This window comes from Neorhizobium populisoli, assembly GCF_019430945.1.
Classification (GTDB): Bacteria; Pseudomonadota; Alphaproteobacteria; order Rhizobiales; family Rhizobiaceae; genus Neorhizobium; species Neorhizobium populisoli.
Window position 1 is genome coordinate 1 of record NZ_JAHYCB010000007.1, and the last position, 56,511, is coordinate 56,511.

Sequence of the window (56,511 nt, forward strand, 5' to 3'; positions counted from 1 at the left end):
AAGAAGTCGTCGCCTGCAGCGCCGCCGCCCTCGTTCTGTGAAGCGGGTTATAAGGGCCACTCCACACAACGTCAACAACGAAGATTCATAAAACTGAAAAAATTAGATAAGTGCCTGAAATGGAAGATGATTTTCGGATATTCCGGCCCAACACGCCGTTTTATCGCCCGTTAACCACCCCCAGGCGCACCCAAAACCACTGCTTTATGGGCCCTGCCTCAAAACCGCCCCGACAAATTCACAATCGCATGGTTACCACCTCTCTATAGAGATTCAGCACGGGTGCGTTGAGCGCGTGTTCAAAGCCTACCCGGTGATTTGACTCTCTACACTGAAACGGGCACATGTTTGGCCCAAGGTTCCGCGGGCAGGATGCATATCTGCATGCGGTTATAACAAGTATCAGGGAACTGGCTTAGACTGGCATGACGACAGCCCGCAGCATGATCCGTTCTCTTGGTACGGAGCCGCCGATCCTCGCGGACGGCCGCCGTGCTCCGGATCGTCGCGAAATTTCCCTGCGCTGGCTGTCCGGCACCTTCCTGACCGGCATCACCTCTTCCATCCTGATGGGCGTCGCTCTTTTTGCCGCGCTCGACGGCCGCCAGCAGCTCGCCATTCCGGCTGAAGCCGCGGCTGCCCTTCCCGACGATCATTCGGACGATACCGCCTCGCGCGGCAAACGTCTTCTGGGCGGCAATATCGTCGCCATGCCCACCGACCGGAAGATCATGGAGGTTTCCACGATCATCCACGAGGGCAATAAGGAAGTCGTTCGCCGCAAACCCTTCGCGCATGTGAAGATGAATCTGGCGGCAAACCACGTCGCGGCTGAGGATTACCCTCCCTTCGACCCGCTTTCGATCTTCGCCTCGAGCGAAGCCCCTCCCCCGCCGGCCTCACGCGCAGGCGTGATCTATGGTTCGAATGTGGAGTCGGAAGTCAGCCTGCAGACGGCGGCCTTCCCGACGAAGGGCAATACGTTCGCCTTCGCGCCGGCAATGACGCTGGAAGAGGTCGAGGAAAACGTCCGCTCCAACGGTTCGGTACTGACGGACGGCAATACCCAGCTTTCCGCGCTCTATTATGTCGATCCGCAGCGCTTCTCGTCCAAGGACAATAACGACCTCGACATCACGGCCGGCCTCGCCGCCCGCATCGTCGAGGAAAACATCTCGGTTTCGACGCCGGAACTGGTCACCAAACGCAGCCGCGAATACGCCGACGACATCATTCCGGTGCGCAAGCCGCAGACAGTGGCGCAGGCGATGGCCGAAGTCGGTTATCCGGAAGGCAAGGCGCGCGAGATTTCCGGCTATCTGCAGACCCGTCTCGGCCAGGCCGATCTTTCGGTCGGCGACGTGCTGCGCATCGGCGTTCTCCAGGAAGGCGACATGGTGCTCGTGGTCCGCGCCAGCCTTTATCGCCGCGGCAAGCATCAGGTCACGGTTTCGGTCGACGACCACGGCAAGTTCATCGACGGCCAGGAGCCGCCAATGCTCGATGCGGTCGCTTCCGCCTTCAGCGAACAGCCGCCGCAGATCATGGCCGGCCGCGAATTGCCGGACGTTTATGACGGCATTTATCGCGCCGCTCTTTCTTACGGCATGAGCAAGGAAATGACCGGGCTTCTGGTCAAGCTGCTCGCCAGCAATGTCGATCTGCAGGCACAGCTGAAGCCGACCGACAAGATCGAGGCGTTTTTCTCGGTCGCCGACAAGAAAGGTCAGGCGACCAAGGATAGCGAGCTTCTCTACGTCAACGCCCATTTCGGCGATTCCACCAATCGCTTCTACCGTTTCCAGAACCCGGACGACAGTTCGGTCGATTATTTCGACGAGGACGGCAAGAGCATCCGCCAGTTCCTGCTGCGCAACCCGCTTCCGAACGGTCGCATGACCTCCGGCTTCGGCATGCGCTCGCATCCGCTGCTCGGTTATTCGCGCATGCATACCGGCACAGACTGGGCAGCGCCCCGCGGCACGCCGATTATCGCCACCGGCAATGGCACGGTCGAGAAGGCCGGCTGGGATTCCGGCGGTTACGGCAACCAGACGCTGGTCCGCCATGCCAATGGTTATGTTTCGTCCTATAATCACCAGAGCGCCATCGCGCCCAACGTCCGCGAGGGCGCCAAGGTGACGCAGGGCCAGGTGATCGGTTACGTCGGTTCTTCCGGTGAATCCACCGGCGCCCATCTGCATTACGAGCTGATCGTCAACGGCACCAAAGTCGACCCGATGAAGGTGCGCCTGCCCGGCGGCAGCTCGCTGACCGGCAAGGCGCTGGCGCAGTTCGAGGACGAACGCAAGCGCATCGACACGCTCTTAAACACGCAGGCATCGAACGAAGTCGCCAGCCGGTAATTTTTTCAGTAATCGACCGTGAGCCTACCGGCGTCGGCGTCCAGAACCGCCATCGTACCGATCGGCGTCGTCAGCGCTCCCTTACCATGGCCGAACGGAAGCCCGCCCAGGATCGGAATGCCGAGCGGGCGGATATGGTCATCGACGATCGCGATGATCTTCTCGCCCTTTTCGCGGCTCGGCAGCGTGAATTGCCCGACGGCGATCCCCGCAATTCCGTTCAGTGCGCCCGATTTCATCAACAGCGTCAGCGTCCGGTCCGTAAGGCCCGGCATGCAGTCGACCGCTTCGATGAGCAAGATTGCGCCGTCCAGCGACGGCAGTCCCCAGCCGGTCATGGTCGCCAACGTTTCGAGATTTCCGCCGACCAGCCGCCCTTCGACACGCCCAGATGTCGTCAGCTTCGCGCTGACCTCGTCTTCATTTGCCGCGAACGTTATCGCACCCGTCTCCATCAGGAACTTCATCAGGATATCGCTATTGCGGTGGCTTGCCTCTTCGTCATCGCCGTAAAGCGCGCCGTGCAATCCGACGAGACCGCAGCGCCGCATCAGCATCATGTGGAGAGCGGTGATATCGCTGAAACCGAGGAGCGGCTTCGGATCGCGAAGCACCGCATCGAAATCCATGCCATCCGCAATCCGGTACGAACCGCGACCGCCGCGGGTCGCAAAAACCGCCCTCACCTGCGGATCGGACAGAGCTTCGTTGAGATCGGCAAGGCGCTCTTCATGGGTGCCGGCATAAAAACCATGCTCGGCAAAGGCATGCGTGCCGAAATCCACCTCGAAACCCATGTCCCGCAGGCGGTCCGCCCGTCTCAGGATCATCTCCCGATCCGGCGTGCTTGCCGGCGAGACGAACCTGATCCTGTCGCCTTTCTTGATTTTCGCTGGAAAAAGCGGCTCGGCCATCTCGCACCCCTACCTCGAATAGCAAAATCGCAGTCGAAAAGTCCCAAATGAAAAAGGCCGCCCGGAGGCGGCCTTTCATGCATTACGCAGCTTCGCTGATATCCCGCTCTCGCCGAACGCGGAAGAGCAGCCGGTCGGAACCGGACGATACGGCGACGGTCGAGCCGTCGGAAATCTGCCCGCCAAGGATCTGTTCGGCCAGCGGGTCCTGCAGATACTTCTGGATCACCCGCTTCAGCGGACGGGCGCCATAGACCGGATCGTAACCCTTTTCGGCCAGCCATTCGCGGGCATCTTCGCCAAGCTCGATGGTGATCTTGCGCTCGGAAAGCAGGTTGAGAAGCCGCTTCATCTGGATATCGACGATCGCGCCCATCTCGTTCCGCTTCAGGCGGTGGAAGAGGATGATCTCGTCGACGCGGTTCAGGAATTCCGGCCGGAACGACATCTTCACGACATCCATCACCTGGTCGCGAACACTGTCCACATCCTCGCCGTCGCGCAGATTGGTGAGGTATTCCGCACCAAGGTTCGACGTCATGATGATCATCGTGTTCTTGAAATCGACCGTGCGTCCCTGCCCGTCCGTCAGACGCCCGTCATCGAGCACCTGCAGGAGAACGTTGAACACATCCGGATGCGCCTTCTCGATCTCGTCGAACAGCACGACCTGATAAGGCTTGCGGCGAACCGCTTCGGTCAGGGCACCGCCCTCGTCGTAACCGACATAGCCCGGAGGTGCGCCGATCAGCCGGGCGACAGAGTGCTTCTCCATATATTCCGACATGTCCATGCGGACCATCGCGGTTTCGTCGTCGAACAGGAAGCGGGCCAAGGACTTGGTCAGCTCCGTCTTACCGACGCCGGTCGGGCCGAGGAAGATGAACGAGCCGATCGGCCGGTTCGGATCCTGCAGGCCGGCGCGGGCACGGCGAACCGCACGCGAGACCGCCTGCACGGCATCGCCCTGACCGACGACCGACTTCGCCAGCTCGTCTTCCATCCGCAGCAGCTTTTCGCGCTCGCCTTCCAGCATCTTGTCGACCGGAATGCCGGTCCAGCGGGACACGACATGCGCGATCGAATCCGGATAAACGACTTCCTGCACCATCGATGCGCCGGCGCTGTCGCGCTCTTCTGCTGCCTTCAGGTCCTTTTCGAGGTCCGGAATGACGCCATAAGTCAGTTCCCCGGCGCGCTGGTATTCACCCTTGCGCTGGGCGGTCGCCAATTCGTTGCGGGCCTCGTCGAGCTGCCGCTTCAGATCGGCGGCAAGGCCGAGCTTCTGCTTTTCCGCCTGCCAGCGCGCCGTCAACGCATCCGCCTGCTCTTCGAGCGAGGTGACCTCGTTTTCGAGACGAACCAGCCGGTCAGCCGAAGCGCTGTCGGTTTCCTTCTTCAGGGCCTCGCGCTCGATCTTCAGCTGCATGATACGGCGGTCGAGTTCGTCCAGCTCTTCGGGCTTCGAATCCACCTGCATGCGAAGACGCGATGCGGCTTCGTCCATCAGGTCGATCGCCTTGTCCGGCAGGAAGCGGTCGGTGATGTAGCGGTTGGAAAGCGTCGCAGCCGCAACCAGGGCCGAATCCGAGATGCGGACCTTGTGATGCTGTTCGTATTTTTCCTTCAAGCCGCGCAGGATCGAGATCGTATCTTCGACCGTCGGCTCTTCGACCATGACCGGCTGGAAACGACGGGCCAGTGCCGGGTCCTTTTCCACGTGCTTGCGGTATTCGTCGAGCGTGGTCGCGCCGACGCAATGCAGCTCGCCGCGGGCAAGGGCCGGCTTCAACAGGTTGGACGCATCCATCGCGCCGTCGGACTTGCCGGCACCGACCAGCGTGTGCATCTCATCGATAAAAAGGATGATCTCGCCGTTTTCGGCCTGCACCTCGTTCAAGACGCTCTTCAGACGCTCTTCGAACTCGCCGCGATATTTCGCACCGGCGATCAGGGCACCCATGTCGAGCGCCATCAACCGCTTGTCCTTCAGGCTTTCCGGCACGTCACCGTCGATAATGCGTAGCGCCAGACCTTCGGCGATAGCCGTCTTGCCGACGCCGGGTTCACCGATCAGCACCGGATTGTTCTTGGTGCGGCGAGACAGAACCTGGATCGTGCGGCGAATTTCGTCGTCGCGGCCGATCACCGGGTCGAGCTTGCCGTCGCGGGCATCCGCCGTCAGGTCGCGCGCGAATTTCTTCAGCGCTTCGAAGCCTGCTTCGGCATTGGCGCCATCGGCTGTGCGGCCCTTGCGGATCTCGTTGATGACCTGGTTGAGGCCCTGCGCCGTGACGCCGGCCTTCTTCAAGGTCGCGGACGTGGTGGCGGAATTCTCGATCGCCAGCGCCAGCAGCAAACGCTCGACGGTGACGAAACTATCGCCGGCCTTCTTCGATGCCTCTTCGGCAGTCGAAAACACTTTGGCGAGTGGTTGCGAAAGATAGATATCGCCATTGCCGCCGGAGACTTTCGGCAGTTTGGCAAGCGCTGCATCGTTGGCGATGCGGGCTTCCTTGGCGTTACCGCCGGCACGCTCGATAAGCGAAGACGCCATGCCCTGATCGTCGTCGAGCAGGACTTTCAACACATGTTCGGGCGCGAATTGCTGGTGGCCGCTTGCCAGCGCACTGGTCTGCGCCGACTGCAGGAAACCGCGAACCCGCTCGGAATATTTTTCAACGTTCATTCTCTGACCTCCTGTATCGCCCCGCCCTTTCATAAGGCACGAGCCGATGATTGAGATTGAGCTCCCTCAAAGGCGAGCCCGGCCGGTCAATAGCTGATTTCGCTGATCACCGGCTTCGCTCCGAGATATGGTAAGCGGAATTGGCTTATTAAAGAGTTCGGAAAGCCAAAAACTTGGGATTATCCATGCCGGATTGTCCAGTCCTCTACCCGGACCTCCAGCCCGTGTTCGGGATCGAAACCGGCATCCAGCCAGACCGTAAAAACCCGGTCGCTTTCGACATGGATTCTCGACTTCTTCTTGAACAGCCGCCAGACCTCTGATGAATCCGCGATAGCGGGAAAGTCCTTGGCCCAGTCCTTTTTCTCGTCCTCATCCATCGCCTCGAAATCCGGATAATAACGATCGCGGTAAAGCCGGAAGACATCGTCTTCCAGGATCGGCCGGAACTCGGCCTTCGCGACGATTTCCTTGATGAATTCGATGCGGCCGGCCGTTAGCGCGTCCTCCTCGCCATCGACATTCAGCTCCGCCTTCAATTCGCTCCAGGCCGGCTGAACCTTGGCCTTCAGGTGCCATTTATAGGTGGAGTCATAGGCAAAGGTCCCAACACCAGGGACTTTCACATTGCCGATCGCCGATTCAAGTCGCCGGACGATCGTCCACTGCTTTGATCCGGCATCGTGAAACAGAAGATACTCCTCCTTCATCTTCATGCCGTCGCCGACAAGGCTTTTCACAGGCACGGTCATGAAGCCCGGCGTCAAGCGATCCGCCGCGAAAGCGGCGTCATAAGCCGCGGCCTTGCCGATCTTGATATTGCCGCGGCGAACCGCAGTCGAACCGTGAAACGCGCTGGTCGGCATTTCGCGCGCCAAAAGCTCCGCCACCGCACTCAGCTTTTCGGCATTCTCGAAACGCTGCGCCTGGATATGCCGGTTGAACTCGACATTGCGGGCACCGTCGAAAAGCGTGTTTTCGCGATTGTCGAAAAAGGCATGCAGCAGTGTCTCGATATCGCCGGCAGAGGTCGGCGGCACTGCCGGCGCTTTGAGGTAGTCGTCGAACAGCCTTTTGAACAATGCGCTGTTGTTCTTCTCGGCCACCGGCTCGGATTTCCTGCGCGAACTTACCTGCTCCAGAAACCCGGCAAGGTCGTCGGCGATCCGGATCGGTTCGGAAGGCGTCTGGTCGCCGAAATGACCGATCGGCCGAACCAGCCAGACGGAGCCGCGATCCGCATCATTGAGGCTCACCAGAACCCGGAACGAAACCTGCGGGTTCATCTCGCCCTTGATCTCGGTGATCGGGAAATAGCGGGCCGGATCACCCGGCAGGCTTCCGCCCTCGTTTCTGGACACGTAACCCGTATAGTTGTCTTCGGCGAAAACCTGATTGGTCACCTTCTCGAAATTGAGAAGGTAGAGATAGTCGCCCTCGCGGACTAGGATCGCACGATGGTCATAGTCGATCTCCCGCCAGCCGACATTCGCAAGATACCAGCGCAAATCCTCGGGAAACGGCTGGCCGACCGCCGTCTCGCAGGCCTTGATCGTCTCCTCTTCATATCGAAAAGGGAAAAACGGTTCCTTTTCATAAGGTAGACCTGCAACGACGTTTTCAATCCGCATGCTTCGCTCCTCTTGGTGGTCGGCAACAAGATGAAAGCCTGCCGCGACATCAGCACGACAGGCTTTCGGTTCTTGTGCCACACCCAATTCCGTTCTCCGCCTAACTAGGCCTGAGGAGCACGGGGAAAAGGGGCACACTGAGGTCCTACTCGGCCACTGCGCAGATCACGCCGTGCGGAAAACCTTTGCGCCGGAGGGCGAGCTTGTCATACCGCCGTCGACGGGGATTTCGATGCCGGAGACGTTGGCGGCATCGTCGGATGCCAGATAAAGCGCTGCCTTGGCGATCTCTTCCGCTTCGCTCATGCGGCCGAGCGGGCTCATGCTGCCGAGCTTTTCTTCGAGCGCCGACATGGCATCGCTATTCGGGGCAAAGGGCGACCAGATCGGGGTCTTGGTACCGCCGGGCGTGACCTGGTTGACGCGAATACCGCGGGGCGCCAGTTCGGATGCGAAATTGCGGGTCATCGTGCGGACTGCACCCTTGGCTGCCGCATAGGCCGACCAGCCCGGTGCGCCGAGAACCGCATGGACCGAACCATTGAGGATGATCGAGGCGCCGTCATTCAGATGCGGCAGCGCTGATTGGATGGTGAAAAAGACCCCGGTCAGGTTGGTGCTGATGATCTGGGCGAACTGTTCGGCGGTCGTCTGGCCGAGCGGCGTGACACCGCCAATGCCGGCATTGGCGAAGACCACATCGATCTTGCCGAACTTCGCTTGCGCATCCGCAAACGCCTTTTCGGTTGCCGCGATATCGGTGACATCGGCCTTCAGCGCCAGCACGTCGCCGCCAAGCGCCTTTTCTGCCGCTGCAAGGGTTTCCGGATTGCGGCCGGTGATGACGACTTTCGCACCTTCGGCGAGGAAGACCTTGGCGGTTGCAAGGCCGATACCGCTATTGCCGCCGGTAATGAAGGCGACCTTGTTCTTGAGACGCATGGGAGTTGCTCCTTGGGAGGGAATTATTCAGCCAGACTGGCTTTCAATCTGGATTATGATCGACATCCACATGGCTTACGCATATAATCCTGGATGTCAAGCAGCCAGGCAGGAGAAAAATCATGGGGCATTCTCAGGCGGACAAGCAGAAGACGCATGACCGGATCGTCGAGATCGCTTCACGCCGGTTGCGGGAAAAAGGATTGGAAGGCGTCGGCGTCGCCGATCTAATGAAGGAAGCAGGCCTGACGGTTGGCGGCTTCTACAAGCATTTCGGATCGCGTGACGACATGGTGGCCGAGGCGATGGAAGTCGCTTACGGCGATTGGGAGGCCAAGAGCCGCAAACGGGGCAAGGCACCTTCCGACATATCGTTTACCGATTATGCAGCGGAGTATCTGAGCCTCGACCACAGGCAGGACACCGCCGGCGGGTGTCCGTTCGCGGCGCTGACCGCCGATCTCGCCCGTGGCAACGAAAAATCCCGCACCCACGCAACCGACCGGGTCAAAGGCAATCTGAAAAAGATGGCGACCCGCATGGCCGCTCGCGACGAAGAAGAGGCACGCCGCAAGGCAATGATCGTCTCCTGCCTGATGACGGGCGCCGTCGGCCTGTCCCGCATATCCAACGATGAGGCTTTTGCCGCTGAAATTCTCGATACGGTCCGGGAATTCGTTGGAGATTTCGCGATGAATTCGAAATAGCGCGGGCTGCCCGAAACGAAAAACTCCGGCTTGCGGCCGGAGTTCTGTCAGAAGCTGAGCTTGGTGTGGCGGGCGTCAGGCGACTTCCGCCATCCGCTCCTCGTGATAGGCGGCGCGGATCTTCGCGACTTCATTCTCCGAGCCGAAGATGACGGGAACGCGCTGATGCAGCGAAGTGGGCTGAATATCAAGGATATCGATCTTGCCGGCAATAGCGGCGCCACCTGCCGCTTCCACCAGGAAACCGATCGGGTTGGCTTCATAGAGAAGTCGCAGACGGCCGGAGCCCGGCTTGGCGCGGTCGGCCGGATACATGAAAACGCCGCCGCGATTGAAGATGCGATGGGCATCCGCCACCATCGAGGCAACCCAGCGCATGTTGTGGCCGCCGGCAATCGAGCTGTCGATATAGTCGACGATGACATCGTCCCAGGACGGACGGCGGGCGGCGTTGATGGCGAACTCCTTCGAATCCGACGGGATGGTCACGTTTGCCGCCGTCATCACATAGTCGCCGGCCGCATTCAGCGTGAAAATCTGCACACCCTTGCCGACCGACAGAAGCAACGTGGTCTGCGGGCCATAGGCCGCATAACCGGCAACCAGCTGGCCGCGGCCGCTTTGCAATATGTCTTGCGATCTGGTTGCCGCGATCACCGAGAAGATCGTGCCGACGGTGACATTGACGTCGAGATTGGAGGAACCGTCGAGCGGATCGAAGATGACCGCGTATTTGCCGGCTGCGTGGACCTCGACTTCAGTATCCAGCTCTTCCGAAACGGCAAAGGCAACCGCCGGCGATTTGCGGCAGGCCTCCAGCAGGATCTCGTTGGAAATCACATCGAGCGGCTTCTGGGTTTCGCCCTGAACATTGGTCACCTCGGTGGCTCCGGTCAGGCCGGCCAGCGACGAAGTCCTCAGCTTGTCCGAAATCTGCCTTGTAGCCTCGGCGATCTCACGCAGGACGATGACCAGGTCATCGTTGAGCGCTCCGCCCCTATGGCTTTCGAGATAGGTTTCGAACGTCATCATGCAGCACATCTCCTTTTTGAACCCATCGGCGAGCATCCTGATAGATGGCAGCCAAGCGTTCATAGCTCGGTTTAAATCGAACCTAGAGAAGTTTTGCAATGCGGTAAACAGTTGAAGATATTACAAAATAGTCCATTCAACGACACTATCGACGGGCAAAAATCCATTTCAAACGAATGAAATGCTTTAAAAATCGATTTAAAAACCCATCACGCTTTGAAATCGGCTGCGCAAACGCATCTTTGCTGTTTACCAAAAATAAAAAAACTCCGGCGCAAGGCCGGAGTTTTTGTCTTTCGAGACGTTTGTCGCAGGCTTATTCGCCGGCGGCTTCCGCCAGGGCCGGCTGGCCGTCATCGTTCGCGGCTTCTTCGCCTTCGGCGCTCTTGCGCGGCTGGCGACGCGGACGAGCGGCAGCACGGCGGCGCGGAGCGCGCTCGGTCGAGGCTTCCGCCTGCTCGGCCTGTTCGACCGCGACTTCCGCCGGCGTGCCATCGATCACCGGCTGAGGGCCGGAACCATCGTCGACGGCAGGAGCCGGAGCGGGCTTCGGGGTCCTGGCAGGCTTTGCAGCGGCGACAGGTGCTGCAACAACCGGCTGCTCGTCTGAACCGCTTGCGGCAACGGCGGGCTGTTCTTCCGTCATCGGCTGCTGCTGGTCACGACGCTCAAAACGGTCCTGCCGGCGATCACGGCGCGGGTCGCGGTCACCACGGTCGCGGCGGTTTTCGCGCGGCTGGCCGTTGTTCTGGCCACCCTGGTTCTGACCGCCCTGGCCTTGCTCGCGCGGCTGGTTGTTCTGTTCGCGGCGCGGCTGTTGCTGCGGCGCTTCGTCGGACATCATCGGCTGCTGGGCATAACCCAGGTCTTCGCCGTCGCCATTGTCCATATCGTCCTGGTCCATGACGTTGCCGTCACGATCCTGATAGTCGCCGCGGTCCTGATGCTGGAAACGATCCTGCATCTGGGCCTGAGCGGCTGCGATGATGCGGTTGTAATGTTCGGCGTGCTGCAGATAGTTTTCCGCCATCACGCGGTCGCCGGAGCTCTGGGCATCGCGGGCAAGTGCCGAATACTTCTCGGCGATATGCTGGGCGGTACCGCGGATCTTGATGTCCGGGCCGGAGCTGTCGTAGGTCCGGCTGAGAGGATTGCCACCCTTGCGGTTGAAGTTGTTGTTACCGCCGCCGCCACCGCCGCCATTGTTATTATTGCCGCGCCCTCGACCGCGATTTTTCTGCTGTCCTGGCCTCATCTATCGTTCACCAACTCTCTATCTTCGCTGATAAGGGGCCCGCGGCTTGCCGGTCAAAAGCCGGAACAAGACTTCGCGTGCCGCGCACAGGGCGATACTTAGGCGTCCTGCCGCTGTCTAAGTCAAATTAACTGATTCACGCACCGGGAATTGTTCAACCTTCGTGCTCTTCGAAAAGAGCAGGAGAAAGGGTTGACCTAAAACCCGAACGAATCGCCGTTCATTCCCAGTCACCCCAGTGCGTGCCTTGCAAGCTATCCCGCTTCCCTCGGAAATCCAAGCCTTTTTTCTGCTTTGCAAAATCAAGGCTTGCTCTTTGTAAACAGAAGAACTCGGTCATTATCACCGTAATCACGTCTTGCTTGCGCCAGCATGAAGCCGGCGTCGTGAAAGATCGCGCTCACAGTGTCTTTCTGATCGAAACCGATCTCGACGCCGATCATGCCGTCCTTTTCGAGAAAATCTCCTGCACCCGCCGCAATCGCGCGATAGGCATCCAGCCCGTCAGGGCCACCGTCCAGCGCCGCCGGGGGATCAAAATCCCGAACTTCCGGTTCTAGTGCAGGGATAACATCACTCCGTATATAGGGCGGATTTGACACGATTATGTCGAAACGCCCGGTGATTGCGTCAAACCATTGGCTTTCCACCGCATCAAATCTTTCGGCCAAGCCGAGCCGCTTTGCGTTTTGCATCGCGGTATTCAATGCATCCCTGGAAATATCGCTGCCGATCCCGCTTGCATGAGGGATTTCCTTCAACAGAGCGAGAATGATCGCACCGGTTCCCGTGCCAAGGTCAAGAAGCCTCGCAACACCCTTGGCTGCGACAATCTGCCCCACACGGGGAAGCAGGCTTTCCACCAGGATTTCCGTATCGGGCCTCGGCTCCAGCGTTTCGCGGGAGATCAGGAGGTCCATCCCGTGGAACTCTCTAGACCCTAATATGCGGTGGACCGGCTCCCGTTTCAAGCGGCGGGCCACCGCCTTGTCGATAGAAGCGATTTCGTCACCGGTCAGAACCCGGTCACCACCGGTGAAAACCTCCGTGCTGGAAAGGCCGAGCAGGCCGCCGAGCAACAGCCGCGCCTCGATCGCCGCATCCGGTAGCCCGGCCGCCGTAAACCGCGCCCGCGCATCCGCCACCGCTGCGCCGAGAGTGCTCATCCCTGCTGTTCGCCGATCATCGCCAACTGACCCGCCTGGTAGTCAGCAATCAGCGCATCGACCACTTCGTCGATTTCGCCGATCATCATCCGGTCGAGCTTGTAGAGCGTCAGATTGATGCGGTGGTCGGTGACACGGCCCTGCGGGAAATTATAGGTGCGGATGCGCTCGGAACGATCGCCCGAACCGACCTGGCTCCGGCGGTCGGCGGAGCGCTCGCTGTCCAGCTTCTGGCGTTCCATGTCGTAGAGCCGCGAGCGCAGAACCTGCATGGCTTTGGCGCGGTTCTGGTGCTGCGACTTTTCCGAGGACGTGACAACGATGCCGGTCGGCAGATGGGTGATGCGCACCGCCGAGTCCGTCGTATTGACATGCTGGCCGCCGGCGCCCGAGGACCGCATCGTATCAATGCGGATATCCTCGTTGCGTACCTCGATATCGATATCCTCCGCCTCCGGCAGGACGGCGACGGTCGCCGCCGACGTGTGGATACGTCCCTGCGTTTCGGTATCGGGAACGCGCTGCACCCGATGCACGCCGGATTCGAACTTGAGCTTCGAAAACACGCCGCGCCCGGTGACATTGGCGATGATTTCCTTGTAACCGCCGGCTTCTCCATCGCTGGCCGACAGCACTTCCACCTTCCAGCCATGCGTGCTGGCATAACGTTCGTACATGCGGAACAGGTCGCCGGCAAAAAGTGCCGCCTCATTGCCGCCCGTACCGGCGCGGATTTCCAGGATCGCGCTCTTCTCGTCCGCCGCATCCTTCGGCAGGAGCAGGATCTGCATGTCCTTTTCGAGGCCTTCGACGCGTTCTTCCGCGCCGGGCAGCTCCATTTCGGCCAGCTCGTGCATCTCGCGATCGGTCGATTTGTCGTTCAGCATGGCACGCAGATCGGCCACTTCGGCGGTCGTCTTCTCGTATTCGCGGATCTTGCGGACCACCGGCTGCAACTCGGAATATTCCGAGGCCAGCTTCACATAGACATCGGCGGCCGGACCTTCCGACATGCGCACCTCGATCTCGCCGAAGCGGCGCTCCAGTTCGCGCATCTTTTCAACGGGAAGCTTCGCCACCGTCTAACTCCATTTTCTTCTTGTTATCCGCTAGACGGGAATATTGTGTGTCTCGGCGAACCGGATAAGCAGGTCGCGCATCGGCTCCCCGGACATGTGATTGTCGAGCGCCGCATTCAGCTCGGTTGCCAGCAGGTCCGCATCGAGCCCGAGCAGCATCGCCTTGACCGGGCCGATCGACGTTGCCGCCATCGACACCGAGCGGAAACCGACGCCGATCAGCGCCATGGCCGAAAGCGGCTTGCCGGCCATCTCGCCGCACAGCGTCACCACCGTCTTGTTCCGCTCGCCGGCCCGCGCGATATCGCGCAGGATGCGCAGGAACGGCTTGCCGAGATTGTCGAAACGATCGGAGACACGCGCATTGCCGCGATCCGCCGCCATCGCGAACTGGAACAGATCGTTCGAACCGACCGAGACGAAATCGACTTCCGCCATCAATTCGTCGAGCTGCCACATCAAAGCCGGCACTTCCAGCATGGCGCCGAACTGCAGCTTGCGCGGCAGGCTGTGGCCGAATTTGGAGAGGTGCTGCACTTCCTTCTGCATCAGGTCACGCACCTGATGGATTTCCGAAACCTCGGTCACCATCGGCAGCATCATCTTCAGTTCCGCACCCGCAGACGCACGCAGCAGCGCCCGGAGCTGGGTGCGCAAAAGGCCCGGCCGGTCGAGCGACAGGCGGATCGCCCGCCAGCCAAGCGCCGGGTTTTCCTCTTCCTGGGCCCGGAAATACGAGACGACCTTGTCGCCGCCGATATCGAGGGTGCGGAACGTCACCGGGCGGCCGGCGGCCTGCTTGATGACGTTGCGATAGAAGCTCTCCTGCTCCTCGAGCTTCGGCATGGTCGAGGCGATCATGAATTGCAGCTCGGTGCGGAACAGGCCGATGCCGTCGGCGCCGGATTCGGCCAGTTGCGGCAGGTCGACCATCAGGCCGGCATTCATCTGCAGGCTGATCCGCTTGCCGTCCTTGGTGAACGGCTCGACCGAGCGCAGCGCCTTGAACTGTTCCTGCCGGCGGGCGCGCAGCCGCACCTTTTCCTCATAGGCCTTCTGCAGGTCGAGAACCGGGCGGACATGCACCTGGCCGTCGTCACCATCGATGATGATCGCATCACCGTTTTCGGCTAGCGCCACCAGACCGGCCGCCTGGCCGACGACCGGAATGCCCATGGCGCGGGCAACGATCACCACATGGCTCGTCACCGCACCGTCTTCGAGCACGAGACCGCGAAGACGCTCGCGCGGATAATCCAGAAGCTCGGCAGCACCCATGGCGCGCGCCAGCACGATCGCGTCGTTCGGGAAGCCCTCTTCGGTCATCCTGCCGGAATAGCCGGTCAACTGGCGCAGCAGCCGATTGGCGAGATCGTCGAAATCGTGCATCCGCTCGCGCAGATACGGATCAGTCATGCGCATCATGCGCGCTTTTGTATCGCTCTGGACCTTTTCGACCGCGGCTTCCGCCGTCAGGCCGTTATGGATCGCCTCTTCCATGCGGCGGACCCAGCCCTGGTCATGGGCGAACATCCGGTAGGTCTCGAGCACCTCGCGATGCTCGCCTTCCTGGCTGATCTCACGCCGCGACAGCATGTCGTCGATGGAGATGCGCAGCGAACCCAGCGCTTCCGCCAGCCGCTGGATTTCCTTCTCCGCATCCTCGTTCAGAAGATTGGTGACGACGATGCGCGGCTCGTGCAGCACGACATGGCCAAGGCCGATGCCTTCGTTATAGCCGTCCGCCTCGATGGTGACAGCACGGGTAAGATCGAGTTCGAGGCCGGGGCGGGTGATCTTCTTGAGTTCGCCGGTGGCGATCATCTCGGCGATCACCATCGCCGTCGTCTCGAGCGCCTCGGTCTCGTCCTCGCGATAATTGCGGCTGGCCCGGTTCTGGACGACCAGAACACCGAGCGTGCGGCCGGCGCGCAGGATCGGCACGCCGAGGAAGGAATGGTAGATTTCTTCGCCCGTTTCCGGGAGATAACGGAAGGCCGGATGCGCCTGCGCGTCGGACAGATTGAGCGGCTGGGCGGATGCGGCGATCGTGCCGACGAGACCCTGGCCCATCTTCAGCTGCGAGGTGTGGACCGCTTCCTTGTTCAGGCCTTCGGTGGCGTAAAGCTCGAGCACGCCATCGGATCGCAGCACATAGACCGAGCAGACTTCCGCCACCATGTTGCTGGCGATCTGCCGGACGATGCGGTCAAGGCGCTCCTGCGGATCGAGCGGCTCCGCCATCAACTCGCGCAGGCGCTTCAAAAGAACGCGCGGACCAGCCGACAGGTCTCTCATCGGCATCAGTGCTCCCGAACCTGGAGTTTGTCAGGGAAAAGTGGAATCCGGCTTTCCCGACAGACAAACGAAAAACAAGGTCTCATCCTATCCGGGATGGCGCACCATGAACATCACAGCGCGCCGAACCGGCTCATACTCAACTCTTATCGAGACCGTAGGCGGAATGCAAAGTCCGAACTGCGAGTTCCGAATAAGCACCGTCGATCAGGATGGAAATCTTGATTTCCGAGGTCGTGATCGCCTTGATGTTGATGCTCTTTTCAGCAAGTGCCTTGAAAGCGTGCGCCGCAACGCCCGCATGGCTGCGCATGCCGATACCGATGACGGAAACCTTGGCGAGACCTGATTCGGTCTGGACGACGTCGAAGCCGATCTTCGCCTTGTTGTCGTCGAGCACTTTCATGGCCTTCTGCACGTCGCCGGACGGCACGGTGAAGGTCATGTCGGTCTTCGAACCATCTTCCGAAATGTTCTGGACGATCATGTCGACATTGATATGGGCTTCCGCCAGCGGGCCGAAAATGGCGGCCGAAACGCCGGGCCGATCGGCCAGGCGCCGGAGCGAAATCTGCGCTTCATCCTTGGCATAAGCGATGCCGGTGACGACTTCCTGTTCCACGATTTCTTCCTCGTCGCAAATCAAAGTGCCGGGCGGATTGAGCAGGTCACCCATGCCCGGCGCATCGGGATCCTCGAAACTGGAGCGCACGAAGGTGCGGACCTTGTGGACCATGGCAAGCTCGACCGAGCGCACCTGCAGCACCTTCGAACCGAGCGATGCCATTTCCAGCATTTCCTCGAAAGACACCTTCTTCATGCGGCGCGCGGCCGGCACGATGCGCGGGTCGGTCGTATAGACGCCGTCGACGTCCGTATAGATGTCACAACGGTCGGCCTTCACGGCAGCGGCGATCGCCACCGCCGAAGTGTCCGACCCGCCGCGACCGAGCGTCGCGATACGGTTGTCCGGACCGAGACCCTGGAAACCGGCAATGACCGCCACCTGGCCGTCACCCATCCGCTTGATGATGTCGGAACCGTCGATCTCCATGATGCGCGCCGCGCCATGGGCGCTGTCGGTGCGGATCGGGATCTGCCAGCCCTGCCAGGAGCGGGCATTGATGCCCATCGACTGCAGCGCGATGGCGAGAATGCCGGAGGTGACCTGCTCGCCGGATGCCACGACGGCATCGTATTCGCGCGCATCGTAGAAGGGCGAATTGGCGCCGGCAACTTTCGGCATGTCCTGCACCCAGCCGACCAGTTCGTTGGTCTTGCCGGACATGGCGGACACGACGACAGCCACTTCGTGGCCGGCGGCGACTTCACGTTTCACATGGCGCGCAACGTTGTGAATGCGTTCGAGATTGGCGACCGAAGTGCCGCCGAACTTCATGACGATGCGTGCCATTAGACAAAACCACTGTTTCGCCCTGCCTGGGAGCGGCGGGCGTCTTTCTTCCGATCGGCTCGAAATCCTGCCGTTTATGACAGGATTATCAAATTGCCGGGTCTCTTAGCGAAAAGGGGAGAAAGGCGCAATGGCCGGAAGATAGGCAAACGGTACGCTCGATATAGGAAAAGGCGCGGCTTTTCCGCCGCGCCCATCAATCCATCAGTCCTTGCAGCCCATAGGCGTGTTGCTGCAATTCTGACCTTGGCCACGGGTCGTATTATCATGAGGTCTGATATTACCACCGCTGCGATTTGCATCACCGATCGAGTTACGGCCGTTGTCGCCGCGTGGGATCGGCGGGCGATCGTTATCCCGCGGGCGGTCGACCCGGGGCGGGCGATTGTCGCGGTCGCGATCCCGATCGAAACGGGGAGGATCACGGTCGATACGTGGCGGACGGCGGTCGTCGTTGCGGTCGCGGTCGAAACGCGGCTGATCCCGATCACGGTCGAACCGCGGAGGATTTCTGTCGCGGTCAAAACGCGGCTGGTCACGGTCCCTGTCCCGATCACGATCCCAACGCGGCTGATCCCGATCCCGGTCGAAGCGCGGCTGGTCACGATCCCAGCGCGGCGGCGGTGGCGGGCGACGATCGTCCCGGTCCCAGCGCGGCGGATCGCGGTCGCGGTCCCAACGCGGCGGCGGTGGCAACGGACGTTCCGAACGCCAGTCGTAACGGCGCCAGCGGTCACGCTCGCGGTAGAAATCGCGGCCGGAATAATAACGGCCCCAATAATTGTCGACATCGAAGGTGACCGTCGGAATGCCGAGGCGCGGATAATAATCCGGCTCCACATAAACCCTGCGGGACTGGTAGGCCGCCTGGACATAGCTGCCCGACACCCAACCGCGACCACCGAAGAACTGCACATCACACCAGTTGACGCTGCTCATGCAGCCGAAAATGGTGACCGAAGTGCCTTCCGGAATGACGGTGACGGCGGGATAACCGGTGCTTGGCCCCGACCGCATATTGACGTTTGCGGTCGAAAATCCGCTGACGGCCGCATTGGCTATCGATGGAGCCACGAAGAGCGCGGCAAGCGCTGCAACGGACATAAGAAACTTTTTCACTGGGGCTTCCTCCTGAGAAACCTGACGCCTTGAACTGGCTGATCGATATGCCGCACGGATTTGGTCGGCATATCAATGCTCAAGGCATCCGCATTGTTCCAGTACAGCTCTGAATGGCACATGAATGGAACGTTCGTTTTTCATTTAGCTGTTCCGCTCAGCCATGGCGCGCGGGACCGGTCGATTGCCGCTCGGCGATATGGCAGGCGAGCTCCACCCGCCGCGCCGGGGTCGCCAGCCCCGCCATGCCGTCCCGCAAAAGATCGAGCGCCACCGAACCGAGCTCGCGCATCGGGATATGCACGGTGGTCAGCGGTGGATTGAGGAAGATCGCCTGCGGCAGGTCGTCCATGCCCATGACCGAGACATCGCCCGGCACCGAGTAACCCAGTTGCTGCAGACCCAGCATCGCGCCGACCGCCAGACTGTCGCCGGCCGTCAGCACCGCGGAAAAATCCAGCCCCTTGGCCTTCTTGATCCGATCGGTGATCGCCTGCGCCGCAAGTTCCGGCAGCCAGTCGTCGACGGCCACGGCAAGATCGGGCGGGCAGTCGAGGCCATGATTGACGAAAGCGTCCTGCCAGCCTTCCCGGCGCCGATCGATCGTGCGGCGGCCCGGGCGCATCAGGAAGAGGATGCGCTTGTGGCCGAGCCTGATCAGGTAATCGGCAGCCAAATGCGCCGCCGAACGATTGCAGGGCGTGACGCTCGAAAGCCGCATATACGGATCGTCGCCGTTGATCAGGATGACCGGCTTGTCGAAGCCGCGGGTGGCGGCCAGCATGCCTTCGTCATCGATCGTCAGGAACATCAGCCCGGCGACATCCGGATCCGCCTTCGCCTCGTCCAGCAGCATCTTTTCTTCCGACTGGTCGGCAATCGCCCGGGTGACGATTTCGAGCCCCAGCGCGCTTGCCCGCTCGCGCAATCCCTCCAGCACGTAGAGCGTGAACTGGTTGCGGACATAGTCGATCATCGCCGCGCTCGAGGCCGCGAGAATGACCTTCTTGCCGGCCACCGGCGTGGGGATCGCGTAATTGATATCCTTGGCTGCTTCTAAAATACGTTCGCGAATATCCGCCCGCACACCCTTCTCGCCAGCCAGCGCCCGCGACACGGTGCTGAGCGAAACCCCGACGCGCTCGGCGATATCCTCCAGCCGCACGCGGCGGCTCTTCTTGCCGCGTTTGCCGGGCACGATTGTCGTGGCCATGAAATCATCCTCCCATTTCCGGTGCGCAATCTGCAAAAAATTTTCAGATTGCGCAATCAATTTTCAGATGTTTTCATAAGATCACCGTCCGGGAGAGACGGATCGATGATGCCGTGCAGCCAATGCGCGGCAGCCTAGGGAGGAATTGCAGTATGGGCCTGTCAGCCCGGGATCTCCGTGAAAAGCTCGACCTCCTCGTCGCCGGCATGACCGGCCTGAAAGCCGATGGTCGCTTCAACGAGCCCAATCTCGACGGCACCGCCGGCGACTATATCTCTTTCGACAGCTGGGAATGGCCGCAGGGCGTCGGTCTCTATGGCCTGATCCGCCTCTGGCAGTTCACCGGCCGCGAAGATTTGAAGGCCGTCATCGAAAATTGGTACACGTCCCGCATCGAAGCGGGCCTCCCCACTTTGAACGTCAACACCACCGCACCGATGCTTGGCCTTTCCGTTCTCTGGAAAGAAACCCGCGATCCGCGCTGGGCGCCGGTTCTGGATGCCTGGGCGACCCGTGTCATCACCGAAATGGGCCGCACCGAGGAAGGCGCTTTCGAGCACCACGTCTCCGACAAGGTCAATGACGACGAGCTTTGGGACGACACGCTTTATATGGTCGCCCTCTTCCTCGCCTCTTACGGCCAGGCCAGCGGCCGCGCCGAACTGATCGACGAAGCGGCAAAACAGTTCCTCGTCCACACCCGTTACCTCGCCGACCGCAAGACCGGCCTCTGGTTCCACGGCTGGACCTTCCAGGGCCACCACAATTTCGCTGAAGCCCGCTGGGCGCGCGGCAATGCCTGGATCACCGCAGGCATGCTGGACCTCTTCGATCTGGCCGACATGTCACCGCCGGTGAAGGATTATCTCACCGGCGTGCTGACCGCGCAGGTCAACGCGCTGCTGCCGCTGCAGGCGGAATCCGGCGCCTGGCGCACCCTGCTCGACGACCCGAATTCCTACGAGGAAATCTCGGCGACAGCCGGCATCGGTTACGGACTGCTCAAGGGCTACCGCCTCGGTCTTGGCACCCATGAATGGCGCATCGCGGGCCTGAAGGCCGTCGAAGCCGTGCTCAACAACATCGACGAGGCCGGCACCGTGCTGAACGTGTCCTACGGCACCCGCATGGGCCACGACCTGCAATTCTATCGGGATATCCCGATCCAGCCGACCGGCTACGGTCAGGCGCTTTCCATCCTCTGCCTCTCCGAGGCTTTGAGACACGTGGACGCGGGAGAATAAAAATGGCGATGAAGGTTCTCTACGGCGCCGGTCCGAACGACATCAAGACCTATGACACGGCTCGCCTGCGCGCCGAATTCCTGATGGAAGACCTCTTCCAGCCGGGCCAGGTGTCGTTCACCTATACCCATGTCGACCGTCTGATCGTCGGCGGCGCGGTGCCGACCTCTTCGACCCTGACGTTCGGCTCCGGCGAGGATATCGGCACGCCCTACCTTCTTTCGGCCCGCGAAATGGGCGTTGCCAATCTCGGCGGCACCGGCGTGATTTCTGTCGATGGCAAGAGCTACACGCTGGAAAACCGCGACGTGCTCTATATCGGTCGCGGCGCTCAGCAGATTTCCATGGCCAGCACCTCCACCGACAGCCCGGCCCGTTTCTACATGAACTCCGTGCCGGCCGGCGCCGATATCCCGCACCGCCTCATCAAGCGGTCGGAATCGAAGATGCTGACCTTCGGCGATGCCAAGCGCGCCAATCTGCGGAACCTTCGGATGTACATCCATCCGGAAGTCACGCCTTCCTGCCTGCTCCTGCTCGGCATCACCGATCTTGCCGAAGGCAGCATCTGGAACACCATGCCGCCGCATCTGCATGAGCGCCGCATGGAAGCCTACTGCTATTTCGACCTGCCGGAAGAAGAGCGCGTTATCCACATGATGGGCCGCCCGGAAGAGACGCGGCATCTCGTCGTGAAGAACCTCGACGCGGTCCTGTCACCGGCCTGGTCTATCCATATGGGCGCCGGTACCGCGCAATACGCTTTCGTCTGGGGCATGACCGGCGAAAACCAGGAATATAACGACGTGGCCCCGGTGGCCCTCGCTGAACTCAAGTAATTCGGGAATTGAAGTGACGGCCATGAATCCTGAACAGAACTGGATGCGGAACACCCTGAAGGCCGGCGATGCCGTCCGCTACTGGCAGCTCGGCGCGATCGCGCAGGAGCGTTTCGACGTGCCGGACGCGCCGATGAAGGGCGAGATGGACCCGTTCTTCTTCCTCACCAAGGTGAAGAACTTCATTCCGCACGAATATCCGTGCCGCACCATTTTCGCCGAAACCTATCGCGGCAAGCGTCCCGACGTGCGCGGCGAATTCGAAGCGACCCGCTGGTGGCTGCCTTTCGGCTCCCCGCGTCTCGACCTTTCCGGCTTCTGGTTCCGCCCGACCCGTCTTGCCACCTGGACCCGCACCTATATCGAAGCAGACAGCGCCGGCACGGCGAAGATCCGTCTCGGCACCTGCGGCGGCGCGGTCCTCTGGCTGAACGGCAAGGAAGTCGGCTGGATGGCCCCCTATAGCCGCAACCTCGAAGCCAAGCAGGAATTCGAACTCTCGCTCGAAGCCGGCCTCAACGAGATCGTCCTGTTCTTCGACGATCTCGCCGAGCGCGATGCCCGTTATTTCTACCAGTTCGACTACGTTTCCGGCCCGGCCGCCAGCGTTGCGATCCCGGTTCCGGTTGCTGGTTCGATCGCCGAAAACCTTGAGTCCGCCCTCGACCGCATGCATCTCGACCGTCAGCACTATTTCGGCGGCGATATCACTGTCCTCTTCCCCGAGCCGCTGCCGATCGACGTCAAAGTCAACGTTGCCGTCGAAGGCGACTTCATGTCCCGCGAGCGGTTCGACTACGACTTCTCGCTGCCGGCCGGCACCAAACATCTGAATGTCGGCGCGTCCGAAAACGCGCCTGCCGACTTCCGCCACCTGCGCGTCACGCTGAATGCCGGCGGCTTCGTCGCTTCTCGCTCCGTTGGCGTCGAAATCTGCCATGCCGCCCGCCAGGGCAAGGCTCCGGCTTCGCTCGTCGACCGCATCACCGAAACGCTCTCCGAAGTTTCCGAATATTCGGAACGCGATACCGTTCGCGCCTTCGCCCGTCTGGCCAGCGGCCGCTCCGGTGCCGATACCGACGCGATGATCGAGGAAATCCTCCCCTCGATCGAGGATTGCCACGACTGCGCCGACTTCTCGCTCGTGCCGCTCATCTGGTCGCGCACCGTCTGGGGCAAGGACATCAACGAAAAGACTAGGCAGCGCATCGATAATGCCATCCTCAACTACCGTTTCTGGATGGATGAGCCGGGCAATGACGTTCAGTGGTATTTCTCCGAAAACCACGCGCTGCTCTTCCACACCTCCGCCTATCTCGGCGGCAGCCTGCTGCCCGACGCGACCTTCATCCGTTCCGGCCGCAAGGGCTCCGAGCAGGCGAAGATCGGTGCCGAGCGCGTCCGCGCCTGGCTCGACCATTTCGAGAAGTGGGAAATGGCGGAATTCAACTCCGCGCCTTATTTCCCGATCGATCTAAAGGGTCTGACCGCGCTTGCCGCGATCTCGCCGGACAAGGATATTGCCGACCGCGCCAAGGCCGGCATCGTCCGTCTTTGCGAAGTCATCGCCCGCTCCGCCCATCACGGTATGGTCACCGCCGCCCAGGGTCGCTCCTACGAGCACACGCTCTGCGCCGGCCGTTCGCTGGAACTCTCCGCCGTCGCGCGCCTCATCTGGGGCAGCGGCTGGTACGGCCGCCGTGTTCATTGCTTGCCGCAGATGGCGGTGTGCCTGCGCGATCACGGCCTCGAAATCCCCGCCGAACTGGCCGCCATTGCCGATCATCAGGGCGATCAGCACCAGGAATGGCGTTTCGCCCAGGGCGAAAACTCCTTTGCCGCGCTTTATCACTACAAGGGCCGGAATTTCGCCATGGGCTCGACGGTACATTACCGTTGGGACGAATGGGGTTACCAGGAAACCGTCCTGCATCTGCGCATCGGCGAACGGCCGGAAGCGTCGATCTGGATCAACCATCCGGGCGAGACCATCCAGTTCGGTTATGGCCGTCCTTCCTATTGGGGCGGTTGCGGCACCATTCCGCGCGCCCAGCAATATCGTGGTCTGGCCGTCCTCGAATTCACCACCTACGAGGAACAGCCGGACTTCACGCATGCCTGGTTCCCCAAGGCCGAGTTCGACGAGACCCGTGTTTCCGGCAGCCTAGCGCTCGCTCGCTCCGGCAACGGCGCCGTTCTGCTCCGCGCCTCGTCCGATCTCGAATTCATCACCGAAGGCCCGTCGGCCGGTGCGGAACTGCGCCAGTATGGCCAGAAAACCCGCTGGATCGTCCGCGTCTGCGAGGCAGGCGACCTGAATTCCGTCGAAAGCCGCTTCGGCGCTCTCGCTGCAAAGCATGATTCCGATGGCGCCTTCGTTGTCGAAGACCCGGAATATGGTACCGTTCGCTTCCGGGCCGATGGCACTGTGGAAGCGGAAGGCCGCGTGATTGCGCGGGCGGATTACACAGTCAAGGGCGAAGCCACCATGCTGAGCGCCGCCTGAAGCCTTGAACCTATAAATCAACAGGAACGGGAGGAGGCCCCGTTCCGACAGAGGAGGAAATGAACATGCAGATGAAATCCATCCTGGCGGGTGCAGCACTCGCCCTCATGAGCACGACGGCGGCCTTTGCCGGCGACGTCCGCATCATGTGGTATTCGGACGGCGTCGAAGGCGACGTCATGAAGGACCTTGTCGGCCGCTTCATGAAGGAAAACCCGGGCATCAACGTCATTCTCGACAACGTTGCCTATTCCGTCATCAAGGAACAGCTGCCGGTGCAGCTCGAAGCCGGCAACGGCCCGGACATCGCCCGCGTCACCGCCATCAAGGACCTTTCCAAGCACTGGCTGGACCTGCGCCCGCTCGTCAAGGACGCCAAGTACTGGGATGAGAACTACGGTGCCCAGGCTGACTGGATGCGTCCGGACGGTTCCAACCAGATCTCCGGCTTCATGACGCAGATCACCCTGACCGGCGGCTTCGCCAACAAGACCCTGTTCGAACAGGCCGGCGTTCCGCTTCCGGGCCCGAAGGCCACCTGGGAAGAATGGGCAGCCGCTTCCAAGAAGGTTGCAGACAGCCAGAAGATCTTCGCCATGGCGATCGACCGATCCGGCCACCGCCTGACCGCTCCGCTTCTTTCCTACGGCGCAAACTACGTCGGCAAGGACGGCAAGCCGGCTCCGCTCGACAAGGGCGCCAAGGACTTCATGACCAAGTTCGTCGGTTGGGTCGCTGACGGCTCGTTCTCCAAGGACGTCTGGGTTTCCGCTGCCGGCTCCACCTATCGCGCTGCCGCCGACGACTTCATCAACGGCCAGCTCGCCTTCTATTATTCCGGTTCCTGGCAGGTTGCGAACCTCGCCACCAAGATCGGCAACAACTTCGACTGGGTCGCCACCGGCAGCCCCTGCGGCCCGGCAGCCTGCACCGGCATGCCCGGCGGCGCAGCTCTCGTCGCGGTCAAGTACACCAAGAACCCGAAGGAAGTCGCGGCCGTCATGGACTGGTTCGCCCAGGAGAAGATCGTCAAGGAATTCTCCGAGCGCACCCTCTTCCTGCCCGGCAACAAGTCCGTCGTCGACAAGGGTGGCCTGGACTTCAAGACCAACAACGCCCAGGCCAAGGCTGCTCTGACGAAATATGTCGAAGCAACCAAGTCCACTTCTGAGACCGCTCTGAAGCTGCCCGGCTGGCGCTGGTCCGACACGGTCTATGCCGCGATCGTTACCCGCGTAGGTCAGACCCTTGCCGGCGAGATGAAGATCGAAGACGCGTTCGCGCGCATCGATGCGGATATCGCCCAGAAGGTCAAGGACGCTGGTCAGTGAGGAACGGTCCGGCGCAAGCCGGAGCAATCGATCCAGTGAATCGATTGCAGTGACGAACGCTCGAAGCGCAAGCGGAGAGCAATAACGGTAAAGATTGCCTCTGCTTCAACAGGGTAATCGATCAAGATGATAGCGAGGCGGTGCCGCAGTCTTAACCCTCCCCCTTGTGGGGAGGGTGGCCGGCAGGCGGGAGGGGTTTTCTCTTCGGAGCGAAGTCCCCTCCCCAACCCCTCCCCACAAGGGGGAGGGGCTAACCTGCCGCACCGCCTTGTTTTCCTAAGGGAGGAATGTTTCCCAATGACATCAACGACAACCTCCTCCCACCTCGGCGCCCTCCTCATGGCGCCCGTCAACGCCCTGATGCGGGTCGTCGATATCCCCCTGCGCGGCCTGCAGAAATCGACCGGCATCGGCGGCATGGCCGCCTTCTTCCTGGCGCCGAACATGCTGATCTTCGGCATCTTCGTACTCTTGCCGCTGTTCATCAACATCGTCTATTCGACGACCGGCGGCACGGCCTTCTTCCTGTCGGAACGCTCCTTCGTCGGCACCGAGCAATACCAGCGCCTGTTCACCTGCACCAATTACCTCGACCCGATGTCCTGCCAGGAGGACGCCTTCTGGACCGCGGTGGGTAACACGTTCTGGTTCGTGGTGTTGCAGGTCGCGCTGATGATCCTGGTGTCGCTGGTCACCGCGCTGATCCTCAATCGCGACCTGATCGGCCGCTCCTTCTGGCGCGCGGTGTTCTTCTTCCCGGTCCTCTTGTCGCCCGTCGTCGTCGGCCTGATCTGGAAGTGGATCCTGCAGCGTCAGGGCCTCCTGAATTTCATCCTCTACGAGATCGGCAACGTCACGCCCTATACCTGGCTGACCGACCGCAACTGGACCTTCATCGCGACGATCGGCGTATCGATCTGGGCGCATATGGGCCTCTACACGCTGATCCTGCTTGCCGGCCTTCAGGCGATCCCGAAGGATCTTTATGAAGCCGCCGAAATGGACGGCACCAAGCCGGCCCGTGTCTTCTGGCGCATCACGCTGCCACTGCTCGCGCCGAACCTGCTCGTCGTCGTGGTTCTGGCGTTGATCAAGGCCGTGCAGATCTTTGACGAGGTCTATGTCCTCACCGGCGGCGGCCCCGGCACCAGCACGCTCTACCTGACGCAATATATCTACGAGACCGGTTTCGCCTCGGCGCTCCGCAACCCGGGCCTCGCCGCCGCCGCCTCGATCCTGATGGGCCTCGTGCTCGTGGTCCTGACGCTGATGCAGCTCGGCCTTGGCCGTAAGAACGAAAACAAGGGGAAACGCTGATGGGTGCGGCTGCACGTTTCATCCTCCGCCGCAAGGGCGGCAAGGGCTGGCACTGGACGGATATCGTCACCTGGGTCTGGCTGATCGGCGGACTGATCATCATGTTCGGTCCGGCAATGTGGCTCGCTTTCTCGTCCTTCAAGACGCCAGCGGCGCTCAACGAGTTCCCGCCGTCGATCCTGCCTTACGTCACATCCCAAGCGACTGTGCAGGGTTACGACAAGCCGCTGCAGCTTTTCGAAGCCAAGATGCCGGACGGCACGACCAAGGTTCTCGCCGAAGTCCGCCGCATCGGCCTCGTGGCGCAGATGGTCGATCCGACGACGCCGGGCGAAATCATCAAGGTCAACATGAACGACCGCACCCCGGTGCGCTCCGTCTCGTTCGCGACGGAAAACTATACCGAGCCCTTCACGCAGTTCGACTTCCTGCGTTACCTCTGGAATTCCGTCTTCGTGACGGTGGTCGCGACGCTGATCACCCTGATCGTCAATTCCATGGCTGCCTTCGCGCTGTCGAAATACGAGTTCACCGGCCGCAATCTGGCGATGTTCGTCATCCTTGCGACGCTGATGGTGCCGCTCTCGGTCATCATGGTGCCGCTCTATTCGATCATCTCGACGCTTGGCATGTTCAACAGCCTCTGGGGCGTCATCCTGCCGACGGTCGCCACCCCGACCGGCGTCTTCATCCTGCGCCAATACATGCTGACCATTCCCGACGAACTGATCGATGCCGCCCGCATGGACAAGGCGTCGGAATGGCAGATCTACTGGCGCATCGTGCTGCCGCTGACTGCCCCGGCTCTGGCGGTTCTGGCGATCTTCTCGGTCGTCTGGCGCTGGAACGACTTCCTCTGGCCGCTGATCGTCCTGTCGCGCCGCGAGCTCTACACCCTGCAAGTGGGCCTGAGCATCTATTCCGGCGAACTGAACGTCCAGTGGCACTTCATCCTGGCCATGACCGTCGTCACCATGATCCCGGTCGTGCTCGTCTTCATCTTCCTGCAGCGTTTCATCACCACCGGCATTGCCGGCACCGGCCTCAAGTAAGGATCACACCGATGGGCGAAATCAAACTCACCGATGTCAACAAGTCCTACGGCTCGGTTCACGTCCTGAAGGACATCAACCTGCATATCAAGGACGGCGAATTCGTCGTCTTCGTCGGCCCGTCCGGCTGTGGCAAATCCACCCTGCTGCGCACCATTGCCGGCCTGGAAAAGATCACTGCCGGCGAAATCCAGATCGACCGCAAGCGGGTCAACGAGACCTCCGCCGCCGATCGTGGGCTCGCCATGGTGTTCCAGTCCTACGCGCTTTATCCGCATATGAGCGTGCGCCAGAACCTCGCCTTCGGTCTGGAAAATTCCAGCATGCCCAAGGCCGAGATCACTGAGCGCATCGGCGAGGCCGCCCGCATGCTGGAAATCGACCAGTATCTCGATCGCCGCCCCGGTCAGCTTTCCGGCGGCCAGCGCCAGCGCGTCGCGATCGGCCGCGCCATCGTCCGCCGCCCGACCGCCTTCCTGCTCGACGAGCCGCTCTCGAACCTCGATGCCGAACTGCGCGTCTCGACCCGCGCTGAAATCGCCGCGCTCCACACCCGCATCGGCTCGACGATGATCTACGTCACCCACGACCAGGTGGAGGCCATGACGCTCGCCCACCGCATCGTCGTCATGCGCGCCGGTAAGATCGAACAGGTCGGCACCCCGCTCGATCTCTATAACGAACCCGCCAACCGCTTCGTCGCCGGCTTCATCGGCGCGCCGCACATGAACTTCCTGAAGGCGGAAGTGGCGGCCGTCGAACTCGGCACCGTGACGCTCACGATCGGCGGCGGCCACAAACTGCTCGTGCCGCTCTCCGGCCACAAGCTGAAGGTCGGCGACAAGGTCACCGTCGGCATCCGCCCGCAGCACATCACGCTGGCCGCCGATCCGGGCAGCCTCACCGTCAAGACCCGCCTCGTCGAAGCTCTCGGTTCGGAAACCGTCATCCACGCAGACCTGCATGGCGAAAAACTGCTCGCCGTCGTCCAGGGCCAGAAGCAGATCGGATCGGGCGACGAGGTACATTTCTCCGTCGCCGGCGCGCCGCTGCATCTGTTCGACGAGAATGGGCTGCGGGTGAAATCCGCTTAACGATTTCATCGCGGGCCTTAAGCGACTTGTACTGCTGACGGCCCGCGATATCGTACCAGCATGAACGCGATTCCCTGGTCCGTTGTCCGCCACTTCACCAATGCCGGCTGGTATTATGGCCGCGCTATGGGTTTGCCGGGGGAATACCCAGCAGGTCACCCCGCAACAGAAATCCTGCGCGAATTCAATGGACTGAAAGTCGGGAAAACGGCAGCTGGCAGGGAATGCGCCACCATGCCAATGCACTTCCATCCGCTCGACAATCCCGATGAAGAAGTCCTCGAACTGGAGGAGTGCCTGGACACAACTCTTCTTGGTATCGGATCAGATGGTAATAGCTCTTCGTATTATTCAGATATTTTGGGCCGCATCTTCGTGTTTGAGATCGTTGCCGGTAGCGTTTGGCTCCAGGGCTGGACTTTTAGCGAGGCCGCTGAGCGCCTGATCCTCGGCAAACTCGCTTATCCCCTGCTCCTTCCAAGCCAGCCCAGCGTAGGGTTCTACGGAGCAGAACTCTATCCCGATGACGAACGCATCCTGCCGCTCGACAAATTGAAATCGGCCCGTCTCACAAATACCCCTTGAAGAACCCCAGCACCGCCCGCCGCATCGCGGGCGTTTCCTTATGCCCCACGCCTGCCTCCGGCAGGAACACCAGCGCCCCCAGCGCCTCGGCCTTGAGATAGACCGCTTCCGTTTCGGCAAAAGCGATATCCACCGCCTCCGGCGGCGTCAGCGGATCATCCCAGCCGATGCAGATCAGCTGCGCGCGCGGCGCCACGAGGCCGGCGATCTCGCCGATCGAGGTTTCCTTGAGCAGGCCGGGCACAGTCAGATAATGCCCGTGGTGGTTATGCGCGCCGGTGCGCACAAGTGCTGCAAAATCCGCATAGCAGCACAGATGGGCATTCGCCTTCACCCGCGGATCGACCGCCGCCAGGAAATAGGCGAGCGTCGCGCCCATCGAAAGCCCCGTCACGCCGATCCGCTTAGGATCGACCTCCGGCCGACTCGCAAGCCAGGTGAGTGCGGCCGCCTGTTCCGAGACCATCTGACCGAACAGCGTCTTGCCGTGCCAGAGCGCCGCCTTGGCCGCCTCGTCCTCGGTCACCCCGGCCCGCTCGCCGAAGGTCGGCATGTCGATGCAGAGCATCACATAACCTTCCCGTGCGAGAACCGGGCCGGGCGCGTTCAGAAGAGCGGGCCGGCCATCCACCAGTTCGGACGCGCCGATATCCCAGCGGGCGCCATGCGCATGGGCATAGACGATCGCCGGGCCGCGGGTGATGAAACCGGCGCTCGGTCGGGTGAGAAACCCGCGCACCTCTGTGCTGTCGGAAAGCTGGAACCGTAAGCGCTCGAGGATGTAGCCGTCGCGAACTTCATGCTGGCTTTCCAGAAGCGTCAGCGAAGCCTCCTCGAAGGCCAGCAGCTCCTTCAGCCGCGCCACCGTGATCGCCATCGTCTCCTCCCATGTGTGATTTTCCCCATATGCAGATTATCGCTCGGCGTCCCGGGGTGGAAGAGGCAGAACCAACGGGTGAGGACTCGTTGCCTTCGATGAGGTAGTCCCGTACGCGCCTCAAGGTATAGTGGTCCCGAGCTTGCCCCTCATCCGCCTGCCGGCACCTTCTCCCCGCTCGCGGGGAGAAGGAAATATGCCGCACCGTCTTTCCCGAATTCCACGACCGAGCAGGGCACGTCCCCTCTCCCCGCAAGCGGGGAGAGGGTTAGGGTGAGGGGCAAGATACAAGCTCTGCCGATAACAATTTCAAAACCTTAATCTCTTTCTCATCCCCACCCCCAAACCTACCCTTACAATCTCCCCGTCCCGCTTCGGCTACACCGGTCCGCATAACCGGCGAGGTGGGACCGGTGATCCGGCGAGCCGTCCTTATGCAGGCGGGTTTCCGGGGGCTGCGCAGAAAATGGTTCCCCTCTCGTCCCAAAGGGGCGGGGCGTGCGTGTGTCGCACACAACCCGGTATGGCATCCGTGCTCATTTCCACGGAGTTAAATTCCATATCACCGCAGAGGAACCGGAGTTGCGTGGATAAACACACCGAACGGGGCACGTCGCGTGTCATTTATAAATTTTCAATTCGAGGCACACGACGTGTCCCGGCCGAAACAAACAAACCGAGATCGCCAAGGGATGATTATGCCTTCGGAAAGGAATGTGACAGTGAGCAAACAGGATTTCAGCGACTACGAGCGACGGCGTGCGCAGCAACATGAGGAGCTCTGCCGCCTTACTTCGACGCTTTGCTTGATCTCACGCGGTTTTTGCCGACTGCGCCTTTGCCGCCGTAACCACGTCTGCAGCGGCCCCATGCAACCTTCGCCCCATCAGGCATGGACCGTTCGCGCCCATCAGGAAATAGGGCTGAGTGGCAATGCGTGCAGCACCCTTCCCTCCTGCATTGCTCACCGGGAAACCGTCTATTACGACCTCTATAGGAAGGCTTTGAAAGAGATGCGCGAGATACGTGACGAAGAGCCACAGATAACCCCCCTCGCGCTTTACATCCAAATTGCTTCACAACGGCGTTCTCCGCACAACATCCCCTAACCTCCGGACTTGACTTCCTCCCCCGGTCATCCGACTTCAAACTTCGAGAACAAGGAGAGCCGCCATGACCGAAGCCACCCGCAGCACGATCGATCAGACCGAGGTTGACCGCTTCTCCGCCATGGCTGCCGAATGGTGGGACCCGACCGGCAAGTTCAAGCCGCTCCACAAGTTCAATCCGGTGCGCCTCGCCTATCTGCGCGACCGTATCTGCGAAAATTTCGGCCGCGATCCGAAGAGCCATCAGCCGCTTTCCGGCCTGCGCATCCTCGATATCGGCTGCGGCGGCGGCCTGCTCTCGGAGCCGATTGCCCGCATGGGCGCCACTGTTGTCGGCGCCGACCCTTCCGAAAAGAATATCGGCATCGCCTCCACCCATGCGGCGGAAACCGGCACCTCGGTCGATTACCGCGCCGTTACCGCCGAACTGCTGGCCGAAGCCGGTGAGACCTTCGATGTCGTGCTCAACATGGAAGTGGTCGAGCATGTGGCGGACGTGAACTTCTTCATGACCACCTGCGCCAACATGGTCCGCCCCGGCGGCCTGATGTTCGTCGCCACCATCAACCGCACGCTGAAAGCCGGCGCGCTCGCCATCTTCGCCGCCGAAAACATCCTCCGCTGGCTGCCGCGCGGCACGCATCAATATGAAAAGCTGGTCCGCCCGGAGGAACTGGAAAAGCCGATCAACGCCTCCGGCATGGAAATCATCCACCGCACCGGCGTCTTCTTCAACCCGCTGCAGGATCGCTGGAACCTCTCGCCAGATATGGACGTGAACTACATGATGCTCGCCAAACGGGAGGGGTGATCGGCTTTTACGGCAATCGTCCTCGTGGTAGACTTCGCAGTGCTCGTTGGAGAAGACGATGACCGAAGCCAAGACGGTAACTTTGACGCTTAACGAAGAACTCTACAAATTCGTTCGGGCCGAAGTCGAAGATGGCTCGTTTGCATCCATCAGTGAATATGTGAACTCAGTACTGCGTGAAGAGCAGGAACTTGTTCGGCAAGGAGACAAGATGGCTCAACAATCTGCCGCACAACAAGCCGGAGCGTGAGATGGCGCAAGTCAGGCTCGACCCAAAAATAGATTCCTACATCGATACCCTGGTCGAAAATGGTGAAGCATCCTCGAAGGAGGACTATGTGAACCAGGTTTTGCAAGAGCGCTATGAAAATGACCAGCGCGCCGCCGCGGAATTTTGGTCCGAAGTCGAAGAAGGGCGCGCTGATATCGAGGCCGGACGTTATACATCCGTGGAAGAGGCGTTTGATATCGTCCGCCGAGAATTGGGCTTGGTCAAACCGGCCGCGAAATGAAAGTTGTCATATCGGCCCGCGCTAGTCGCGATATGATCGATATCGGCCGGAAGATCGCACAGGACAATCCTGTCCGCGCCTTGAGCTTCATGAACGAATTGGAAGTCGCGTGCCAAGGTCTTGGCGCAATGCCGGAATCCTATGAGATCATCGGCCAGCAACATGGGAACGATGTAAGGCGGCGGATCCACGGAAATTATCTCATCGTCTACGAAACATGGCGAGGACAGGTCGATATCATGCGCGTGTTTCACGGGTCGCGGGACTATCGAAAAATCCTCTTCCCCAGCAGCGACTGAACATCCCCGGCCTCTCTTGCCCTGCTACACTCCCACCGAAAGCACATGCGCCAGCAAATCCTTCTGGCGCTCGGCATTCAGCGTGGCAAGCTCGCGCACTCTGGCCCGGTCGATGGTGGTCTTTCCGCCATCCGGTCCATAGGGTTCTTTGAAATTGAAAGCCTCAAAGCTCGGTCCGTGTTCGTACAGATATTCGAACCGTCCGACGGCCTCTGCCCAGTCCGGGCGGATTTCGGTCCACCAAAGCGCCAGCGCTGGCCATTGCCGTTTCTGCTGCCAGCCATGGGCATGTTTCAGCGCATCGGCATGAACACCGTTATAGGTGAAAGCCATCAGGGATTCGAGATCAGCCCAGAGGGAAAGGCTGGACGGCGCCCATTCGAAGCCGCTACCCGCAATGAAGTGCGGAAAAATCTGCGGACCCCAGCTTTCCGGCCCGCCCTCGCCGGGATAACCGGAACGGCCGAGAAACCCGTGCGACCGTTCGGCGGCCAGAAAATTGGCAGGTTCCCGCAGCCGGAAACCGTCGACCTCGGGGCTTTCATAAGGGGCGACGAACAGGCCGAAATTGTAGATCGCCAGTTTCGCCGCGCCGCTCATGTCAGATGCCGGTCATCTCAATTGACGTCGTCAGGCAGTACCGGCAGCGGCGCCACGTCGATGCCCTCGTCGAGCAGGTCCTTGACCTCATTGAAGCTCGCCTGGCCGATGATGCCGCGGGCATCCGCTTCGCCGTAGTGGATCTTGCGGGCTTCTTCCGGAAATTTCTCGCCGACATCCTCGGCATTGGCGCGGATCGCGGCCACCGCTTCCCTGACCTTGGCCACCAGTTCCTGGCGGGCCATGTCCATCACCGCCTCCCGTTTCTCTTCCTTCTTGCGGGCGGTCGAAACGGAGGGAGACATCAGTGTCTTGGAGATCGAGGCCGAGTTGCAGACCGGACAGGTCAGGAAGCCGCTGGCGACCTGGCCGTCGAAATCAGCGCTCGTCGAAAACCAGCCCTCGAACATGTGGGCATTTTCACAGGAAAGCGAATACTTGATCAAGCGGCCACACCTCCCGCCGCACCGGACGTTCCACCATCGGAAACAGTCTGAAGCGTAAACTCGCGGGCGTTCTTAAGGTTCGGAATTTTCTGACGCGCAGCCTTCACGGCGGCGACATCGATCTCGGCATAAATGATCTCTTCGCCCGCACTACCGGCGGAAGCCAGCACCTTGCCCCAGGGGTCGACGATCATCGAATGGCCAAAAGTCTCGCGGCCGTCCTCATGCACGCCACCCTGGGCGGCGGCGATCAGGAAGGCACCATTCTCGATGGCGCGGGCGCGCAGCAGGATTTCCCAATGCGCCTCGCCGGTCTGGCGCGTGAAGGCGGCGGGAACGGTGAGGATATCGGCGCCGGCCAGAGCCTCGGCGCGGAAAAGCTGCGGAAAGCGGACGTCGTAGCAGATCGCGAACCCGAACTTGCCGATCGGCAGCTCGGCGACGCGCGCCTCACCGCCGGCCTGATAGGCCGAGCTTTCCCGCCAGCTTTCGCCATTGTCGAGATCCACGTCGAACATGTGGATCTTGTCATAGGTCAGCACCTGCCGGCCGCCGGGCGCAAACAGCAAACCACGATTGGCGATCTTGCCGCCTTCCTGGGCTGGATCGTCGATGGAGATCGCGGTGGATCCGACGTGAAGATAGATATTCAGCTCGCGGGCCAGACTGCGCGCCGTCGAAACGACGACATCATCGGCTTCGCCGCGCAACTGGGCGCGCATCGCCTTGCGGTCACGCTGCAGCGCACCGGTCATTTCCGGCGTCTGGATATAGGTCGCACCATTGGCGGCGGCTTCCCGCACCAGCCGAGCCATGTCGGCGGCGTTCCGCGCCGTGTCGACGCCGGAGCACATCTGGATCGCTGCAGCCTTGAACGTCATACTGGGTCTCCTCAGGCCGCCAGCAGCGGATCGAGCTTGCCGGCCCGGTCGAGCGCGTGAAGATCGTCGCAGCCGCCGATATGCTGGCCGTCGATGAAGATCTGCGGGAAGGTGGAGCGGCCGTTCGACTTGGCCGTCATCTCCTCGCGCAGCTCCTTGGAATAGGTCGCGTCATGTTCGGTATAAGCGACGCCCTTGCTGTCCAGCAGGGACTTGGCGCGAGCGCAATAACCGCAATATTCGCGGGTATAAATCGTGACATCTGCCATGATCGTCTCCATGCGCGACCCCATGGGAAGTGCCGAAAGGCGGGCCGCGCGAAAATTGTTTTCTTCTGTCATATAGGCCCGGAAACGGCCATTGCAAAGGTCAAAACCGTGACCTCGGCGGCCCCCGCCTTCTTCAGGCAGCGCACGGCGGACGAGACCGTCGCACCCGTCGTATAGACATCGTCAATCAGAACCAGCCGCTTGCCGAAAACCTCGGGTTCATGCCCCGGCGCGACGGCGAAGGCGGCCCGCACATTGTCCTGCCGTGCTCGCGCCGTCAGCCCCACCTGCCGGCTGGTGCGTTTGGTGCGGATCAAAGTCGCGGGAAGGAATGGCTTGCCCGATTGCCGCGCCACCTGCCGCCCGAGTTCGGCCGCCTGGTTGAACTTGCGCGAGGCAAAGCGGAACCGGTGCAGCGGCACCGGCAGAATCGCATCGCAACCTGCCACATGCCCGTCGGAAGCACGCAGCATCCAGCCGGCCATCATTGCGGCAAGCTCGCCGCGATCCCTATATTTGAGCGAATGAACGAGGTCGCGGGCCGCCCCTTCGAAGATCGTCGCCGACCTCAGCCGGTCGAACGGCGGCGGCTCGGCGATCGCCTGGGCGGACAGGATGCCGGGACCGGGATCGTAGGAAAACGGCAGGCCGAGCACTTCGCAGAAAGGCCGCTCCACAAAGCGAATGTCGCGCCAGCAGGTGGGGCAGAAGGCGGAGTGAGAGCCGGTCCTGACCCCGCAGCCGGGACAGGTCGGCGGAAAGACGAGATCGGCCAGCCAGGCGAACGGCGGCCTCACCCATCGGCGAGCGGCGTCGCCGGCCAGGGTGGAGAAAGACGCACTGATGATCGGCGGCTCTTCGATCGACATGTGTTGACAATAAGGGCGTGGAAGCGCCTTTGCGAAGCGGAATTTTTAGTACGAGGACATGATGGACATTCTCTTCGACCCTGACCTGGTGACGCGCCGTCGCGAGAGGGCGTTGAAAGCTGGCGACGAGAAGGCAGCCTTCCTGCTCGACATCGCCGGCCGCGAACTGGCCGATCGTCTCGCCGTGGTCGAGCGCCGGTTCGAAACCGCGGTGGAACTGCATGGCGGCACGGGTGCCGCGGCCCGCGAAGCGCTCGCCACCGGCAAGATCGGTGCGATCAGCCGGATTGAGACCAGCAAGGCTTTTGGCCGGGGCACCGAAGAAATCACGGCTGCCACCTTCGACGACGTGCCGCTCGAGCCGGAATCGGTTAACCTCGTCCTCTCGCCGCTCGCCCTGCACCTCGTCAACGATACGCCCGGCACGCTGATCCGCATCCGTCGCGCCCTGAAGCCGGACGGTCTCTTCCTGGCGGCCATCCCGGGGGCCGGGACCTTGGCCGAACTGCGCGACGTGCTGCTTTCAGCCGAAGCCGAGATGACCGGCGGCGCCAGCCCTCGCGTCATCCCCTTCGCCGATGTGCGCGATATCGGAGCACTGCTGCAGCGCGCCGGCTTCGCCCTGCCGGTCGTCGACGCGGAGACCTATACGGTACGTTACGACTCGCTGTTTCCGCTGATGCGCGACCTGCGGGCCATGGGCATGACCAATCCGCTCGCCGGCCGCAGCCGCAAGCCGCTGACGCGGGGCTTTTTCGTGAGGGCGGCGGAACTTTACGCGGAACGCTATTCAGATCCGGACGGCCGCATCCGTGCGACGTTCTCGATCGTTTATGCCTCAGGCTGGGCGCCGCATGAAAGCCAGCAAAAGCCATTGAAACCCGGCTCCGCCAAGGTGCGGCTCGCCGATGCGCTGAAAAAGGGAATGACGTAATCTTTGGAGAAGACCAAAGCGGAAATCGTCTGGCCAATCTTACTCAGGCAAATATTATTCGGCGGATTTATCGAGGACCGTGGAAATTCTGCCGAACATATTGTTCATCGCGCCGTAATAATTGCCGAGCGCCGCGACCATCGTCAACGCAATAATGGAAATGAGCAAGCCATACTCCACTGCGGTGGAGCCGGTCTTATTCTTCCAGAAAAGCTTCAAACCGCGCATATATTATCCTTCGCAGAGGATGAAAAAACTGAGGCGCCCGAAAGCGCCTTATTATTATCAGCAATCGTTACCGACACCATAACCCTGCACGATGCAGACCGCACCCGGCGTTTCCTGCAATACGCTGCGACGGATCGTGTAATTCTTGGTACCCTTCTCGCCGTGCTTGGGAATCGAGCCGGTGGTCAGGTTGTCGAAATCCTCCTGCACGTTGGCAAGGCGGCGACCTTCGTCGTCACGGCTGGCCAGCATGGGAGTGATGATCAGCGAAAGCGCGATCGCAGCCGTGCCGAACAGGAGCGCGATGTTCAGCGCGCCGGTCTTGCCGGAGCCGTGCGCCCTTTGACGGGACGGCACAGTTTTCCAGAATTCCTCGTCCATGCCTTCATAGCCTCGTAAAAACGCAGTCACTCGATGAGGCCTGACCCTCTCATACGGGGCTAAAAAATCTCTTAACGGCAGATAAATTCGATTGTTCTAATTTTATTGATCCAGATCAAATTCCGGAGTCAAATCAGAGCAAATCCTGAAGGATCGGGATCAACGGCTCGTCGGCCGGCGGCATCGGATAATCGCGCAAAGCGTTCGGCCGCACCCACTTGATCGCCTGGCCCTCACGGCCGGTCGGAATGCCCTCGTAGCGCCGGCAGACATAAAGCGGCATCAGGAGGTGGAAGGTTTCGTAGGTGTGGCTCGCAAAGGTCAGCGGCGCAAGGCATGGGATTTTCGTCTGGATGCCGAGTTCTTCCTCAAGCTCCCGCACCAGCGTCTCTTCCGGCGTCTCGCCGGGCTCCACCTTGCCGCCCGGAAATTCCCAGAGACCGGCAAGCGACTTGCCCTCGGGGCGCTGCGCCAGAAGGATGCGGCCATCACTGTCGATCAGCGCGCAGGCGGCAACCAGCAGGATCTTCCTGACCTCGGACATATCAGCGCTCCTGCCGCCAATAGCGGTATTCGTAAGCCTTGGCAAAACCGAACCGGGCATACAACGCTTGCGCCGGCGCATTGTCGGCGCCGACCTGCAGCCAGGCGGAACGCGCGCCGCTGATGCGGGCCCAGCGGAGCGCCGAGGTCAAAATCTCGGTCCCGAGCCCCGAACGCCGATGCTTGTCCGACACCGAAAGCGACTGAATGCCGGCAAGATCATTATCCTGCACGCAAAGCCCCATGGCGATGGGGCCATCACCCGGGATTTCCTTGATGAAATAACCGGTGGACGGCTTGATGGAGCTGAGGATTTCGGCGAGCGCCGGCTTGCGTCCTCCATCCTCGCCATCGAGCGCCAGGCTGGCATCGACGAAACGGCCGATATCGTGGCTCGGCAGATAATCGAGCGTATCGGGCAGTTCCAGCGCAGTCAGATCGGCGCTCAGGACATCGGTCGTCTCGAACGGCTTCCAGCCCTGACCCGAGAGATAATCCAGCAACGGCTTGGGCGTTAGCGGCGTCTCCCGCACATAGAGCGGCCGGCCATAGGCCTCGAAACGTTTGCGCGCCTTTTCGATGCGCAGATCCATGTCGCGGCAGTCGGACGGATCGAGCGGCACGAGGCAGTTGAGGCGCTTCGACGGATGGCCGCCGGTGAGCCGCACCTGCCAGCTACCGTCATAGACGACCGAGGCAGCCGGCCACGCCCGGAAACCCACGGCCTCCAGGCGCCGCACCTGCGGCAGATTGGTCTGAGATAGGGCCTGCGCCAATTCCGATCAGCTCCGATAATCGCCGTTGATGGCGACATATTCCTTGGTGAGGTCGCAGGTCCAGACAGTCGCCTTGCCCTGGCCGAGGCCGATATCGACCCGCACCGGAATGTCCTGCTTCTTCATTACGGCAGTCGCCGCGTCTTCCGAATAGCCTGGGTCGCGTTCGCCGTTGACGGCAACGCGGACATCGCCGAACCAGATCGCCAGACGATCGCGGTCGGCGGCTTCGCCGGCCTTGCCGACGGCCATGACGATACGGCCCCAATTGGCGTCTTCGCCAGCAGCCGCGGTCTTGACCAGCGGCGAATTGGCGATCGACAGGGCGATCGTCTTGGCAGCGGCGTCGCTCTCGGCACCGGTGACGGTGATCTCGAGCATCTTGGTGGCACCCTCGCCGTCGCGGGCAACCTGAATGGCGAGGTTCTTCAGAAGCTCGTTCAGTGCCGCGCGAAAACCTTCGAGCGCCGGGTCGTCGGCATTTTCGATGCGCGTCTGGCCGTCGGCAGAGGCAGCACCGGTCGCAAACAGCATCAGCGTATCGGAAGTCGAGGTGTCACTGTCGACGGTCATCGAATTGAAGCTCGGGCCGACGCCGGCCGACAGCAGGCTCTGGAGTGCTGCCGGCGCGATATCTGCATCGGTCACCACGAAGGAGAGCATGGTCGCCATATCAGGCGCGATCATCCCGGCGCCCTTGGCGATGCCGTTGATCGTCACCTTGACGCCGCCGATATCGGCGGTGCGGGTCGCGACCTTCGGATAGGTGTCGGTGGTCATGATCGCCTTGGCGGCTTCCTGCCAGAAATCGCCGGTGGCGGTCTTGTTCATGTCGCCCAGCACGCCGGCAAACTTGGTGGCGTCGAGCGGCTCACCGATCACGCCGGTCGAGGCGAGATAAACTTCGTTCTCGCCGCAGCCGACGGCTTCAGCGGCGGATTTCGCCGTCAGTGCCGTCGCCGCCTTGCCCTTGACGCCCGTAAAGGCGTTCGCATTGCCGGAATTGACGACCACGGCGCGGGCAGTACCGTGCGACAGATTGGCACGGCAGAAATCGACCGGGGCAGACGGGCACTTGGACTTTGTGAAGACGCCTGCGACCGCAGCCGGCTTGTCGAACACCATCAACAGCACGTCGGTGCGGTTCTTATACTTGATCCCGGCGGCGGCTGTCGCCATGCGCACGCCACGCAGTGACGGCATGTCGGGATAGGACTTCGGAGCGAGCGGCGAAACGGAAGCGGACATAGCTTGAACCCCATTCGGAAAATGAAAACCGGATAAATTTACTTATCGGATTTAGCGAAATCCGATGCGGCGCAAGCCCCTCACCCCGCCTCCGCTTCGCTCGGCGCACCCTCTCCCCGCAGGCGGGGCGAGGGGAAATGGCGACGTTGCGGCACATCTCCTTCTCCCCGTCAAAACGGGGAGAAGGTGCCCGGCAGGGCGGATGAGGGGCAATACCCCTTATCGAAGCTTACTGCTGCACCGGCATCGGCGCATCGCCGTCTGCCTGCATCTTGCTGACGTCTTCATAGCCCTTCTTGAGCGCCGGATCGGTGATGTCGATCTTTTGCTCGGCCTTGGCTTTGGTGATCAGCTCCATGTACTTGTCGCGCATGACGAGCTGCTTCACCTGGTCCTGGACCTGGTCGAAAGCCGGCGGCGGGGCGATGCGCTTGTCTTCGAGCTTGATGACGTGGAAACCGAACTGCGACTTGACCGGGGTCTTGGTATAGGCGCCCTTCTGGAGTGCGAAAGCGGCCTCTTCGAATTCCGGAACCATCTGGCCCTTGCCGAACCAGCCGAGATCGCCGCCTTCGTCCTTGTTGCTGTCCTGCGACTTTTCCTTGGCGAGCGCTGCGAAATCACCACCCTTGTCGAGGGCTGCGATAACCGCCTTGGCTTCATCCTCGGTCTTCACCAGGATGTGGCGGGCATGCACTTCTTCCTGCTTCGGAATATTGGCGATTTCCTTGTCGTAGCGGGCCTTTACCTCGGCATCGGTGGTCGCTTCGATGACATGCTTGCGGAAGTAGGAATTGTGCAGTTCGCGGTCGCCGATATAGGACATGCGCTTCTTGAAGTCTTCGGAATCCTTCATGCCTTCCTTGACGGCGCCGGAAGCCAGCAGCTTCACGTCGATGGCGCCGGAAAGGGCTGCGACCTTCTTCTGCTCGTCGGGCAGCTGGGCAAGCTGCGGATCGAGGTTCTGGACGGCGAGATCGAGTTCGGACTGGCGGATTTCGAGGCTGCCGACCTTCGCAACGACCGGGTCGTCAGCCGCAAAAGCAGGAGCCTGACACAGGATCGCAGCGGCGAGAGCGGCCGTTACGAGAAATTTATGGCGCAACATCGATTTACCTTTCGATAGGGGCACCGGTCTCAGAATGCCTGATTCCGGCCGGAAAACCTTCACAAACACCGGATTGTGGCCATTCTGTATCGGCCGCCACCGTTGACATAATTCGACCCCCCTCTTATCTGTCACGCAACTTCGCGTCCAGCAGAGTTTCCGGGCGTGGCGGGTCATTTTGTCGTCATCTGAATGCGGCTTCTTGTCGTCATTGAGAGTGGTTACATCAAGACCCGCGCTTCAAGAGATTGAGATCAGAAAGGACCATTCGTATGGTCAGCTTCGGCGGCATCGCCCGCAAACTGTTCGGTTCTGCAAACGATCGCCGCGTTCGCGGTTACAAGCCGACGATCGATGCCATCAATGCCATCGAGGAGAAAACCAAGGCTCTATCCGATGAGCAGCTGGCCGCCCAGACGGTGGAGTTCAGGAAACTGCTCGCCGAAGGCAAGACGCTCGACGACATCATGGTCCCCGCCTTTGCCGTGGTCCGCGAGGCCTCCCGCCGCGTGCTCGGCATGCGCCCGTTCGACGTCCAGCTGACCGGCGGCATGATCCTTCACGACGGCGCCATCGCCGAAATGAAGACCGGCGAAGGCAAGACGCTGGTCGGTACCCTGCCTGTCTATCTCAATGCGCTGTCCGGTAAGGGCGTGCATGTGGTGACGGTCAACGACTACCTCGCCCAGCGCGACTCGGCGACAATGGGCCGCCTCTACGGCTTTCTCGGCCTGACCACCGGTGTCATCGTCCACGGTCTCGACGACGACCAGCGCCGCGCGGCCTATGCCTGCGACGTCACCTACGCCACCAATAACGAACTCGGCTTCGATTATCTGCGCGATAACATGAAATACGAGCGCGCCCAGATGGTGCAGCGCGGCCACAATTACGCGATCGTCGACGAAGTGGACTCGATCCTGGTCGACGAAGCGCGCACGCCGCTGATCATCTCCGGCCCGCTCGACGACCGCTCCGACCTCTACAACACGATCGACGCCTTCATTCCGATGCTCAGCCCGGAAGATTACGAGATCGACGAAAAGCAGCGCTCCGCCAATTTCTCCGAAGTCGGCACCGAGAAGCTGGAAGGCCTGCTGCGTGCCGCTGGCCTGCTCAAGGGTGAATCGCTCTACGACGTCGAAAACGTCGCGATCGTCCACCACATCAACAACGCGCTGAAGGCCCACAGGCTCTTCACCCGCGACAAGGACTATATCGTCCGCAACGACGAGATCGTCATCATCGACGAATTTACCGGCCGCATGATGCCGGGCCGCCGTTATTCGGAAGGCCAGCACCAGGCGCTCGAAGCCAAGGAAAAGGTGACGATCCAGCCGGAGAACCAGACGCTCTCCTCGATCACCTTCCAGAACTATTTCCGCATGTACGGAAAGCTGGCCGGCATGACCGGTACGGCCCAGACGGAAGCGGAAGAATTCGGCAATATCTACAAGCTCGAAGTGGTCGAAGTGCCGACCAACCTGCCGATCGCCCGTATCGACGAAGACGACGAGGTCTACCGGACCTTCGAGGAAAAGTTCAAAGCGATCATCCAGGAGATCAAGGAAGCCCACACGCGCGGCCAGCCTGTTCTCGTCGGCACGACCTCGATCGAAAAATCCGAACTCCTGGCAACCCTGCTGCGCCAGTCCGGTTTCGAGACGTTCAATGTCCTGAACGCCCGCTACCACGAGCAGGAAGCCTATATCGTTTCCCAGGCCGGCGTGCCGGGTGCCGTGACGATCGCCACCAATATGGCGGGCCGCGGTACCGACATTCAGCTCGGCGGCAATATCGACATGCGCCTCGAACACGAACTCGCCGAGATCGAGGACGAAGCCGAGCGCAACGCTCGCGAACAGGCGATCCGCGCCGAAGTCAAGGAACTGAAGGCCAAGGCTCTTGCCGCCGGCGGCCTTTACGTCATCGCTTCCGAACGCCACGAAAGCCGCCGCATCGACAACCAGCTGCGCGGCCGCTCCGGCCGTCAGGGCGACCCTGGCCGTTCGAAATTCTACCTGTCGCTTCAGGACGACCTGATGCGCATCTTCGGGTCCGACCGCATGGATTCGATGCTGCAGCGTCTCGGCCTGAAGGAAGGCGAAGCGATCGTCCATCCTTGGATCAACAAGGCGCTGGAACGTGCCCAGAAGAAGGTCGAAGCCCGCAACTTCGACATCCGCAAGAACCTTCTGAAATATGATGACGTCACCAACGACCAGCGCAAGGTGATCTTCGAACAGCGCATCGAGATGATGGATTCCGCCGATCTCTCGGATGTGGTGGAAGAAATGCGCAGCGAAGTGATCGACGTCCTCGTCACCAAGCACATTCCCGAACGCGCCTACGCCGAACAGTGGACGGCCAAGGAACTGCGCGAAGAAGTCGACCGCCTCCTGAATCTCGACCTGCCGGTCGACGACTGGGCCAAGGAAGAAGGCATCGGCGAGACGGATATCCGCGAACGCATCGTGGAGGCTGCAGACAAGGCCGCCAACGAGCGCAAGGAACGTTTCGGCGTCGAGATCATGACCTATGTAGAGCGCTCAGTCCTGCTCCAGACGCTCGACCACCTGTGGCGCGAGCACATCGTCAACCTCGACCACCTGCGTTCCGTCATCGGTTTCCGCGGTTATGCCCAGCGCGACCCGCTGCAGGAATACAAGGCGGAAGCCTTCGAACTCTTCCAGGCGCTGCTCGCCAACCTGCGCGAAGCTGTCACCGCCCAGCTGATGCGCGTCGAACTGGTCCAGAACCCGGAACCGCCGCAGCCGCCGGCTGTCTATGACGAAATGCATGTCGATCCGACGACCGGCGTCAACGAGATGAACGGCTTCCGCGCCGAGGAATTCATCGCCGCACCGGAAGACCGCCATCCGGAAGACCAGTCCACCTGGGGCAAGGTCGGCCGCAACGAAGCCTGCCCTTGCGGCTCCGGCAAGAAGTACAAGCACTGCCACGGCGCCTTCGAACAGGCCTGATCGATAGCAGACAAAGACAATCGAAACGCCGCCTCCGGGCGGCGTTTTCGTTTGCAGAATCGGATGGGCTGCTCGCCCAATGGAACATCCACGCAGGCCCGCGGTTAGACTGGTGGGAAACCTAACGAAAGGAGCCCCATCATGAGCAGCAGACTTCCCCCGACACCATCCGAGAACCTGAGCCACAAAGGCTCTGGCGAAGAAAAACATTCGGATGTTCGCCGCGTTGAAATCCGCGCTGCCAATGACCCCGGAAAACAGGGCCAGCAGGGCAATACGAAAATCAACACGACCAATCAGGGTTATCAGCAGGATCGATAAGGAGGGCCGACATGTCGACCTCGACAAAGACGCCGGCCAGCATCCGCCAGGGTGGACCGGGCGCATCGCATGAAAACGCCAAGGCACCGCTGGACGTGAAGAAACCGGCAGCCGATAGCGATCTGCGCTCCAAGAGCCGCGTATCCGGTGGCGGCGGCGAACGCGACAGCCACCACACGCACGATTCCAAGAAAAAGGGGGGACATCCGCAGGCGTCTCACAACAGCCACGGATAACCGACCCGCATCCAATATCTCCGAACGCCGCCTCCGGGCGGCGTTTTCTTTTTGCGCGGCGTCTAAAGGCGCTGCGTGCAGATCTGCCGGACAAGAATACGCAGCCAGCGATGCGCGGGATCGGCATCCATCCTCGGATGCCAGATCAATGATATCGTGATTGGCGTCACATCGACCGGCAGAGGAAAACTGTCCAGCCCGGCCCGAAGCTTTCCCGTGTAGATTTCCGGCACGCCGGCAATCAGGTCGGTATCCCGCGCCAGCGCCAGAGCCGCCGAATAGGTGCCGACCGTGGTCGCGATCTGGCGCTGCAAGCCGTGTGGCTCCAACGCGGCATCGATCGGCCCGTGCTCCAGTCCTCGCCGCGAAACAAGAATGTGCCGCCCCGCCGCGTATCCTGCAGGCGTCACCTTCTCCCCGACCAATGGATGCCCGGCACGGACAACGCCGACGAAACGGTCGCGGAACAGCGCCTGCACCCGCAATTCCGGCCCAGCCGCATCACCGATGACGCCAAGTTCCAGATCGACCGCGCCGTCGCGCAACGGCTTGCTCTCCTTGTCCGGCTTCTGCACGAAACGCAGCCGAACACCCGGCGCTTCGCGGCCTGTGCGATCGGTAAGATCGGCGCCGAAATTCTCGACGAAACCGTCGCTGGCGCGGATCGTGAAGGTCCGCTCGAGCTTTTCCAGATCGAGCATGTCGGCCGGCCGCAGCACCGCCTCAGCGCTCTGCACCAGCCGGCTCACCTCCTCGCGCAAGGCAAGCGCCCGCGGCGTCGCAACGAGCCCGCGCCCGGCCCGCACCAGAAGCGGATCGCCCGTCACCTCCCTGAGCCGCGCCAGTGACCGGCTCATCGCCGACGGACTGAGCCGCAGCCGCTCGGCCGCGCGGGCAACGCTGCCTTCGGCAAGCAGGACATCGAGGGTGACGAGAAGGTTCAAATCGGGGAGCGTCATGGGCTCACCATACGCAACATCAAGATATGGCGCCAGATGCACGAATGGAATGCAAATGCTGCGCCTTCCGCCATATATCGAGCGAGGCTAGGCTTCCGCTTTCTCAGATCGAAGGACGGAACCGCGCCCATGAGCACTCAAACCAACCTCCCCGAAACGGTGGATGAAATATCGGGCGAAAAGCCTGCGCAGACGGGTGCGCTGATGGCTCTGTCACTCTGCATGCTGCTCTCATCGCTCGGCACCAGCATCGCCAATGTCGGCCTGCCGACATTCACCGCCGCCTTCGGCGCGAGCTTCCAAGAGACCGAGTGGATCGTCATCGCCTATCTGCTGGCAAGCACGACGCTGATCGTCAGCATCGGCCGGCTTGGCGACATGATCGGCCGCCGGCGACTGCTGCTGGCCGGCATCATCGCGTTTACGGCCGCATCGGTTCTCTGCAGCCTCGCACCGGGGCTCTGGCCGTTGGTCGCCGCCCGCGCCCTGCAGGGTCTCGGTGCAGCCGCGATGATGGCGCTCGCCATGGCGCTTGTCGGAGAAGCTGTACCGAAGGAGAAGACCGGCAGCGCCATGGGCCTGCTCGGCACGACCTCGGCGATCGGCACCGCACTCGGCCCCTCGCTCGGCGGCTTGCTGATCTCCAGCTTCGGCTGGCCTTCGATCTTCCTGCTGAACCTGCCGCTCGGCGCAACCGCCTTCCTGCTCGTCTGGCGTTCGTTATCCGCCGACCCCATCCGCAAATCCGAGGGTGCCCGACAGTTCGATATCGCCGGCACGATGCTGCTGGCCGCAACTCTGGCCGCCTATGCGCTCGCCATGACGCTTGGCCGCAACAGTTTTGGAATACTCAACATCGTGCTTCTGGGCATGGCGCTGCTCGGCGCCCTCGCCTTCATGACCGTGGAAACAAGAGCCGCCTCGCCGCTGATCCGGCTGTCGCTGCTCCGCGAACCGGCGCTCGGCAGCGGCCTCGCCATGAGCGTGCTGGTCGCAACTGTCATGATGGCGACGCTGGTGGTCGGACCGTTCTACCTCTCACGCAGTCTCAGCCTTGATCCCGCGTGGACCGGCATCATCCTCTCGGCCGGCCCGGCGATTTCTACGCTGAGCGGCATCCCTGCCGGCCGGCTGATCGATCGCCTCGGCGCCTCATCCGCAATCGTCGCAAGCCTCGCCGTCATGATCGCCGGCTGCATCGGGCTGGCCCTGCTTCCCGGCCTGTTCGGCATCGCCGGTTATCTCGTGGCGATTGCCGTCCTGACGCCGGGATACCAGCTGTTTCAGGCCGCCAACAACACCGCGATCATGCAGGATATCGAACCCGGCAGGCGGGGCCTGGTCTCCGGCCTCGTCAACCTGTCGCGCAATCTCGGCCTGATCACCGGTGCTTCGGCCATGGGGGCGGTTTTCGCCTTCGCATCCGGCGCGGCGGATATCTCGCTTGCCGGCCGCGAAGCCATCGCCGGCGGCATGCGGACCACCTTCCTCGTGGCGGCGGCTCTGGTCTTCCTGGCTTTCGGACTGGCGATCAAGGGCCGCGTTTCGTCTGCCGGTGCCGTGAAAAGACAAGGCAAGTAAACCCGCAATAAGTCCGATATTTTTCGCTGGATTTGAAAGGAGATCATAAATGCTTTAACCGTCCGGCGAACCCTTTCTTAACCCTGATGTGGCAACACTCGGTCTTGGTATCCCGTCGGCTTTACGAGTATTGCGTGCCCATTATGGCGGTCATTGAAACAGCGGAAAGATTGCTTCCGGCTGGCCTTAGGGCCCGGCTCGCACCGCTGACGCGCAAGCTCCAGTCGATCCTGACAGACGACAACGACACCGCCCGCGCCCAGCGCCAGGCGCTGTCAGCCTTCGTCATCCGGGTCGCAAGCGCTGCAATCGCCTTCGTGTCGCAGATCGTACTGGCCCGCCTGATGGGCGAATTCGAATACGGCATCTTCGCCTTTGTCTGGGTCGTCGTCATTCTGGCGGGCAACCTGTCCTGCCTCGGTTTCCATACCTCGGTCATCCGCTTCCTGCACCAGCACAAGGCGCGCGGCGAGATCGACACCGTGCGCGGCCTCAATCTGGCGATCCGGGTCATCGCACTTGTCTCCGCCAGCACCATCGCCGGCCTCGGCTTCACCTTCCTGCATGTCTTCGGCAGCAGTATCGAACCCTATTACCTGATCCCGGTGTCGCTCGCCTTCTTTACCATGCCGATGATTGCGCTTGGCGACGTGCTGGACGGCACCGCCCGGTCGAACGGCTGGACGATCATGGCGCTCTCGCCGACCTATCTCATCCGTCCGACGCTGATCCTCGCCTTCATGCTGGCTTCCCTCTGGTTCGGCGCCGACCACACCGCCGTCACCGCCATGGAGGCGGCACTTGCCGCAACCTACGTCACCACGCTGTCCCAGCTGCTGCGCGTCTCGCTGCGCCTGCACAAGCGTTACGGCAGCGGGCCGAAGCGTTTCGAGATCGGCCCTTGGTTCCGTGTCTCCCTGCCGCTGTTCCTGGTGGACGGCATCGGCTTCCTGCTCACCAATGCGGATGTCGTCGTCGTCGGCCTTTATCTGCCGCCCGACCAGGTCGGCATCTATTATGCGGCGGCAAAAACCATCGTTCTCGTCCAGTTCGTGTATTTCTCGATCAAGGCCGCAGCCGGCCCGCGTTTCTCCGCCATCATGGCGGAAGGCGACATGACGGCGCTTGCCACCTTTGCCGGCCAGACCGCCAAATGGAGTTTCTGGCCGTCGCTCGCCGTCGGGCTCTGCGCGCTGGCTGCCGGCGAATTGCTGCTTTCGCTCTTCGGTGAGGGCTTCACCGCCGGTTATTGGCTGATGGCGATCCTGTTTGCCGGCATTCTGTCGAAGTCGCTGGTCGGCCCCGGCGAAGTCCTGCTCTCCATGGCCGGCCGCCAGAACCTCTGCGTCCTGCTTTATGCGGTGACGCTCGCCTGCAGCATCGCGCTCAATATCGCGCTGATCCCCCGTTACGGCCTGGTCGGCGCCGCAACGGCGACGGCTTCCGCAATGGTGATCGAGGCGATCCTGCTGCATATCGCCGTCCGTCGCACGCTCGGTATCGTTCTTTTCGCGTTTGCCGATCCCCTGCCCTCCGCTTCCGCAAAGGCTTCCTGACCATGGCGCTACCTCCCACCAGCGGCGACCTCGAAGGCAAGATCGGCGCCAAGCTGCCGATGATGCAGGCCTTCCGCGCCGAGCGCCCGGATGCCGATACCCGTATTCCCGTCGGCCGGCCGGGCCGCGAACTCTGCCTTTATCCCGCTGCCTTCGGTTACGACCTGCAGGAAGAGCTGGAATTCCTATCGAACCGCGCCATGGAACCCAATATTTTCTTCTCCGCCCGTCTGCTGGCACCCGCCATGCCGCGCGTCGAAGACAAGCAGGTGCGCCTGGCGCTGATCCGCGATGAACAGGGCGAACGCAGCCGCATGCGCCTTTTGATGCCGTTCACGGTGGAAAAGCCCGGCTTCTCCATGGGCGCCTCGATCATTCGCACCTGGGCGAACCCCTTCGGTCCGCTCGGCACGCCGCTTCTCGATGCCGAAGAAGGCGCCGAGACGATCGACAACCTGCTGGAAGCGCTGTCGCAACGCTCCGCTCGCCTGCCCTCGGTTCTCGTCCTGCCGGATGTGCGCCTCAATGGTCCCTTCGCCCAGCTTGCCAAGGCGGTTGCGATGGGCCGCAACCTGCCAGTGGCGGTCACCGATCCCTTCCAACGGCCCATGCTGGAAAGCCTGCAGGATGGTCCGACCTATCTGAAACATGCCGTCTCGCCGCATCACTACCGCGAAATGCGCCGTCTCTGGCGCAATCTCGAAAGCAAGGGCTCGCTCACCTATTCCGTCGCCCGCCAGCCGGAGGAAGTGCGGCTGCGAATGGAGCAGTTCCTGCTGCTTGAAGCCAAGGGCTGGAAAGGCCGCCGCCGCTCGGCGCTGATCAACGACCGCTACCGCTCTGCCTTCGCCCGCGAGGCGGTCGCCAATCTTTCCGAAGTCGATGCGGTGCGCATCCACACCGTCGATTTCGAGGGCGAGGCGATCGCTTCCCTCGTCGTCTTCATCATGGCCGGCGAAGCCTATACCTGGAAAACGGCCTATGATGAGCGGTTCAGCCAGTTCTCGCCCGGCAAGCTCCTGATGATGAAGCTGACCGAATGGCATCTGGAAGACGCCAACATCATGCGCACCGATAGCTGCGCCGTGCCGGATCACCCGATCATGAGCCGCTTCTGGGAAGAACGCGAGGACATGGGCACGCTGGTGATCGGGCTCAGCCAAAACAGCGACCGCGACGTGCGCCAGGTCGGCACCCAGCTGCACCTTTACCGCAACACCCGCAACATGGCCCGCATCCTGCGCGAAAAGATCCTGTCGCTGACCGGCCGCCACGAATAGCCGCAGAAAATAGCTATTCGGCGGCGGCCTTCTCGCGCAGCAGCCGGCGGATGACCTTGCCGGTCGTCGTCAGCGGGATATCGTCGACGAAGGCCACTTCGCGCGGATATTCGTGCATCGAAAGCCGCGTCTTCACCCAGTCGCTGATCTCACCGGCCAACGCATCGCCCGGCGCGTAACCCGGCATCAGCACGATATAGGCCTTGACGATCTCGGTGCGGACAGGGTCCGGCTTGCCGACCACCGCCGCCAGCCGCACGGCCGGGTGGCCGGAGAGACAGTCCTCGATCTCGCTCGGCCCGATGCGATAACCCGACGAGGTGATGACGTCGTCGTCGCGGCCGACGAATTCCACATAACCTTCGCGATCCTGCCGGCCGAGATCGCCGGTCATCAACCAGTCGCCGGTAAATTTCGCATCCGTCGCCGCCTTGTCGTTGAAATAACCAAGGAACATTACCGGGTCCGGCCGGCGGATGGCGATCTGGCCGATCTGCCCTGCAGGCAATTCCATGCCCTTCTCGTCGACGATGCCGACATGATGGCCCGGCACCGCACGGCCGATGGCGCCACCGCGGGATACACCGAGATTGGCGGCGGACCCCAGCACGAAATTGCATTCCGTCTGGCCGAACAGCTCGTTGACTGTCAGGCCCAGCGCCGATTTCGCCCAGTCGTAGGTCTCGCGACCGAGCGCTTCGCCTGCCGAGGTGATCGTGCGCAGTTTGAGATCGTATTTCTCACGCGGATTGGCGATGGGTTTCATCAGCCTCAGAGCCGTCGGCGGGATGAAGGCGTTACGGACGTCCATCTCCGCCATGATACGGAACGCCATGTCGGCATCGAACTTTTGGGCCGGCGAGGAGACGACCGGCATGCCCAGCATCAAGGCCGGCATCAGCACGTTGAGAAGGCCGCCCGCCCAGGCCCAGTCGGACGGCGTCCAGATTCGGTCGCCGGGCTGCGGTGCAAATTCATGGCCGAGTTGGAAGCCCGGAATATGGCCTGCCAGCACGCGATGCCCGTGTAGCGCAGCCTTGGGCGGACCGGTGGTGCCGGACGTAAAGATCATCAGCGCCGGATCGTCGGGGCCGGTTTCGGCGACGTCGAACAGCGGCGGGTGACTGGCAACGAGGTCATCGAACGAAAGAGCCGTTTCTTCAGCCAGTCCGTGGCCGGTCGCGATGACATGCCTCAATTCCGGCAGCTTGTCGCGCAGATCGGCAAGCCGCGACAGGCCGAAGGCATTGGTGACGATCGCGGTGGCCCCGGATGCCTTCAGACGATATTCCAAGGCCTCGGCACCGAAAAGCAAGGCCAGCGGCAACGCGATGCCGCCCATCTTGTAGATCGCCACATGGGCGATCACCGTCTCGAAACTCTGCGGCAGAAGAAGCGCTATGCGATCACCGCGCCTCAATCCGAGCCCCATGAAAGCATTAGCAAGCGAAGCGGAACGGCCGGCAAGTTCGCCATAGCTCAGCGAGAGATGGTTCCCGTCCGGGCTGAAATGCTGGAGACAGATGCGATCGGGGTCGCGGGCGGCCCAGGCATCACTGACGGTTTCGCCCATGTTGAACCGGGAGGGGATGTCCCAGGCAAAATCACGGAAGATTGCCTCGTAAGAGGCACCGGCTGGCAATTTCATGGGCAATGGTTCTCATTTTGCTGCACCAGCTAACATCTTCGAAACTTGAAATACAAGAGGGACAAAACAGGGGGACAGCCTCGAAACCGGTCATTGGCTGCAAAATAACGCTGTTTCGGATCGAACCCGCCCGGCTGAAGGCAAACCTGGCCTCTCCGCCGGACGGGTTCCGGCTGATCGGTCAACGCGATGCTCGCATGCGCAGCATCTGGCAGAGCTGAACGAGCGCGCGATCGCCTCCATCCGAGAGGACATCGCCGCACCGCGCCAACAGGCGTCGCTGCTCGCTGCCGGACATGCTCTGGAAGGCCTGCCGTTGCGCCGGGCTCAACCCGCCAACTGAACCCGGTCCGGCACCGCCCGCACCACCGGATCCGGCCCCTCCGGCACCCGGAGCCCCCGACCCGCCTGTTCCAACACCGACATCCACGCCCGTACCGCCGGAGCCTCCGATGCCGACGCCGACATCGGCGTTGACGCCATCGCCGCCGCCGACAGAGGCAGTGACGTCGGCATCGATCCCGTCAGACGTATCGAGACCAACGCCGGCATTGACGCCGTCGCGGCCGCCGACAGAAGCGGAAACATCGGCATCTAGGCCGCCTCGTCCACCCACATTCGCATCCGCGTTGACACCATTCGAGCCACCGACCGATGCATCAACATCCGCAGCACCTCGGCTGCCGCCGACACTCGCCTCGGCATTGACCCCGTTCGAGCCGCCCACCGACGCATCGACGCCGAGCCCGTCATTCGTGTTGACATCGACGCTGACACCATTTTCGCCACCGACCGACAAGCCCTGCGCATAGGCAGCACCTGTTGCCATCGGCAGCGCGACGCAGCCTGAGAGCAGCAAAATACGAAGTGATTTCCGCATGATATTCTTCCTCATTCGAGCACCGGCACCATGCCGGAATGCTAAGGACCGAATGCCGCGACCACCTTTCGTGTTTCAGAAATAGCTAAACAACAACTGCACGCTCTTAATGATTGGCAAAGATCGGAGCGGAAACGTCCCAATGCGGCACGCCGACACTGAAAACACACACAGATCGTCCCCACTTCATCCTTGCGCGCCGGTGCGCGACCATGATAGAGCGCTTGCCACTACCGAAGTGCCCCGTTGGCGGAATTGGTAGACGCGCCTGACTCAAAATCAGGTTCCGAGAGGAGTGCTGGTTCGATTCCGGCACGGGGCACCACACATCCTTGCATCTTCCAATATTGCGCGCCGGCGGAACAAAATTATCCGTCCGTGGTTGCTTGCCTACCAGGAAGATTTGACCAACAAGGATGTTGAACCATGCGCGCTCTCTTTGCAGCCGTACTGATTTGTTTTTCAGCTTTGGCCTCCGGCGCAAGCGCGTCGGAAGCGGATTTCCTGAAGTCGATCGAAGGGCAGTGGACCGGCGGCGGCAAGGTCCTCACCAAACTCGGCGGCCAGAACGTCAATGTATCGTGCAGCATGCAGTCGGATGCCAATTCGTCGCGTTTTTCGATGGATGGCACATGCCGCGCAATGGTGGTCGTTTCACGCAGTTTCAAAGCCGATGTCCAGGCATCCGGAGCAAGCTATTCCGGAAACTATGTCGGAGCTTCAGGCAAGCCATCCAGGCTGGCGGGCAGCCGGCAGGGAAACACCATCAGCCTTGATGTAACCTGGGCCAACGAAATCTACGGCGACAAGGCGGCCCGGATGACGATCCAGAAGGTCGGAGAAAACGGCCTGCGCATCCGCACGATCGATCGCGACCCGGAATCGGGCAAATCGATCATCACCACTCAACTGGATCTGCAGCGTAGCTGATCCACGGCGCCGTCAGCCTGCTCAAAAATCGTTCCACCTTTCTATCCGCGGCCGCGCATGTTACCCACGCGGCAAAGCAGGATAGACACGATCATGAGCAATATCTGGAAACAACCGGTCATCGTCAGCCTCGGCGAACCGCCGGTCGAAACGGCGATCGATTCGGTTCAGGCCGCGGCCTGGGCGATGATAGAGGACTGGCCGACCGAGGACGGAACGGCGCTCGACCGAGCGCTTCTCGTCTTCGCGGCGATCGATGCGGGCAAACGCAAGCCGGAGGAAGGCCGCAAGGCTTTCGTGGATGCGGCCGTCGAAGCCGGCATCCTGATCCGCGCCTAGTTTATGCAAGCCCGAGCCCATCCGGAACCTGGCCGGATCCGAGCACCCTTCACCACAAATCCTCCGTAAACTCACGAAAAATTGCCGGAATGGAAACGCTTTGTCTCCAAGGCGCTGATTTACAGCATTCCCGCATCTGCTCTAAGTGAGCGACGTATCAATCAGGAGAAGCGCATGGCGCTGTCAGCTTCCACTCCCCGCTCCCGCACCGGCATCGGTTATGCTGTTCTTGTCACGCTCGGCATGGCGGCAACCGTCGGCGGCGCGCTCGCATTTCAGTATGTCGGCGGCTACATTCCCTGTGCACTCTGCCTTCTGCAGCGCAATCCTTATTATTACGGCATACCGGTCGGCATTCTGGCGATCATCGCCTCTGCCATGGGCTTGCCGGCCTGGGTCACCCGGGCGCTTCTCGTCGTCATCGGCGTGATGATGCTGGTCGGGGCCGGCATGGGTGTGTTTCATTCGGGCGTCGAATGGCATTTCTGGGAAGGCCCGTCGAGCTGCGGCGGGGCTTCCGGCGTCACCACCAATGCCGGCAACCTTCTGTCTGATCTGAATACCGTGCATGGCCCGTCCTGCACGGAAGCCGCACTTCGCGTGCTCGGGCTTTCCTTCGCCGGCTGGAATGTTATTGCGAGCATCATCCTTGCCGCAATCGCCTTCGTCGGCGCAAAAAAGGCCGCGTAGCGCGGCCTTTTGGAAATCGGGAAACTGCGGCTGTCATCACGGCTGCAGTTCGGTATCCCAGTAGAGATAGTCCATCCAGCTTTCGTGCAGATAGTTCGGCGGGAAAAGCCGGCCGTTATTGTGCAGGTCCTGCACCGTCGGCGCATAGGGCGTCTGGTGCGGATGCATGCCCGCCTGTTTCGGCAATTTGCTGCCCTTGCGAAGATTGCAGGGCGAGCAGGCCGCAACGACATTTTCCCAGGTCGTCTCGCCGCCATGGGCGCGCGGGATGACGTGGTCGAAGGTCAGATCGTCATGCTCGCCGCAATACTGGCACTCGAACTTGTCGCGCAGGAAGACATTGAACCGAGTGAAGGCGGGATTGCGGGTCGGCTGCACGTAGGTCTTGAGGCTGACCACGCTCGGCAGGCGCATCGAGAAACTCGGCGAGCAGACCGAATGATCGTATTCCGCAATGATATTCACACGGTCAAGAAAAACCGCCTTGATCGCGTCCTGCCAGGACCACAACGACAAGGGATAATAACTCAGCGGCCGGTAGTCAGCGTTCAGGACGAGCGCCGGCAGGGCCTGCGGGGAGACTGCAATCGTCAAGTGACGCTCCTACCCGATTCGGCATCTGTACTTTCTATATTAGGTCCGTTGTTACAGGATTGTGAAGCCCAATAAATGCAGTGGGATACTTGGTATCCAACCTCACACGATCGGCGTCACGTTCCGGCGCATCTGGACCGCATAATAGGCCCAGAACAGGCGCGCCGCGACGGATCGCCACGGGCTCCACATCTCTGCCATAACGCCAAGATTTTTTGCAGAAGGCCGGGATTCCATGGCGAAAGCATGGCCGACCGCCGCCTGCAGCGCCACATCGCCGGTTGGGAAGATATCGACATGCCCGCCGCAGAACATCAGATAGACCTCAGCCGTCCACGGACCGATGCCCGGCAAAGCCGTCATAGCCCTGATCGCCTCCGCCGTTTCCAGGGCAATAACGGCCTCGAGGTCGAAGCGGCCTTCCGAAATAGCTGTGGACAGATGCAGGAGCGTGCGCGCCTTGGCACCCGACAGACCGAATGTGGCGATCACTGCAGGGTCCAGCGCGGCATAACCGGCGGCGCTTATGGGACCGGCGACGGTGATGCGCTTCCAGATGGCGTCGGCGCTTGCCCGCGAAACCATCTGCGAGACGACGATCGAGGCAAGTCCGGGAAAGCCGGGTTCGTTGAGTCGGAGCGGAACGGAGCCCGAGATATCGATGATTGCGGCAAGGCGGGGATCAAGAACCGTCAACGCCCTCAGCCCTTCCTCGATATCCGTGTGATCGCGAATGATTTTCATTTCAGCCAGATTTATCGATCGATTGATTGAATGGTCATCTCAATTCCGGTCACCCCCATCCTCGACAAGGCAAACGGAGGTCATA

At 61.4% G+C, this 56,511-nt stretch carries 52 protein-coding genes, 1 tRNA gene and 1 pseudogene; 25 read left to right on the forward strand and 29 right to left on the reverse strand.

Annotated features, from left to right (window positions below; genetic code table 11):
* Window positions 1-425 precede the first annotated feature (425 nt).
* Entirely contained in the window at window positions 426-2,366 is a 1,941-nt protein-coding gene (locus KX729_RS20100) for a M23 family metallopeptidase (RefSeq protein ID WP_219744277.1), read from the forward strand.
* A gap of 5 nt (window positions 2,367-2,371) precedes the next feature.
* Here KX729_RS20100 and KX729_RS20105 read toward each other — a convergent pair whose 3' ends face one another.
* The 4 genes from KX729_RS20105 to KX729_RS20120 all read right to left on the reverse strand — a co-directional run bounded on the left by KX729_RS20105 (window position 2,372) and on the right by KX729_RS20120 (window position 8,542).
* Window positions 2,372-3,280: a S66 peptidase family protein gene (locus KX729_RS20105; protein WP_219744278.1), complete on the reverse strand. Its 909-nt coding sequence runs from the start codon at window positions 3,278-3,280 to the stop codon at window positions 2,372-2,374.
* Between the two features lie 82 nt (window positions 3,281-3,362).
* Window positions 3,363-5,969, reverse strand: coding sequence for an ATP-dependent chaperone ClpB (clpB, locus tag KX729_RS20110; RefSeq protein WP_219744279.1), 2,607 nt, complete (start codon window positions 5,967-5,969; stop codon window positions 3,363-3,365).
* A gap of 179 nt (window positions 5,970-6,148) precedes the next feature.
* Complete coding sequence (locus KX729_RS20115; RefSeq protein ID WP_219744280.1) at window positions 6,149-7,600, reverse strand: DUF6985 domain-containing protein; 1,452 nt, start codon at window positions 7,598-7,600, stop codon at window positions 6,149-6,151.
* Between the two features lie 165 nt (window positions 7,601-7,765).
* Window positions 7,766-8,542 (reverse strand): SDR family NAD(P)-dependent oxidoreductase, encoded by a 777-nt coding sequence (locus KX729_RS20120; RefSeq protein ID WP_219744281.1) that lies wholly within the window; start codon window positions 8,540-8,542, stop codon window positions 7,766-7,768.
* A 122-nt stretch (window positions 8,543-8,664) separates the two neighbouring features.
* Between KX729_RS20120 and KX729_RS20125 the strand changes: the two genes are divergently transcribed.
* Window positions 8,665-9,249 carry a TetR/AcrR family transcriptional regulator gene (locus KX729_RS20125; RefSeq protein WP_219744282.1) on the forward strand — a complete coding sequence of 195 codons (585 nt, stop codon included), beginning with the start codon at window positions 8,665-8,667 and terminating at the stop codon, window positions 9,247-9,249.
* A 75-nt stretch (window positions 9,250-9,324) separates the two neighbouring features.
* Here KX729_RS20125 and KX729_RS20130 read toward each other — a convergent pair whose 3' ends face one another.
* From KX729_RS20130 to KX729_RS20165, 8 genes and pseudogenes are all read right to left on the reverse strand, one after another.
* On the reverse strand, window positions 9,325-10,281 hold the full coding sequence (locus tag KX729_RS20130) for a class 1 fructose-bisphosphatase (protein ID WP_219744283.1): 957 nt from the start codon (window positions 10,279-10,281) through the stop codon (window positions 9,325-9,327).
* 316 nt (window positions 10,282-10,597) lie between these two features.
* Window positions 10,598-11,536 carry a DUF4167 domain-containing protein gene (locus KX729_RS20135; protein WP_219744284.1) on the reverse strand — a complete coding sequence of 313 codons (939 nt, stop codon included), beginning with the start codon at window positions 11,534-11,536 and terminating at the stop codon, window positions 10,598-10,600.
* A 302-nt stretch (window positions 11,537-11,838) separates the two neighbouring features.
* A complete protein-coding gene (gene prmC, locus KX729_RS20140; RefSeq protein WP_219744285.1) occupies window positions 11,839-12,702 on the reverse strand; it encodes a peptide chain release factor N(5)-glutamine methyltransferase in 864 nt (287 codons plus the stop codon).
* Window positions 12,699-13,781, reverse strand: a complete 1,083-nt coding sequence (gene prfA / locus KX729_RS20145; protein ID WP_219744286.1) for a peptide chain release factor 1 — start codon at window positions 13,779-13,781, stop codon at window positions 12,699-12,701. Before prfA ends, prmC begins: the two co-directional genes overlap by 4 nt.
* Window positions 13,782-13,811: 30 nt before the next feature.
* The gene (gene ptsP / locus KX729_RS20150) at window positions 13,812-16,079 is read right to left on the reverse strand and encodes a phosphoenolpyruvate--protein phosphotransferase (protein WP_219744661.1); all 2,268 of its coding nucleotides are present in this window, start codon (window positions 16,077-16,079) and stop codon (window positions 13,812-13,814) included.
* A 139-nt stretch (window positions 16,080-16,218) separates the two neighbouring features.
* Window positions 16,219-17,493 carry an aspartate kinase gene (locus tag KX729_RS20155; protein ID WP_219744287.1) on the reverse strand — a complete coding sequence of 425 codons (1,275 nt, stop codon included), beginning with the start codon at window positions 17,491-17,493 and terminating at the stop codon, window positions 16,219-16,221.
* A gap of 549 nt (window positions 17,494-18,042) precedes the next feature.
* A pseudogene (locus KX729_RS34830) lies at window positions 18,043-18,612 on the reverse strand (SH3 domain-containing protein); the annotation flags it as partial.
* Between the two features lie 157 nt (window positions 18,613-18,769).
* Window positions 18,770-19,825 carry a LacI family DNA-binding transcriptional regulator gene (locus KX729_RS20165; RefSeq protein WP_219744289.1) on the reverse strand — a complete coding sequence of 352 codons (1,056 nt, stop codon included), beginning with the start codon at window positions 19,823-19,825 and terminating at the stop codon, window positions 18,770-18,772.
* A 152-nt stretch (window positions 19,826-19,977) separates the two neighbouring features.
* On the opposite strand from KX729_RS20165, the gene bglB reads away from it, so the two are divergent.
* From bglB to KX729_RS20205, 8 genes are all read left to right on the forward strand, one after another.
* Entirely contained in the window at window positions 19,978-21,069 is a 1,092-nt protein-coding gene (gene bglB, locus KX729_RS20170; RefSeq protein ID WP_219744290.1) for a beta-galactosidase BglB, read from the forward strand.
* Between the two features lie 2 nt (window positions 21,070-21,071).
* On the forward strand, window positions 21,072-21,908 hold the full coding sequence (kduI, locus tag KX729_RS20175) for a 5-dehydro-4-deoxy-D-glucuronate isomerase (RefSeq protein ID WP_219744291.1): 837 nt from the start codon (window positions 21,072-21,074) through the stop codon (window positions 21,906-21,908).
* A 22-nt stretch (window positions 21,909-21,930) separates the two neighbouring features.
* Window positions 21,931-24,414: a hypothetical protein gene (locus KX729_RS20180; protein WP_219744292.1), complete on the forward strand. Its 2,484-nt coding sequence runs from the start codon at window positions 21,931-21,933 to the stop codon at window positions 24,412-24,414.
* A 65-nt stretch (window positions 24,415-24,479) separates the two neighbouring features.
* Window positions 24,480-25,745: an ABC transporter substrate-binding protein gene (locus KX729_RS20185; protein ID WP_219744293.1), complete on the forward strand. Its 1,266-nt coding sequence runs from the start codon at window positions 24,480-24,482 to the stop codon at window positions 25,743-25,745.
* Window positions 25,746-26,042: 297 nt separating this feature from the next.
* The gene (locus tag KX729_RS20190; RefSeq protein ID WP_219744294.1) at window positions 26,043-27,062 is read left to right on the forward strand and encodes a carbohydrate ABC transporter permease; all 1,020 of its coding nucleotides are present in this window, start codon (window positions 26,043-26,045) and stop codon (window positions 27,060-27,062) included.
* Entirely contained in the window at window positions 27,062-28,114 is a 1,053-nt protein-coding gene (locus KX729_RS20195; RefSeq protein WP_219744295.1) for a carbohydrate ABC transporter permease, read from the forward strand. The genes KX729_RS20190 and KX729_RS20195 overlap by 1 nt, the downstream gene beginning before the upstream one ends.
* Before the next feature lie 11 nt (window positions 28,115-28,125).
* A complete protein-coding gene (locus tag KX729_RS20200) occupies window positions 28,126-29,208 on the forward strand; it encodes an ABC transporter ATP-binding protein (RefSeq protein WP_219744296.1) in 1,083 nt (360 codons plus the stop codon).
* A 60-nt stretch (window positions 29,209-29,268) separates the two neighbouring features.
* Window positions 29,269-29,793 (forward strand): SUKH-3 domain-containing protein, encoded by a 525-nt coding sequence (locus tag KX729_RS20205; RefSeq protein ID WP_219744297.1) that lies wholly within the window; start codon window positions 29,269-29,271, stop codon window positions 29,791-29,793.
* Here the strand turns inward: KX729_RS20205 and KX729_RS20210 are convergent.
* A complete protein-coding gene (locus KX729_RS20210; protein WP_219744298.1) occupies window positions 29,777-30,670 on the reverse strand; it encodes an alpha/beta hydrolase family protein in 894 nt (297 codons plus the stop codon). The two genes, KX729_RS20205 and KX729_RS20210, sit on opposite strands and share 17 nt — an antisense overlap.
* A gap of 1,173 nt (window positions 30,671-31,843) precedes the next feature.
* Here KX729_RS20210 and ubiG point away from each other — a divergent pair.
* From ubiG to KX729_RS20230, 4 genes are read left to right on the forward strand one after another with little or no spacing between them, the layout of a single operon-like run.
* Complete coding sequence (gene ubiG / locus KX729_RS20215) at window positions 31,844-32,590, forward strand: bifunctional 2-polyprenyl-6-hydroxyphenol methylase/3-demethylubiquinol 3-O-methyltransferase UbiG (protein ID WP_219744299.1); 747 nt, start codon at window positions 31,844-31,846, stop codon at window positions 32,588-32,590.
* A 58-nt stretch (window positions 32,591-32,648) separates the two neighbouring features.
* A complete protein-coding gene (locus tag KX729_RS20220) occupies window positions 32,649-32,840 on the forward strand; it encodes a ribbon-helix-helix domain-containing protein (RefSeq protein WP_219744300.1) in 192 nt (63 codons plus the stop codon).
* Entirely contained in the window at window positions 32,782-33,102 is a 321-nt protein-coding gene (locus KX729_RS20225; RefSeq protein WP_219744301.1) for a type II toxin-antitoxin system ParD family antitoxin, read from the forward strand. The genes KX729_RS20220 and KX729_RS20225 overlap by 59 nt, the downstream gene beginning before the upstream one ends.
* Entirely contained in the window at window positions 33,099-33,401 is a 303-nt protein-coding gene (locus KX729_RS20230) for a type II toxin-antitoxin system RelE/ParE family toxin (RefSeq protein ID WP_281423238.1), read from the forward strand. The genes KX729_RS20225 and KX729_RS20230 overlap by 4 nt, the downstream gene beginning before the upstream one ends.
* 24 nt (window positions 33,402-33,425) lie before the next feature.
* Here the strand turns inward: KX729_RS20230 and KX729_RS20235 are convergent, their stop codons facing one another.
* The 5 genes from KX729_RS20235 to KX729_RS20255 all read right to left on the reverse strand — a co-directional run bounded on the left by KX729_RS20235 (window position 33,426) and on the right by KX729_RS20255 (window position 36,466).
* The gene (locus KX729_RS20235; RefSeq protein ID WP_219744303.1) at window positions 33,426-34,001 is read right to left on the reverse strand and encodes a DUF3291 domain-containing protein; all 576 of its coding nucleotides are present in this window, start codon (window positions 33,999-34,001) and stop codon (window positions 33,426-33,428) included.
* A 17-nt stretch (window positions 34,002-34,018) separates the two neighbouring features.
* Window positions 34,019-34,447, reverse strand: a complete 429-nt coding sequence (locus KX729_RS20240; protein ID WP_219744304.1) for a DUF1178 family protein — start codon at window positions 34,445-34,447, stop codon at window positions 34,019-34,021.
* Window positions 34,444-35,328, reverse strand: coding sequence for a carbon-nitrogen hydrolase family protein (locus tag KX729_RS20245; RefSeq protein ID WP_219744305.1), 885 nt, complete (start codon window positions 35,326-35,328; stop codon window positions 34,444-34,446). The genes KX729_RS20240 and KX729_RS20245 overlap by 4 nt, the downstream gene beginning before the upstream one ends.
* A gap of 11 nt (window positions 35,329-35,339) precedes the next feature.
* Window positions 35,340-35,597 carry a glutaredoxin 3 gene (grxC, locus tag KX729_RS20250; RefSeq protein ID WP_219744306.1) on the reverse strand — a complete coding sequence of 86 codons (258 nt, stop codon included), beginning with the start codon at window positions 35,595-35,597 and terminating at the stop codon, window positions 35,340-35,342.
* 68 nt (window positions 35,598-35,665) lie between these two features.
* The gene (locus KX729_RS20255) at window positions 35,666-36,466 is read right to left on the reverse strand and encodes a ComF family protein (protein ID WP_219744307.1); all 801 of its coding nucleotides are present in this window, start codon (window positions 36,464-36,466) and stop codon (window positions 35,666-35,668) included.
* Between the two features lie 61 nt (window positions 36,467-36,527).
* Here KX729_RS20255 and KX729_RS20260 point away from each other — a divergent pair, with 61 nt between their 5' ends.
* On the forward strand, window positions 36,528-37,400 hold the full coding sequence (locus KX729_RS20260) for a methyltransferase domain-containing protein (protein WP_219744308.1): 873 nt from the start codon (window positions 36,528-36,530) through the stop codon (window positions 37,398-37,400).
* A gap of 54 nt (window positions 37,401-37,454) precedes the next feature.
* On the opposite strand, the gene KX729_RS20265 is transcribed toward KX729_RS20260, so the two are convergent.
* The 6 genes from KX729_RS20265 to KX729_RS20290 form a co-directional block, all read right to left on the reverse strand.
* Window positions 37,455-37,628 carry a Flp family type IVb pilin gene (locus KX729_RS20265; RefSeq protein ID WP_219744309.1) on the reverse strand — a complete coding sequence of 58 codons (174 nt, stop codon included), beginning with the start codon at window positions 37,626-37,628 and terminating at the stop codon, window positions 37,455-37,457.
* Window positions 37,629-37,685: 57 nt separating this feature from the next.
* A complete protein-coding gene (locus KX729_RS20270) occupies window positions 37,686-38,009 on the reverse strand; it encodes a hypothetical protein (RefSeq protein ID WP_219744310.1) in 324 nt (107 codons plus the stop codon).
* 133 nt (window positions 38,010-38,142) lie between these two features.
* Complete coding sequence (gene mutT / locus KX729_RS20275; RefSeq protein ID WP_219744311.1) at window positions 38,143-38,553, reverse strand: 8-oxo-dGTP diphosphatase MutT; 411 nt, start codon at window positions 38,551-38,553, stop codon at window positions 38,143-38,145.
* A 1-nt stretch (window position 38,554) separates the two neighbouring features.
* Window positions 38,555-39,328, reverse strand: coding sequence for a GNAT family N-acetyltransferase (locus KX729_RS20280; protein ID WP_219744312.1), 774 nt, complete (start codon window positions 39,326-39,328; stop codon window positions 38,555-38,557).
* Window positions 39,329-39,334: 6 nt separating this feature from the next.
* On the reverse strand, window positions 39,335-40,576 hold the full coding sequence (gene argJ / locus KX729_RS20285; RefSeq protein ID WP_219744313.1) for a bifunctional glutamate N-acetyltransferase/amino-acid acetyltransferase ArgJ: 1,242 nt from the start codon (window positions 40,574-40,576) through the stop codon (window positions 39,335-39,337).
* A 229-nt stretch (window positions 40,577-40,805) separates the two neighbouring features.
* A complete protein-coding gene (locus KX729_RS20290) occupies window positions 40,806-41,684 on the reverse strand; it encodes a peptidylprolyl isomerase (protein WP_219744314.1) in 879 nt (292 codons plus the stop codon).
* 272 nt (window positions 41,685-41,956) lie between these two features.
* On the opposite strand from KX729_RS20290, the gene secA reads away from it, so the two are divergent.
* From secA to KX729_RS20305, 3 genes are all read left to right on the forward strand, one after another.
* Window positions 41,957-44,668 (forward strand): preprotein translocase subunit SecA, encoded by a 2,712-nt coding sequence (gene secA, locus KX729_RS20295; RefSeq protein WP_219744315.1) that lies wholly within the window; start codon window positions 41,957-41,959, stop codon window positions 44,666-44,668.
* Between the two features lie 141 nt (window positions 44,669-44,809).
* Window positions 44,810-44,989 (forward strand): hypothetical protein, encoded by a 180-nt coding sequence (locus KX729_RS20300; protein WP_219744316.1) that lies wholly within the window; start codon window positions 44,810-44,812, stop codon window positions 44,987-44,989.
* Between the two features lie 11 nt (window positions 44,990-45,000).
* The gene (locus KX729_RS20305; protein WP_219744317.1) at window positions 45,001-45,225 is read left to right on the forward strand and encodes a hypothetical protein; all 225 of its coding nucleotides are present in this window, start codon (window positions 45,001-45,003) and stop codon (window positions 45,223-45,225) included.
* A 62-nt stretch (window positions 45,226-45,287) separates the two neighbouring features.
* Here KX729_RS20305 and KX729_RS20310 read toward each other — a convergent pair whose 3' ends face one another.
* Window positions 45,288-46,184, reverse strand: a complete 897-nt coding sequence (locus KX729_RS20310; RefSeq protein ID WP_219744318.1) for a LysR family transcriptional regulator — start codon at window positions 46,182-46,184, stop codon at window positions 45,288-45,290.
* A gap of 129 nt (window positions 46,185-46,313) precedes the next feature.
* Between KX729_RS20310 and KX729_RS20315 the strand changes: the two genes are divergently transcribed.
* From KX729_RS20315 to KX729_RS20325, 3 genes are all read left to right on the forward strand, one after another.
* Window positions 46,314-47,765: an MFS transporter gene (locus KX729_RS20315; RefSeq protein WP_219744319.1), complete on the forward strand. Its 1,452-nt coding sequence runs from the start codon at window positions 46,314-46,316 to the stop codon at window positions 47,763-47,765.
* A 143-nt stretch (window positions 47,766-47,908) separates the two neighbouring features.
* A complete protein-coding gene (locus KX729_RS20320; protein ID WP_219744662.1) occupies window positions 47,909-49,321 on the forward strand; it encodes a lipopolysaccharide biosynthesis protein in 1,413 nt (470 codons plus the stop codon).
* Between the two features lie 59 nt (window positions 49,322-49,380).
* Window positions 49,381-50,601 (forward strand): GNAT family N-acetyltransferase, encoded by a 1,221-nt coding sequence (locus KX729_RS20325; RefSeq protein WP_246617743.1) that lies wholly within the window; start codon window positions 49,381-49,383, stop codon window positions 50,599-50,601.
* Between the two features lie 13 nt (window positions 50,602-50,614).
* Here KX729_RS20325 and KX729_RS20330 read toward each other — a convergent pair whose 3' ends face one another.
* Window positions 50,615-52,249: an AMP-binding protein gene (locus tag KX729_RS20330; protein ID WP_219744321.1), complete on the reverse strand. Its 1,635-nt coding sequence runs from the start codon at window positions 52,247-52,249 to the stop codon at window positions 50,615-50,617.
* Between the two features lie 181 nt (window positions 52,250-52,430).
* Window positions 52,431-53,129, reverse strand: a complete 699-nt coding sequence (locus KX729_RS20335; protein WP_219744322.1) for a hypothetical protein — start codon at window positions 53,127-53,129, stop codon at window positions 52,431-52,433.
* A 240-nt stretch (window positions 53,130-53,369) separates the two neighbouring features.
* Here KX729_RS20335 and KX729_RS20340 point away from each other — a divergent pair.
* The 4 genes from KX729_RS20340 to KX729_RS20355 all read left to right on the forward strand — a co-directional run bounded on the left by KX729_RS20340 (window position 53,370) and on the right by KX729_RS20355 (window position 55,088).
* Window positions 53,370-53,454 (forward strand) — tRNA-Leu (locus KX729_RS20340).
* 101 nt (window positions 53,455-53,555) lie between these two features.
* Window positions 53,556-54,059, forward strand: coding sequence for a hypothetical protein (locus tag KX729_RS20345; RefSeq protein ID WP_219744323.1), 504 nt, complete (start codon window positions 53,556-53,558; stop codon window positions 54,057-54,059).
* 93 nt (window positions 54,060-54,152) lie between these two features.
* A complete protein-coding gene (locus tag KX729_RS20350; RefSeq protein ID WP_219744324.1) occupies window positions 54,153-54,398 on the forward strand; it encodes a DUF982 domain-containing protein in 246 nt (81 codons plus the stop codon).
* Between the two features lie 174 nt (window positions 54,399-54,572).
* The gene (locus KX729_RS20355; RefSeq protein ID WP_219744325.1) at window positions 54,573-55,088 is read left to right on the forward strand and encodes a disulfide bond formation protein B; all 516 of its coding nucleotides are present in this window, start codon (window positions 54,573-54,575) and stop codon (window positions 55,086-55,088) included.
* A 36-nt stretch (window positions 55,089-55,124) separates the two neighbouring features.
* Here the strand turns inward: KX729_RS20355 and KX729_RS20360 are convergent, their stop codons facing one another.
* Window positions 55,125-55,682, reverse strand: coding sequence for an HNH endonuclease (locus KX729_RS20360; RefSeq protein WP_219744326.1), 558 nt, complete (start codon window positions 55,680-55,682; stop codon window positions 55,125-55,127).
* 102 nt (window positions 55,683-55,784) lie between these two features.
* A complete protein-coding gene (locus KX729_RS20365) occupies window positions 55,785-56,426 on the reverse strand; it encodes a DNA-3-methyladenine glycosylase family protein (RefSeq protein ID WP_219744327.1) in 642 nt (213 codons plus the stop codon).
* Window positions 56,427-56,511 lie beyond the last annotated feature (85 nt).

Excerpts from the sequence above, each read along its gene's own strand:
- KX729_RS20365 (WP_219744327.1), bottom strand. The coding sequence starts at position 56,426 with ATGAAAATCATTCGCGATCACACGGATATCGAGGAAGGGCTGAGGGCG.
- KX729_RS20220 (WP_219744300.1), top strand. The coding sequence starts at position 32,649 with ATGACCGAAGCCAAGACGGTAACTTTGACGCTTAACGAAGAACTCTAC.
- argJ (WP_219744313.1), bottom strand. The coding sequence starts at position 40,576 with ATGTCCGCTTCCGTTTCGCCGCTCGCTCCGAAGTCCTATCCCGACATG.
- KX729_RS20125 (WP_219744282.1), top strand. The coding sequence starts at position 8,665 with ATGGGGCATTCTCAGGCGGACAAGCAGAAGACGCATGACCGGATCGTC.
- KX729_RS20180 (WP_219744292.1), top strand. The coding sequence starts at position 21,931 with ATGAATCCTGAACAGAACTGGATGCGGAACACCCTGAAGGCCGGCGAT.
- ptsP (WP_219744661.1), bottom strand. The coding sequence starts at position 16,079 with ATGAGAGACCTGTCGGCTGGTCCGCGCGTTCTTTTGAAGCGCCTGCGC.
- KX729_RS20315 (WP_219744319.1), top strand. The coding sequence starts at position 46,314 with ATGAGCACTCAAACCAACCTCCCCGAAACGGTGGATGAAATATCGGGC.
- KX729_RS20230 (WP_281423238.1), top strand. The coding sequence starts at position 33,099 with ATGAAAGTTGTCATATCGGCCCGCGCTAGTCGCGATATGATCGATATC.
- KX729_RS20135 (WP_219744284.1), bottom strand. The coding sequence starts at position 11,536 with ATGAGGCCAGGACAGCAGAAAAATCGCGGTCGAGGGCGCGGCAATAAT.
- KX729_RS20325 (WP_246617743.1), top strand. The coding sequence starts at position 49,381 with ATGATGCAGGCCTTCCGCGCCGAGCGCCCGGATGCCGATACCCGTATT.
- KX729_RS20330 (WP_219744321.1), bottom strand. The coding sequence starts at position 52,249 with ATGAAATTGCCAGCCGGTGCCTCTTACGAGGCAATCTTCCGTGATTTT.
- KX729_RS20345 (WP_219744323.1), top strand. The coding sequence starts at position 53,556 with ATGCGCGCTCTCTTTGCAGCCGTACTGATTTGTTTTTCAGCTTTGGCC.
- mutT (WP_219744311.1), bottom strand. The coding sequence starts at position 38,553 with ATGTCCGAGGTCAGGAAGATCCTGCTGGTTGCCGCCTGCGCGCTGATC.
- KX729_RS20115 (WP_219744280.1), bottom strand. The coding sequence starts at position 7,600 with ATGCGGATTGAAAACGTCGTTGCAGGTCTACCTTATGAAAAGGAACCG.
- KX729_RS20300 (WP_219744316.1), top strand. The coding sequence starts at position 44,810 with ATGAGCAGCAGACTTCCCCCGACACCATCCGAGAACCTGAGCCACAAA.
- bglB (WP_219744290.1), top strand. The coding sequence starts at position 19,978 with ATGGGCCTGTCAGCCCGGGATCTCCGTGAAAAGCTCGACCTCCTCGTC.
- KX729_RS20245 (WP_219744305.1), bottom strand. The coding sequence starts at position 35,328 with ATGACGTTCAAGGCTGCAGCGATCCAGATGTGCTCCGGCGTCGACACG.
- KX729_RS20305 (WP_219744317.1), top strand. The coding sequence starts at position 45,001 with ATGTCGACCTCGACAAAGACGCCGGCCAGCATCCGCCAGGGTGGACCG.
- prmC (WP_219744285.1), bottom strand. The coding sequence starts at position 12,702 with ATGAGCACTCTCGGCGCAGCGGTGGCGGATGCGCGGGCGCGGTTTACG.
- KX729_RS20290 (WP_219744314.1), bottom strand. The coding sequence starts at position 41,684 with ATGTTGCGCCATAAATTTCTCGTAACGGCCGCTCTCGCCGCTGCGATC.
- KX729_RS20350 (WP_219744324.1), top strand. The coding sequence starts at position 54,153 with ATGAGCAATATCTGGAAACAACCGGTCATCGTCAGCCTCGGCGAACCG.
- KX729_RS20235 (WP_219744303.1), bottom strand. The coding sequence starts at position 34,001 with ATGAGCGGCGCGGCGAAACTGGCGATCTACAATTTCGGCCTGTTCGTC.
- KX729_RS20130 (WP_219744283.1), bottom strand. The coding sequence starts at position 10,281 with ATGATGACGTTCGAAACCTATCTCGAAAGCCATAGGGGCGGAGCGCTC.
- KX729_RS20200 (WP_219744296.1), top strand. The coding sequence starts at position 28,126 with ATGGGCGAAATCAAACTCACCGATGTCAACAAGTCCTACGGCTCGGTT.
- KX729_RS20185 (WP_219744293.1), top strand. The coding sequence starts at position 24,480 with ATGCAGATGAAATCCATCCTGGCGGGTGCAGCACTCGCCCTCATGAGC.
- KX729_RS20270 (WP_219744310.1), bottom strand. The coding sequence starts at position 38,009 with ATGGACGAGGAATTCTGGAAAACTGTGCCGTCCCGTCAAAGGGCGCAC.
- KX729_RS20265 (WP_219744309.1), bottom strand. The coding sequence starts at position 37,628 with ATGCGCGGTTTGAAGCTTTTCTGGAAGAATAAGACCGGCTCCACCGCA.
- KX729_RS20120 (WP_219744281.1), bottom strand. The coding sequence starts at position 8,542 with ATGCGTCTCAAGAACAAGGTCGCCTTCATTACCGGCGGCAATAGCGGT.
- KX729_RS20335 (WP_219744322.1), bottom strand. The coding sequence starts at position 53,129 with ATGCGGAAATCACTTCGTATTTTGCTGCTCTCAGGCTGCGTCGCGCTG.
- grxC (WP_219744306.1), bottom strand. The coding sequence starts at position 35,597 with ATGGCAGATGTCACGATTTATACCCGCGAATATTGCGGTTATTGCGCT.
- kduI (WP_219744291.1), top strand. The coding sequence starts at position 21,072 with ATGGCGATGAAGGTTCTCTACGGCGCCGGTCCGAACGACATCAAGACC.
- secA (WP_219744315.1), top strand. The coding sequence starts at position 41,957 with ATGGTCAGCTTCGGCGGCATCGCCCGCAAACTGTTCGGTTCTGCAAAC.
- KX729_RS20165 (WP_219744289.1), bottom strand. The coding sequence starts at position 19,825 with ATGGCCACGACAATCGTGCCCGGCAAACGCGGCAAGAAGAGCCGCCGC.
- KX729_RS20155 (WP_219744287.1), bottom strand. The coding sequence starts at position 17,493 with ATGGCACGCATCGTCATGAAGTTCGGCGGCACTTCGGTCGCCAATCTC.
- KX729_RS20260 (WP_219744308.1), top strand. The coding sequence starts at position 36,528 with ATGGACATTCTCTTCGACCCTGACCTGGTGACGCGCCGTCGCGAGAGG.
- KX729_RS20255 (WP_219744307.1), bottom strand. The coding sequence starts at position 36,466 with ATGTCGATCGAAGAGCCGCCGATCATCAGTGCGTCTTTCTCCACCCTG.
- ubiG (WP_219744299.1), top strand. The coding sequence starts at position 31,844 with ATGACCGAAGCCACCCGCAGCACGATCGATCAGACCGAGGTTGACCGC.
- KX729_RS20210 (WP_219744298.1), bottom strand. The coding sequence starts at position 30,670 with ATGGCGATCACGGTGGCGCGGCTGAAGGAGCTGCTGGCCTTCGAGGAG.
- clpB (WP_219744279.1), bottom strand. The coding sequence starts at position 5,969 with ATGAACGTTGAAAAATATTCCGAGCGGGTTCGCGGTTTCCTGCAGTCG.
- KX729_RS20310 (WP_219744318.1), bottom strand. The coding sequence starts at position 46,184 with ATGACGCTCCCCGATTTGAACCTTCTCGTCACCCTCGATGTCCTGCTT.
- KX729_RS20205 (WP_219744297.1), top strand. The coding sequence starts at position 29,269 with ATGAACGCGATTCCCTGGTCCGTTGTCCGCCACTTCACCAATGCCGGC.
- KX729_RS20100 (WP_219744277.1), top strand. The coding sequence starts at position 426 with ATGACGACAGCCCGCAGCATGATCCGTTCTCTTGGTACGGAGCCGCCG.
- KX729_RS20195 (WP_219744295.1), top strand. The coding sequence starts at position 27,062 with ATGGGTGCGGCTGCACGTTTCATCCTCCGCCGCAAGGGCGGCAAGGGC.
- KX729_RS20190 (WP_219744294.1), top strand. The coding sequence starts at position 26,043 with ATGACATCAACGACAACCTCCTCCCACCTCGGCGCCCTCCTCATGGCG.
- KX729_RS20320 (WP_219744662.1), top strand. The coding sequence starts at position 47,909 with ATGGCGGTCATTGAAACAGCGGAAAGATTGCTTCCGGCTGGCCTTAGG.
- KX729_RS20105 (WP_219744278.1), bottom strand. The coding sequence starts at position 3,280 with ATGGCCGAGCCGCTTTTTCCAGCGAAAATCAAGAAAGGCGACAGGATC.
- KX729_RS20355 (WP_219744325.1), top strand. The coding sequence starts at position 54,573 with ATGGCGCTGTCAGCTTCCACTCCCCGCTCCCGCACCGGCATCGGTTAT.